General features: G+C 70.7%; 48 protein-coding genes and 4 pseudogenes (2 of these 52 running past the window's edge). 29 read left to right on the forward strand and 23 right to left on the reverse strand.

Annotation, left to right across the window (positions count from 1 at the left end; genetic code table 11):
* The 3 genes from AQJ67_RS16350 to AQJ67_RS16360 form a co-directional block, all read left to right on the forward strand.
* Positions 1-1404, forward strand: partial view of a DUF5009 domain-containing protein gene (locus AQJ67_RS16350; protein WP_279616889.1) — the 3' portion only. 66 nt of this gene lie to the left of the window's left edge; only the last 1404 of its 1470 coding nucleotides appear in the window; its start codon lies beyond the left edge, outside the window; its stop codon occupies positions 1402-1404.
* A gap of 361 nt (positions 1405-1765) precedes the next feature.
* Positions 1766-3871 carry a bifunctional polysaccharide deacetylase/glycosyltransferase family 2 protein gene (locus AQJ67_RS16355; protein WP_062719500.1) on the forward strand — a complete coding sequence of 702 codons (2106 nt, stop codon included), beginning with the start codon at positions 1766-1768 and terminating at the stop codon, positions 3869-3871.
* Between the two features lie 702 nt (positions 3872-4573).
* Positions 4574-5143 (forward strand): SMI1/KNR4 family protein, encoded by a 570-nt coding sequence (locus tag AQJ67_RS16360; RefSeq protein ID WP_062720049.1) that lies wholly within the window; start codon positions 4574-4576, stop codon positions 5141-5143.
* 252 nt (positions 5144-5395) lie between these two features.
* Here the strand turns inward: AQJ67_RS16360 and AQJ67_RS49290 are convergent.
* A pseudogene (locus tag AQJ67_RS49290) lies at positions 5396-5569 on the reverse strand (type I restriction enzyme endonuclease domain-containing protein); the annotation flags it as partial.
* A gap of 305 nt (positions 5570-5874) precedes the next feature.
* Here AQJ67_RS49290 and AQJ67_RS49305 point away from each other — a divergent pair.
* The 8 genes and pseudogenes from AQJ67_RS49305 to AQJ67_RS16395 form a co-directional block, all read left to right on the forward strand.
* Positions 5875-6172 (forward strand): annotated as a pseudogene (locus AQJ67_RS49305) (hypothetical protein); the annotation flags it as partial.
* 52 nt (positions 6173-6224) lie between these two features.
* A complete protein-coding gene (locus AQJ67_RS16370; RefSeq protein WP_159058771.1) occupies positions 6225-6554 on the forward strand; it encodes a hypothetical protein in 330 nt (109 codons plus the stop codon).
* 114 nt (positions 6555-6668) lie between these two features.
* Positions 6669-6806, forward strand: coding sequence for a hypothetical protein (locus AQJ67_RS47655; RefSeq protein ID WP_159058772.1), 138 nt, complete (start codon positions 6669-6671; stop codon positions 6804-6806).
* A gap of 350 nt (positions 6807-7156) precedes the next feature.
* Positions 7157-8086 (forward strand): cytochrome P450, encoded by a 930-nt coding sequence (locus tag AQJ67_RS16375; protein WP_062719503.1) that lies wholly within the window; start codon positions 7157-7159, stop codon positions 8084-8086.
* Complete coding sequence (locus AQJ67_RS16380; protein WP_244190470.1) at positions 8083-8970, forward strand: SDR family NAD(P)-dependent oxidoreductase; 888 nt, start codon at positions 8083-8085, stop codon at positions 8968-8970. The genes AQJ67_RS16375 and AQJ67_RS16380 overlap by 4 nt, the downstream gene beginning before the upstream one ends.
* A complete protein-coding gene (locus AQJ67_RS16385; protein ID WP_062719504.1) occupies positions 8948-9340 on the forward strand; it encodes a carboxymuconolactone decarboxylase family protein in 393 nt (130 codons plus the stop codon). Before AQJ67_RS16380 ends, AQJ67_RS16385 begins: the two co-directional genes overlap by 23 nt.
* A 73-nt stretch (positions 9341-9413) precedes the next feature.
* Complete coding sequence (locus AQJ67_RS16390) at positions 9414-10067, forward strand: TetR/AcrR family transcriptional regulator (RefSeq protein ID WP_063807330.1); 654 nt, start codon at positions 9414-9416, stop codon at positions 10065-10067.
* 385 nt (positions 10068-10452) lie between these two features.
* On the forward strand, positions 10453-11550 hold the full coding sequence (locus AQJ67_RS16395; RefSeq protein WP_062719506.1) for an NmrA family NAD(P)-binding protein: 1098 nt from the start codon (positions 10453-10455) through the stop codon (positions 11548-11550).
* A 134-nt stretch (positions 11551-11684) separates the two neighbouring features.
* On the opposite strand, the gene AQJ67_RS16400 is transcribed toward AQJ67_RS16395, so the two are convergent.
* The 6 genes and pseudogenes from AQJ67_RS16400 to AQJ67_RS16425 all read right to left on the reverse strand — a co-directional run bounded on the left by AQJ67_RS16400 (position 11685) and on the right by AQJ67_RS16425 (position 17494).
* A complete protein-coding gene (locus AQJ67_RS16400) occupies positions 11685-13280 on the reverse strand; it encodes a CocE/NonD family hydrolase (RefSeq protein WP_341846158.1) in 1596 nt (531 codons plus the stop codon).
* 135 nt (positions 13281-13415) lie between these two features.
* Positions 13416-14295, reverse strand: a pseudogene (locus AQJ67_RS50425) (alpha/beta fold hydrolase).
* A 31-nt stretch (positions 14296-14326) separates the two neighbouring features.
* Positions 14327-15028, reverse strand: a complete 702-nt coding sequence (locus tag AQJ67_RS16410) for an SDR family oxidoreductase (RefSeq protein WP_062719507.1) — start codon at positions 15026-15028, stop codon at positions 14327-14329.
* 108 nt (positions 15029-15136) lie between these two features.
* Positions 15137-15580, reverse strand: coding sequence for a hypothetical protein (locus AQJ67_RS16415; protein WP_062719508.1), 444 nt, complete (start codon positions 15578-15580; stop codon positions 15137-15139).
* Between the two features lie 794 nt (positions 15581-16374).
* The gene (locus AQJ67_RS16420) at positions 16375-16833 is read right to left on the reverse strand and encodes a DUF6114 domain-containing protein (RefSeq protein ID WP_062719509.1); all 459 of its coding nucleotides are present in this window, start codon (positions 16831-16833) and stop codon (positions 16375-16377) included.
* A gap of 46 nt (positions 16834-16879) precedes the next feature.
* Positions 16880-17494, reverse strand: a complete 615-nt coding sequence (locus AQJ67_RS16425; RefSeq protein ID WP_062719510.1) for a DUF6230 family protein — start codon at positions 17492-17494, stop codon at positions 16880-16882.
* Between the two features lie 180 nt (positions 17495-17674).
* On the opposite strand from AQJ67_RS16425, the gene AQJ67_RS16430 reads away from it, so the two are divergent.
* Complete coding sequence (locus AQJ67_RS16430) at positions 17675-18415, forward strand: MerR family transcriptional regulator (RefSeq protein WP_063807331.1); 741 nt, start codon at positions 17675-17677, stop codon at positions 18413-18415.
* A gap of 59 nt (positions 18416-18474) precedes the next feature.
* Here the strand turns inward: AQJ67_RS16430 and AQJ67_RS16435 are convergent, their stop codons facing one another.
* Complete coding sequence (locus AQJ67_RS16435; RefSeq protein WP_062719512.1) at positions 18475-20658, reverse strand: MMPL family transporter; 2184 nt, start codon at positions 20656-20658, stop codon at positions 18475-18477.
* Positions 20659-20879: 221 nt separating this feature from the next.
* Positions 20880-21809, reverse strand: coding sequence for a haloalkane dehalogenase (locus tag AQJ67_RS16440; protein WP_062719513.1), 930 nt, complete (start codon positions 21807-21809; stop codon positions 20880-20882).
* Positions 21810-21948: 139 nt separating this feature from the next.
* Here AQJ67_RS16440 and AQJ67_RS16445 point away from each other — a divergent pair, with 139 nt between their 5' ends.
* From AQJ67_RS16445 to AQJ67_RS16460, 4 genes are all read left to right on the forward strand, one after another.
* On the forward strand, positions 21949-22575 hold the full coding sequence (locus AQJ67_RS16445) for a TetR/AcrR family transcriptional regulator (RefSeq protein WP_062719514.1): 627 nt from the start codon (positions 21949-21951) through the stop codon (positions 22573-22575).
* 204 nt (positions 22576-22779) lie between these two features.
* Positions 22780-23949, forward strand: coding sequence for a 4Fe-4S binding protein (locus tag AQJ67_RS16450; protein WP_208614981.1), 1170 nt, complete (start codon positions 22780-22782; stop codon positions 23947-23949).
* Positions 23946-25253: a DUF3533 domain-containing protein gene (locus AQJ67_RS16455; RefSeq protein ID WP_062719515.1), complete on the forward strand. Its 1308-nt coding sequence runs from the start codon at positions 23946-23948 to the stop codon at positions 25251-25253. Before AQJ67_RS16450 ends, AQJ67_RS16455 begins: the two co-directional genes overlap by 4 nt.
* Before the next feature lie 115 nt (positions 25254-25368).
* Entirely contained in the window at positions 25369-25938 is a 570-nt protein-coding gene (locus tag AQJ67_RS16460) for a TetR/AcrR family transcriptional regulator (protein ID WP_062719516.1), read from the forward strand.
* A gap of 39 nt (positions 25939-25977) precedes the next feature.
* On the opposite strand, the gene AQJ67_RS16465 is transcribed toward AQJ67_RS16460, so the two are convergent.
* Positions 25978-26553, reverse strand: coding sequence for a TetR/AcrR family transcriptional regulator (locus AQJ67_RS16465; protein ID WP_244190473.1), 576 nt, complete (start codon positions 26551-26553; stop codon positions 25978-25980).
* 13 nt (positions 26554-26566) lie between these two features.
* Between AQJ67_RS16465 and AQJ67_RS49320 the strand changes: the two genes are divergently transcribed.
* The gene (locus tag AQJ67_RS49320; RefSeq protein ID WP_244190474.1) at positions 26567-26683 is read left to right on the forward strand and encodes an SDR family oxidoreductase; all 117 of its coding nucleotides are present in this window, start codon (positions 26567-26569) and stop codon (positions 26681-26683) included.
* A gap of 222 nt (positions 26684-26905) precedes the next feature.
* On the opposite strand, the gene AQJ67_RS16470 is transcribed toward AQJ67_RS49320, so the two are convergent.
* From AQJ67_RS16470 to AQJ67_RS16485, 4 genes and pseudogenes are all read right to left on the reverse strand, one after another.
* A complete protein-coding gene (locus AQJ67_RS16470) occupies positions 26906-27646 on the reverse strand; it encodes a dienelactone hydrolase family protein (protein ID WP_062719517.1) in 741 nt (246 codons plus the stop codon).
* A 193-nt stretch (positions 27647-27839) separates the two neighbouring features.
* Complete coding sequence (locus AQJ67_RS16475) at positions 27840-28673, reverse strand: hypothetical protein (RefSeq protein ID WP_062719518.1); 834 nt, start codon at positions 28671-28673, stop codon at positions 27840-27842.
* A 53-nt stretch (positions 28674-28726) separates the two neighbouring features.
* Entirely contained in the window at positions 28727-29017 is a 291-nt protein-coding gene (locus tag AQJ67_RS16480; protein ID WP_244190475.1) for an acyl-CoA dehydrogenase family protein, read from the reverse strand.
* Between the two features lie 166 nt (positions 29018-29183).
* Positions 29184-29622, reverse strand: a pseudogene (locus AQJ67_RS16485) (winged helix-turn-helix transcriptional regulator).
* A gap of 144 nt (positions 29623-29766) precedes the next feature.
* Here AQJ67_RS16485 and AQJ67_RS47660 point away from each other — a divergent pair.
* From AQJ67_RS47660 to AQJ67_RS16510, 6 genes are all read left to right on the forward strand, one after another.
* Positions 29767-29928, forward strand: a complete 162-nt coding sequence (locus AQJ67_RS47660; RefSeq protein ID WP_159058773.1) for a hypothetical protein — start codon at positions 29767-29769, stop codon at positions 29926-29928.
* A gap of 61 nt (positions 29929-29989) precedes the next feature.
* Complete coding sequence (locus AQJ67_RS16490) at positions 29990-30820, forward strand: M55 family metallopeptidase (RefSeq protein WP_062719521.1); 831 nt, start codon at positions 29990-29992, stop codon at positions 30818-30820.
* A 154-nt stretch (positions 30821-30974) separates the two neighbouring features.
* Positions 30975-32681: a stealth family protein gene (locus tag AQJ67_RS16495; protein WP_062719522.1), complete on the forward strand. Its 1707-nt coding sequence runs from the start codon at positions 30975-30977 to the stop codon at positions 32679-32681.
* Positions 32682-32696: 15 nt separating this feature from the next.
* Positions 32697-34514, forward strand: coding sequence for a stealth conserved region 3 domain-containing protein (locus AQJ67_RS16500; RefSeq protein WP_062719523.1), 1818 nt, complete (start codon positions 32697-32699; stop codon positions 34512-34514).
* Positions 34515-34665: 151 nt separating this feature from the next.
* Entirely contained in the window at positions 34666-35460 is a 795-nt protein-coding gene (locus tag AQJ67_RS16505) for a hypothetical protein (protein WP_062719524.1), read from the forward strand.
* Positions 35457-37004 (forward strand): serine/threonine-protein kinase, encoded by a 1548-nt coding sequence (locus tag AQJ67_RS16510; RefSeq protein ID WP_062719525.1) that lies wholly within the window; start codon positions 35457-35459, stop codon positions 37002-37004. The genes AQJ67_RS16505 and AQJ67_RS16510 overlap by 4 nt, the downstream gene beginning before the upstream one ends.
* A gap of 33 nt (positions 37005-37037) precedes the next feature.
* On the opposite strand, the gene AQJ67_RS16515 is transcribed toward AQJ67_RS16510, so the two are convergent.
* The 4 genes from AQJ67_RS16515 to AQJ67_RS16530 form a co-directional block, all read right to left on the reverse strand.
* The gene (locus AQJ67_RS16515) at positions 37038-38195 is read right to left on the reverse strand and encodes a hypothetical protein (RefSeq protein WP_062719526.1); all 1158 of its coding nucleotides are present in this window, start codon (positions 38193-38195) and stop codon (positions 37038-37040) included.
* Entirely contained in the window at positions 38192-38569 is a 378-nt protein-coding gene (locus tag AQJ67_RS16520) for a hypothetical protein (RefSeq protein WP_341846155.1), read from the reverse strand. Before AQJ67_RS16520 ends, AQJ67_RS16515 begins: the two co-directional genes overlap by 4 nt.
* A gap of 55 nt (positions 38570-38624) precedes the next feature.
* Positions 38625-39110 (reverse strand): hypothetical protein, encoded by a 486-nt coding sequence (locus AQJ67_RS16525; protein WP_062719527.1) that lies wholly within the window; start codon positions 39108-39110, stop codon positions 38625-38627.
* A gap of 219 nt (positions 39111-39329) precedes the next feature.
* Positions 39330-40544, reverse strand: coding sequence for a sensor histidine kinase (locus AQJ67_RS16530; RefSeq protein ID WP_062719528.1), 1215 nt, complete (start codon positions 40542-40544; stop codon positions 39330-39332).
* Positions 40545-40711: 167 nt separating this feature from the next.
* On the opposite strand from AQJ67_RS16530, the gene AQJ67_RS16535 reads away from it, so the two are divergent.
* The 4 genes from AQJ67_RS16535 to AQJ67_RS16550 all read left to right on the forward strand — a co-directional run bounded on the left by AQJ67_RS16535 (position 40712) and on the right by AQJ67_RS16550 (position 45295).
* A complete protein-coding gene (locus AQJ67_RS16535) occupies positions 40712-41083 on the forward strand; it encodes a DUF4333 domain-containing protein (RefSeq protein ID WP_062719529.1) in 372 nt (123 codons plus the stop codon).
* Positions 41084-41101: 18 nt separating this feature from the next.
* Positions 41102-41785: an ABC transporter ATP-binding protein gene (locus AQJ67_RS16540; protein WP_062719530.1), complete on the forward strand. Its 684-nt coding sequence runs from the start codon at positions 41102-41104 to the stop codon at positions 41783-41785.
* A 26-nt stretch (positions 41786-41811) separates the two neighbouring features.
* Complete coding sequence (locus AQJ67_RS16545; protein ID WP_062719531.1) at positions 41812-43827, forward strand: FtsX-like permease family protein; 2016 nt, start codon at positions 41812-41814, stop codon at positions 43825-43827.
* Between the two features lie 145 nt (positions 43828-43972).
* Positions 43973-45295, forward strand: coding sequence for a phosphatase PAP2 family protein (locus AQJ67_RS16550; protein ID WP_062719532.1), 1323 nt, complete (start codon positions 43973-43975; stop codon positions 45293-45295).
* A gap of 26 nt (positions 45296-45321) precedes the next feature.
* On the opposite strand, the gene AQJ67_RS16555 is transcribed toward AQJ67_RS16550, so the two are convergent.
* The gene (locus tag AQJ67_RS16555) at positions 45322-45807 is read right to left on the reverse strand and encodes a DUF6174 domain-containing protein (RefSeq protein ID WP_062719533.1); all 486 of its coding nucleotides are present in this window, start codon (positions 45805-45807) and stop codon (positions 45322-45324) included.
* 205 nt (positions 45808-46012) lie between these two features.
* Between AQJ67_RS16555 and AQJ67_RS16560 the strand changes: the two genes are divergently transcribed.
* Positions 46013-46783: a carbonic anhydrase gene (locus AQJ67_RS16560; RefSeq protein WP_208614982.1), complete on the forward strand. Its 771-nt coding sequence runs from the start codon at positions 46013-46015 to the stop codon at positions 46781-46783.
* A 33-nt stretch (positions 46784-46816) separates the two neighbouring features.
* On the opposite strand, the gene AQJ67_RS16565 is transcribed toward AQJ67_RS16560, so the two are convergent.
* The gene (locus AQJ67_RS16565) at positions 46817-49957 is read right to left on the reverse strand and encodes an FAD-binding and (Fe-S)-binding domain-containing protein (protein ID WP_062719534.1); all 3141 of its coding nucleotides are present in this window, start codon (positions 49955-49957) and stop codon (positions 46817-46819) included.
* A 58-nt stretch (positions 49958-50015) separates the two neighbouring features.
* Positions 50016-50498, reverse strand: coding sequence for a MarR family winged helix-turn-helix transcriptional regulator (locus AQJ67_RS16570; protein WP_062719535.1), 483 nt, complete (start codon positions 50496-50498; stop codon positions 50016-50018).
* A 138-nt stretch (positions 50499-50636) separates the two neighbouring features.
* Here AQJ67_RS16570 and AQJ67_RS16575 point away from each other — a divergent pair, with 138 nt between their 5' ends.
* Positions 50637-51155, forward strand: a complete 519-nt coding sequence (locus AQJ67_RS16575) for a YceI family protein (protein WP_062719536.1) — start codon at positions 50637-50639, stop codon at positions 51153-51155.
* Here AQJ67_RS16575 and AQJ67_RS16580 read toward each other — a convergent pair.
* On the reverse strand, positions 51133-52830 hold the full coding sequence (locus AQJ67_RS16580; RefSeq protein WP_208614990.1) for a hypothetical protein: 1698 nt from the start codon (positions 52828-52830) through the stop codon (positions 51133-51135). The genes AQJ67_RS16575 and AQJ67_RS16580 overlap by 23 nt on opposite strands.
* Positions 52831-52958: 128 nt before the next feature.
* Positions 52959-56861, reverse strand: partial view of a bifunctional nitrate reductase/sulfite reductase flavoprotein subunit alpha gene (locus AQJ67_RS16585; RefSeq protein WP_244190476.1) — the 3' portion only. 138 nt of this gene lie beyond the right edge of the window; 3903 of the gene's 4041 nt are visible here — the last part of the coding sequence; the start codon falls outside the window, past its right edge; it ends in the stop codon at positions 52959-52961.

Here is a 56861-nt window from a genome sequence, read left to right on the forward strand (position 1 = left end):
CGGCCGGTCCCGGAGGGGACGCAGGCCCCGCCTGTCCGCCGGCGACTCGATGGGCTGGACGCGTTTCGCGGCTGCCTCGTGGTTCTGCGCATCCTCGTCGGCAGCCAAGTGGCCTCCATCGCGGCATCGGTCATGCTGCACGCGGACGGCTTCGGGCTGACGGTCGCCGATCTCGTCTTCCCCGGCTTCCTGTTCATCATGGGCATGGCGATTCCGGTGTCGATGTCGGCCTTCCTCCGGCTACCGGCCGCGCGGGACGCGGCCGGACCGGATCGCCGCACTCATCTGCTGCGCATCGTGCGCCGAGCCGTTCTGCTGTACATGATCGGCATGTTCCTGGGCGTGTACCCGTTCCTGCCCGAAAATCTGGAGCACCTGCGGTTCGCCGGTGTGTTGCAGCGGCTGGGTGTCGTGTACCTGGTGGTGTCGCTGCTGTATGTGACGTGCGCCTGGTCGCTGCTGCCGGTCGGCGACCGGGCTGCCTCGGACGGTGAGGGCGCGCCGCGCACCGGCGTGCGTGCGCGAGGTGGCCGTGCCCTGGTCAAGGCGTTCCTGTTGGGTGGGTTCCCGCTGCTGTGCGCCGGCGTCTGGATCGTGTCGACGTACACCTTCCGCAACCCGTGGCCCGAGTGCACCGGTGTCCGCGGACTGGTGCCTGATTGCTCGCTGGAGGCGTATGTCGACACGAACATGTGGGGTGTCGAGCACAACTTCGAAGGGCGGAGATTCGACCCGGAAGGGCTCATGTCGACGCTGGTGGCGGTGGTCAACTGCTGGGCCGGCCTTGCCGTCGGCATGGACATCGTCCGGAACATGGCTCGCTACGGCGCGACCCGTGGCGTGCGCAGGCGCGCGTCCTCGCTGATCGCCATCGGCGCGGCGGGTGCCGGGGGCGGCCTCGCGCTCGGCCTGGTCATCCCGATCGGCAAACCCTTGTGGACTCCGTCGTATGCCCTCGTGACCGTCGGGATCATGACGGTCGGCTTCGGCCTTGTCCTCCTGGCGTTCGACGGCGGGCTGTGGCCGAAGCCCGGCGGTACGGCCCGATCCGGCCGTGCCGGGATGAGCGCCGCTGTCCGCAGGGGACTCGTGCCCGGCCGTGCCGGGATGAGCGCCGCTGTCCGCAGGGGGCTCGTGCCCGTGGGCGACACACTGGTGGCTCTGGGCCGCAATCCGCTGTTCTTCTACATCCTGTCCGAGCTGGTCATCACCACCCTGAACTACATTCCGGTCCGGTACCACGGCAGGGAGGAGTCGCTGTGGAGCGTGGGAGCCGAAGTCGGGCTCGCCTCATGGATGCCCGGACCGCCGGCGAGCATGGTGTGGGCGTTGCTGTGGCTGCTGCTGTTCTACGTACCGCTCGCACGGCTGCTCGTGGCGCGCGGATGGTACATCCGGGTGTGACGGCACGGCCAGACGCGCTCCATACGGCAGGGGGCGGAGAGATCGACGTTCATGCCTCAGCACCCCGAAGCCGCGCCCGATCATCGGCGCGAGGTACGTCCCCCTGAGTCTCCATCGCTGAATGGCCTGTGACCTGCGAGGATGAGACTCGTTCTCCCCACGTGATCTTCGACCCCTCGCACCGCACAGCCGTTCCTCCCGTCTGCTGCGATCCCCGGGGCCGCCGTCGGCGGGCTCTGACCGTCGCGGGATCCCTGGTGTGTGCCGGATGCCTGCTCGTCCTCGCTGTGGCAGCGGGCGTACTGTACGTCGATCCCCACGCGCCGGCACAGGCAGGCACCGTCACCGCGGACACGGCACGATGAGGAAGGCCGCGCCGCGCGGGCACTGGTGGCTCCTGGCCAGTGTCCTCGCCGCATTCCTGGCGGTTCTGTTCCTCGCGACCGCGGTCCTGCGCGGCGACGGCGACAGAGGCGTCGCACACGACCGGGGACCGGACCATCTCGTGCCGAAATCCGCCGCCCGGGGCGGACCCGTTCTCGACGCACGCACCGCCACCCCCGTCAGCCTCGACATCCCGCCGGGAACGGTCGCGTTGACCTTCGACGACGGCCCGGATCCCACGTGGACACGGCAGATTCTCCGGGTCCTGGCCGCCAAGCAGGTCCCCGCGACGTTCTTCGTCACGGGCGCACACGTCGCCGAACACCCCGAACTGGTCCGTGCGCTGACCGCGGCCGGGCACGAGGTGGGCCTGCACACCTTCACCCACACCGACCTCGCGAACACCCCGGCCTGGCGCACGCGCCTGGAACTCGCCGCCAGCCGCGCCGCCCTGGCCGGCGCCACCGGTACCAGCACCACCCTCCTGCGCCCGCCCTACTCCTCGATGCCCGACGCCGTCGGCAACCGCGACTGGCAGGCCGCGCTGCGCACCGGAGAACTCGGCTACCTGACCGTCCTGTCCACGCACGACGGGCTCGACTGGCAGGCCCACCACGCCGAGGAGATCGTGCGCGGCGCGCTGCCGGAACGCGATGAGGGGGCCGTCGTCCTCCTGCACGACGGCGGCGGCGACCGCTCCCGTACCGTCGCGGCCCTGGGCGGGATCATCGACACGTACAAGGCCCGCGGCTACCGCTTCGCCACCGTGTCCCAGGCCGTCGACCTGCCGCCCCAGACCTCCCCGGCGACTGCCTTCGACCGTTGGTACGGCACCGCGCTGATCGCCCTCGTCCAGACCGCGCTCGCCGTTCCCCCGGTCGTCGACTGGCTGCTGGCCGGAGTTGCCCTGCTCACCGCCGCGCGCCTGCTCCTGCTCGCCGCGGCCGCGACCGTGCACCGCCGGCGCACCGCCAAACGGCCCCTGCCGTCCCCAGCCTCGCGACCGCGCGTCTCCGCCGTTGTCCCCGCCCACAACGAGGAGGCGACCATCGCCTCCTGCGTGCGCGCCCTGCTGGACGGCGGTTGCCCCGACATCGACATCGTCGTCGTCGACGACGGCTCCACCGACAGCACAGTGGAAGCCGCCCGCAGCGTGGCCGACGCACGGGTGCGCGTGGTGACCCAGCCCAACCAGGGCAAACCCGCCGCGCTGAACGCCGGCATCGCGCACGCCGCCCACGACATCATCCTCATGGTCGACGCGGACACCGTCATCGCGCCGGACGCGGCAGCACACCTCGCGGACGCCTTCGCCGACCCCTCGGTCGGAGCGGTGGCCGGCAACACGAAGGTCGCCGACCGCAAGGGCCTGCTCGCGCTGTGGCAGCACCTCGAATATGTCATGAGCTTCGGCCTGGAACGCCGCCTGTTCGACCTGATCGGGGCCAGCCCGACCGTTCCCGGCGCCATCGGGGCCTTCCGGCGCTCGGCCCTGGTTTCCTGCGGCGGCATCAGCGCCGACACCCTGGCCGAGGACACCGACATCGCCATGGCCCTGTGCCGGGCCGACTGGCGCGTCGTCTACCGCAGCGACGCCCACGCCCTCACCCACGTGCCCTCCACCGTCCGGGAGTTGTGGCACCAACGCCACCGCTGGGCCTACGGCACACTGCAGTCCATCTGGAAACACCGCCGCGCTGTCCAGGAGACCGGCGTCGCCGGTCTCCTGGGCCGCCGCACCCTTCCCTACCTGGTGCTGTTCCAACTCGTACTGCCGCTGGCCGCCCCGCTCATGGACGTTGTCGCTCTCTACGGGCTCACCACCGGGACGACCTCGGCCCCGGCCGTCGCCTGGGGCGCCTTCTGCCTCGCTCAACTCGCCCTCGCCGCCCACGCCCTGCACCAGGACGGCGAGAGCCCGCGCCACCTGTGGCTGGTCCCGCTCCAGCTGACCGCCTACCGGACGGCCCTGTGCCTGGTCACCATCCACGCCCTGGCCACCGCGGCTCTGGGCGCCGGTCCACGATGGCGCAGCCAGCCGACCACCCCGGCGGAGCCGCACGTGCATCCAGCGACGGTGTGACCCGCGCACGCTCTCCCGGCATGGGCAGGCGGGCGGCGATAACGGCTCCGGGCTCATCCAGCAGTCCGCTTCCCAGACCGCCCAGCTGTACGGCTTCTCGCCCACGGGCAGCAGACCGCCCTCATCAGTCGGAGCGTCGTCGGTACCGTTCGCGACCTCGGCGAGGAAAGTGCGATACGGCTCGGGCAACACCATCCCGTGCCTTCGCTCCCACGCCCGAAGATCTTCCCAGCCCAAAGGAGAGTGACGGACCTCTGTCGGCAAGGCTTCTCGCAGGACGGCTATCGGACCCGAAGTCGTATCTTCCACGCCCTACAGGTATTACCGGTCACTGAGCGTTTTCAGGCTCGCCACTCGGCAAGAAGGCGCAGGAACAGGGCGGTTGGGTCGGTGTACTCGACGGCGTCGCCAGGCGACCGGTGTAGTTCCTCGTGCAAAACGCCATGGCGGATGTCGTCCTTGCTGGTGCCATGGAGGTTCCTCTGCCGGCCCGTCGGCCACAGCGGCCTCGTTGGTGAGGAGTTGGCGGAATGCCACCTCGCTGAACGGCCGGTCCTGCGCTTCGGGCCGGAAGGTGGTCTTGGGTGGGGGCAGGAAGCCTGCTCGGAGTACCATCCCGGCGAGGTTCTCCGGTCGGCGCTCCGCAATTCCCGCAGGGCGCAGTCGTATGGGGGCATCCGTGTGGAGGGGGGGAAGAGGAGAATGAGTGTGGCGGAGAGCTGGTCCCGCGTGATGAATCTCCTTCGGCAGCACGCCCCGGCCCATCACGCGGATCTGCCGGGGCCCGCTACGGAACAGATGCTCGCGGCCGCCGAGGAACGGATGGGTATCCCCCTCCCTCAGGATCTGCGGGCGTGGCTGCTGCAGAACAATCTTGATCTTCCTGAGGAAGACGTGGACGCCGATGTGGCATGTTGCGGCTTCGCCGGGTTCCCGGATGAGGGAAGCTTCTTTCTTGGCATCCGGGCGATGGAGAAGCTCTACGCGAACCACTTCATGCCCGGTGGATTCGACCCGCCGGACCAGCCGGACAATCCGTTCTGGCGTAATGAGTGGATCCCGTTCCTGTCGGACCAGGACGGCTGGACGGGAAAGTTCATCGACGCGCGGGACGGGCGCGTCGGCAGGTGGTTTGTGGGTGAGCCCACGATCACGGGCGAGTACGAATCGCTGGCTCACTATTTCGACTCCGTGGCAGAGATGCTGACGAAGATCGCCGATGGCAGATATCCGGTCTGTGAGGTCGCCGAAGGGCGACTCGTCTGGTCGTGAAACAACAGATCCGCGGGCTTTGTGGAAGACGTGCCAGGACTTCACTCTCGCGACGCTTCGTTCAACTGGTGCTCGTGCCGGTGACAGAGCCTGGTTGATCGTCCGCTGGGTTGGGCTGAGGTCCTGGTGCGCTAGTCGCCTGATCGGCGTGGTCACCCCAGGAGCCGGCCCCGATGTAGGCGCGGTCGGCATGGTGCTGCGCAGTCTGGCGCGGACCGGTTCGTGGGAGACCCAGTCCGGTGCCAGTTGCCGACGCACAGTCGTCACCAGCACGCGGGCGATGTCGGCAAGCGCTGCATCACCGATGAGGTCGCGGGCCGCCCTGCCGTGGCCGGCGATCGCTTCGTAGAAGGCGAGTTCGTCCTGGCTCAGCGGCGGGTCGAACCGCTCACCGCGGTGGGTGTCCGAGGCTAACTCGTGCGGCATTTGCGGGTTCGATGGAGCGGAGCGTGTGAGGCATCGCGCGGGCTGCCTCGGCGATGATGAACGCGTCGCGGGCGTCGGTACGGCGAGCCAGGCCATCCGGCCGACGTTGGCGGCCTGTTCGCCGACCTGGAGACGTCAGCAAGGGCGAACACCACGCCACCGCCGTCACCCCGGCCGGGAAGAAAGTCTTCGACAATCGGCTGCCCCACAGCGAGCGACCGCCCGCCGGATCGTGTGGGCGAAGCTGGTGAACTCGGGCCAGACCCGCATCACCCCGGACTACGTCCTCGCACACGAGGCGGTCGCGTGACTACGCGGCGCTGTACGTCGGGGGTATGGGAAGCCGGGAGAAGAAGCCGGGAGGAGAACTTATACAACGCCCAGGCACGAGCGCTCGGTTACGAGAAGGAAGCGCGGGTCGTGCAGGACCACTACCTGTCCGGAGCGATCCGAGCCGCTGCCGCAGAAGTGCCGTTCGGGCTGATCGACGAGACGAGCCTGCTCGGACCGATGGACCGATGGACCGATGGACCCATGGACCGCATCGCCGACCGCCTCACCGCCTTCGCAGCGAGCGGTGTCACCACGCTGTCCGTCATCCCTCGCCGTGCCCGTCGGGGCTCCCGGCAGTGAGTCGGGCAAGACCGACAACACCGTGCGCCTGATCGAAAGCGCCGAACGGGCCGACGTGGGCATGTTTGTCCAGTCCGCCATCGCCAGCCTCGAACACCACCTGGTCGCGGGCGACTTCGGCACGGGCCACCACGTCGACGAGGACGTCGCGCCCCGCCTGGGGATCGAGGCCCGACTGCGTACCTCCACGCTGGAGCGCTGGGTGGTACTGCGACCGGTGAGTCTGATGGATAGCTTTCTGCCGCCCAAGGCGCGCGCCATGTCTCCCTGGCCGTCCGATGGCCGCCCTGCGCGAATCGCGGCGCTTCGACCGGCAGATCGTCGAACTCACCGCGGACGAGCTGCCCCTTGAGGAGATCGTCACCTCCCTCAGCGATGCCACCGGCAGTCACATCACGTATCAACCCCTGTCCGTCGCCCGCGCCGTCGAGGCCGGAATGCGCCCTGGTGTCGCGCACAGCCAGGAGTGGCCCATCGGATCGGCTACGGCGCGCCCTCGGCCGACGAACTCCACGAGGCGTGGGGCACCGCGTGCCCCTTCGCCGAATGGGCCCGCACGCACGCCGACACCTTCGCCGTGTCGCGCTCACACATGCCCGTGTGATTCGCCGGGGGCAGGGGTCCGTGTAGAGCGCCTGAGGTTGTCGTCGATCGGTTTGGCTCGCCCGGACGCCGGAGACCGGAGACCGGAGCCGGACGCCGAGGGGCGAAGTGTGCGCAGTTCTACGGCACTTCGTTCAGACAACCTCCACATGCTCCTGGGTTCGACGGGGTCTACGGCCACCGTGACGTCGCGGGACGCCCGCACCGGGTCGACGGCGTGCTGGGCAACGGCATGGCGCGGTCCTTGCGCACCTGGCGCCAGGCCGTACTGGACCGCGCGCCCTGGCCCACCACCCCCGCGTCCGCGGTTCCCGCCATCGCGGCATCAGATCTTTGACCGAGGAAGACGACATGACGACGAACGCAGCAGAGCTCCCCGCGGCCGACGAGGCACCGTTCTTTCCGGCTCCACGCAGCTGTCCCTTCAGCGAGCCGCCGCAGTACGCCGAGTTCCGGGAGGCCGGCGGACTGCACAAGGTCACCATCTGGAACGGCACCCGGCACTGGCTGGCGACCCGGCACGCGGACATCCGCGCCGTGCTGTCCAGCCCGTCCTTCAGCGCCGACGTACGCAACCCCGACTTCCCCCTGGTGCACTCCAACCAGCCCGAGCGGATGCAGAGCGAGGCGTTCGACTACTACAAGGCTCTCGTGGAGCGCAAGCGCCGGGAGCCCGCGGACGACATGATCAGCCGCCTGCTGTCCGATCACGAGGGGCCGGACGGTTTCGCGCCGGAGATGATTCCCGCACTGGTCGGGCTCCTGGTCGGCGCGGGGCACGAAACCACCGCGAACATGCTCGGCCTGGGCACCGTGGCGCTCCTGCTCAACCCGGACCAGCGCGACTGCCTGCGGGAACACCCCGAGCTCGCTCCCAGCACAGCTGAGGAGATGCTGCGTTACTGGAGCATCGTCTCGACCGATCCGCGGCGGGTGGCGACCGAGGACGTGGAGATCGGCGGGCAGCTCGTACGCAAGGGCGAGGGGGTCATCGTCTCGCTGATCGCCGGCAACCGGGACGGGCGTGCCTTCGGCGCGGGGGAGGGCGAGTGCCCGGCGGACCAGCTCGACATCGGCCGCAGCGCTCGCCACCACGTGGCCTTCGGCTTCGGCTCCCACCAGTGCCTCGGGCAGAACCTGGCGCGGATCGAGATGCAGGTCGCCTGGCCGCGCCTCTTCGAGCGCATCCCCGACCTGCGTCTCGCCGTGCCCGAGGACGAACTGCCGTTCAAGAAGAACAGCATCGTGTACGGCCTGACGTCGCTGCCCGTCGAGTGGTGAGCGGCGTGCCGGACGAGCGGACGTTCGACGTCGGCGGACGCGTCGACGGGCGGGGCACCCGTATGACGGGAAAGGCGGCGCTGGTGACCGGCGCCGGCAGCACGGGTGACTTCCTGGGCACCGGGGCGGCCACCGCGCTGCTGCTTGCGGCGCAGGGAGCCACCGTGGGCATCCTCGACATCAGTGCGGAGCGCGCCGAACGCACATGCGAACGCGTCGAGGCCGGCGGCGGGCGGGCGATCGCGCTCACCGCGGACATCACCGACGAGGTGGCGGCGGGTGCGGCGGTCGACGAGTTCGCCGCCCGCGCCGGGCGCCTGGACGCCGTGGTCAACAACGCCGGCATCAGCGGGGAAGGCGACGTCATGGGTACCAGCCGCGCGGGCTGGGACCGGGTCTTCGCCCTGAATGTCACGGCCGCCATGCAGGTGGCCCGCGCCGCTCACCCCCACCTTGTGCGAGGTGGTGGCGGATCCGTGGTCAACATCTCCTCCATCGCGGCGCTGCGTGGTTTCGGCAGTGGTGCGTACGGACCCAGCAAGGGCGCACTGCAGTCGCTGACCACCGACCTCGCCTACAGCTGGGGACCGGACCATATCCGCGTCAACTGCCTCGTCCCGGGCCACCTGCACACCCCCATCGGTGACCACGGCGGCGCGGAGGGACGGTGGATGCGCAGCGCGGCCAACCTTCTCGGTCTGGAGGGCACAGCCTGGGATCTGGCCTGGGCCGTTCTCTTCCTCGCGGGCATGGAATCGCGCTGGATCACGGGCACGGTGCTCCCCGTCGACGCGGGCACCACCACGGCCACGGTGCTGGGGATGCTGCCTCGCATGCGTGATGCCCAGGGAAAGGAGAGCGATGACCAGCAGTGGACCCGGTGAGCGCCGCGCTGCCGGCGAGCAGGTCGTACGGGAGATGTTCGGCGAGACCTTCCTGCGGAAGAACATGGTCGCCCCCGCCGAGGGCACGGGCCCTGGAGCGGACATGGCCCGGCTCGCACTGGAGCAGTGCTTCGGCGAGGTCTGGTCCCGTCCGGGCCTGGACCGGCGCAGTCGTAGTCTGGTCACGCTGGGTGTGCTCATGGCCCTGGGCCATCAGTGGGAGGTGCGCAATCACGTCCTCGGCGCTCTCGCCAACGGTCTGACCTCCGAGGAGATCCTTGAGGCTGTGCTCCAGACCGCTCCGTACATCGGGCTTCCCGCCGCCGGCCAGGCCATGACCTCCGCCGCCCGCGCGCTCGAGGAGGCGTAACCGCGGCGCCTTGCGGGGCCACGGCCACGATCGTGTATCCCCGCAAGGCGTCGGCTCCCGCAGAATGAGGGGCATGAACCAGGACGCCGCAACCAGCACCGACACCGCCCGCAGACGTAACCCCCGCGGCCAGGGCGATCGGCTCCGCGCGGAGATCCTGGCCGCCGTCGCACGTCTTCTCGACGAGAAACTGACCGACAACGCCCTCCCGGTGTCCCTTCGGGAGGTCGCGCGGGAAGTCGGCATCGCGGCCCAGAGCATGTATCTGCACTTCGCGGACAAGGACCAACTCGCCCACGCGGTCGCGGAGGACGGATACCAGCGGGTGGTCGCAGCGATGCGCGAGGCCGACACCCGGGCGGCGGATCACGGAGCCGATGCCAGCGAACGCCTGCGTGCCCAGGCGAACGCCTTCTGCGCATTTGCCGCCGCCGAGCGCGGAGTCATCCGCCTGATGTTCGGCCATGATGCATCGAGCTTCGGTGAGCCCGGCCAGGCGCATCCCGCTCGTGTTCTCTGGCAGCAGTGGGTGGACGCCGTGCACGCCTGCGAGGTCGAGGGACTGCGCTGGCCGGACGGCGCGGAATCAGCCGCTTTACTGCTCTGGTCCGCGCTCTTCGGCCGGTTCGCGCTGTGGACTTCGACCTTCGGACGGCACGACCAGAGCGAGCTCACCCTCTTCGTCGATCGCGTCGTCGACGCTGTCCTGCGCGACGGAAACAGGTGACCGGCCAACGGAGTCCTGCGCGTGCCCTCGCCCCGCATCCGTGCTTCCAGCCCGCACCGGTGAGTGGGATCCCGGCACAGCTGCCGTCGTGAGGGGTTCGCGGAGTCGGTGTACTCGGAGCCGTGTGCACATCTTGGCTGGGGCAAGTTCTGCGGGGCGCAGGCGGCCGAGCCCGTCAGGCTCCTGGCGCCGCCGCTTGGAGAAGCCGTCCTGCAGGCCGGCAGGCCGCCGATGCGTCCACTGTCCTCGTCGCCGGCTGATCCGGATGCCTGAGCACTTGTCGCCCGGAAACCGATCGGTGTACCTTATTGGAAACCGATCGGTTTCCGAATGGCGAGCCCGCGCGGTCGAATGTGTGCTCACTCGAACTCTGGAGTCAAGAACCATGTCTTCTCATGCCACCTCCACCATCTTCGTCATCGGCGGCACAGGAGCCCAAGGGATTCCCATCGTCCGCGCTCTTGTCGCCGACAAGAAGTACTCCGTCAAGGTCCTCACGCGGGATGCCACCTCCCCCCGGGCTCAGGAGCTCCTCGCGCTTGGCAACGTCTCCATCCTTGAAGGGTCATTCGCCGACGAGGACGTGCTGCGCGAAGGATTTCGCGGCTGTGACGGGGCGTTCGTCAACATCGACGGGTTCAACACCGGCGAGAAGACCGAGACCTACTGGGCCATCCGCACTTATGAGATTGCGATCGAGGAAGGAATCAAGTTCTTCGTCTACGGAAACCTCGACTACGCCCTCAAGAAGTCGGGCTACGACTCCAGGTTCCGCACCGGCCACTACGACGGCAAGGGTCGCATGGCCGAATGGGTTCTGTTCCAGAACGAAAGGAACAGGGATCGGATGGGAGCGGCGGTCTTCACGTCAGGTCCCTACATCGAGATGGTCATCTCGCCACTCACCCCCATGACGCCCAGCATCGAGGACGGTGTCGTCACGTGGCGAGTGCCGCTCGGCGAGGGAGCCGTTCCGCATGTGGCTCTCGATGACTGCGGATTCTATGTCCGCTGGCTCTTCGACCATCCGGAACGGGCCAATGGCATGGACCTCGAAGTCGCCATCGAGCACATGACCTACGCTGACATGGCTGCAGCATTCGAGAAGGTTACCGGGCACCCGGCACAGTACGTCGACACCGATCTGGACGCATATTGGAACAGTCCGGACCTGGTGGGGCTTGCCGATCACCCTGCCGGATACAACGCCGACCCCAACGACAAAAGCACCATGAGCTTCCGTGACAATTTCACGGGCTTCTGGAATGTGTGGAAGCACGGGATCATCACCAGGGACTACGCTCTGCTCGACGAGATTCACCCCAACAGGATCAGGACCGCTGAGCAGTGGTTCCGTCGAGAGGACCAGTTGGGCAGGGAACTCGGCAAGGGAAGTCTCTGGGAAAGGGTGCAACCGGAGAACTGGAGCATGGACTCTGCGATCCTCAAGAGCAGCGCGGACTTCAGGACGGGCAAGCTGTAAACGCGCCGCGACCGGATAAACCCTCGGCGCACCGGGCGCGGCGCCGGAACATCCCGGGCCCGCGCCGAATCCCAGATGACCTCGCGTCCTTCCAACCGGCGCGACGGAGCGGCCGGCTCTCCCGCCGCTTCCTGTCAGGCCGGGACCACCGGCAGGACGATGCGGGAGGGCCGGTCGGGGTCGTGGAAGATCTGCTGGCGGGCCACTCGGGCCGTGGTCGCGCTCTCCTCTGGCTCGCCGGTGTTGAGGTTGCGGTCCCAGCGCGGGAAGTTGCTGGAGGTGACCTGGAGCCGTATCCGGTGACCTGCCCGGAAGACGATGCTGGTCGACCACAGGTCCACGACGTGCTCGGCGGCCTCGCCCGGCGTCGCCGCGCGTACCCGCACGATGCCGTCGGTCACGTTGCGGGAGACACCGTTCTCGTCGACGTCGCACAGCCGTGCCACCCAGTCGGTCGAGGGGCCGTCCGTGGCGGCGAAGAGCACGGCCTTGACGCGGCCGGTCACCTCGACGTCCTCGGTGAGCGGTTCGGTGGTGAAGACGAGGACATCCTCGCGCGCCTCCACGACCGTCTGGTCGAGCGGGCCGGGCCGGAACTCGTCGGCCATCAGGAGCCCGCTGCCCACGAGGAGCGCGCCGCCGGTGGTGGGCACCGGGTCCATCGGGTCGTAGGTGAACTCCTCGGGCTCCCCGCCCTGTTCGGCGGTGGACGGCGGCTCCGGGGTGAGGCGTCCGTCGGCGCGCAGGTGGAAGTCCGTGTCGACGGCCCGTGACAGGGGCCATTCCGTCTCCTCGCGCCACTGGTTGACGCCCATGACGAACAGCAGCACCTTGCCTGCGTCCGGCTCCAACGCCTCGCCGTCGCCGATCGTGCGCTGGAAACAGTCGAGCTGCAGGTCCGACAGGCGCCCGCGCATGGCCGTGTAGTCGGAGTGCGCGCCGAAGCCGAAGTTGACGTCCCCGACCACGTGCCGCAGGTTGGTGTGGGCCCACGGGCCCATGATCAGCGTGGCGGACCGGCCGGCCCGGCGCATGGCGGTGAAGTTGTCGAGCGTGCCCTGGCTGAAGACGTCGTACCAGCCGCCGACCTGGAAGGTGGGCAGGTCGACCTCGTCGTGGCGGCCCGCGACCCGGAGCGAGCGCGCCCACTCGGGTTCGCGGCGGGAGCGTTCGTAGCCGAGTTCGGGCAGGTCGTGCCGGGCGAACGCGGGGAATCGTCCGGCGGGGAGTTCGCCGTAGCCGCCGTCCGCCAGGCCGTCGAAATCGCTGATGAGCCCGGTGATTCCGCTCACGAGCCCGTCGAGGTCCGCGCTGTGACGGCGCATCAGGGTGTCGGCGCCCTGGAGGAGGGACCAAGGGACGGTGAGGCCGAGCTCGATCGCGCCGCCGCGCGTCCACAGTCCGTCGTCCAGATCGGACCACGTGACCATCGGTGCGATGGCCTTCAGCTCCGGCGGCTTGGACAGCGCCGCCATCCACTGCGTGTTGCCGAAGTAGCTGCCGCCGATCATGCCGACGGAGCCGTTCGCGCCGGGAAGGGCGGCGGCCCACCGGACGGTGTCGTACCCGTCGCTCTCCTCGTACGTGAACGGATCCCACTCCCCCTCGGAGGCGAACCGGCCGCGGGTGTCCTGGATGACCACCATGAACCCGCGCCGGGCAGCCGCCGTCGGATCGAGCATGCTGGTCATCATGGGCGTCTGCTTGCCGTACGGCAGCCGGCTCAGCAGGACCGGCCACGGCCCCGGGCCGTCGGGCCGGTAGCGTCCGCGCGCAGCACCGTGCCGTCGCGCATCTCAGCCGGAACATCGAACTCGATCTGTATCTCTGCCATGCGCTGTTCCTTGGGTCAGTGGTTCCGGTGGTCAGGCCACCGCGTTCAACAGGTCGGCCAGTACGTCGGGCCGTTCCAGTGCGATGAAGTGGCCGGCCTTCGGTACCTGTGTGAAGTCGGCGGCCGGCAGAAGTTGCTTGTTGGCCTGCCGGTCCGAGGGGCGGGACCAGTCCTTCTCGCCGTAGACGAGGTGGACGGGTGCCTTGACCTCGGGGTAGCGCGCGCGGGCCGCGATGAGGCTGGGCAGGGCCTGGTACACGGCTCGGGCGACGGTGGGGTAGCCGGGGCGCCGGCCCACCTGGAGGAGTTCGTCGACGTAGTCCGCGCGCAGTGCGCTCTTGTCACCCAGGCCGCCCTGAAGGATCTTGGTCAGCGCGGGCTTTGGCTCCACCCCGGCGATCACCGGGCCCACCCCGGGTGCGAGGACACCGCTGACCACGACGCGGGCGAGGAGGCTGGAGCGCGCGATTCCGCCGTGGAAGTCGTAGGTGTTGACCGCGACGACCTCGCCGTACCCGCTCCGGGAGGTCGGCCGCGGTGGTCAGGGCGAGCACCGCGCCCATGGACTCCCCGACCAACGTCACGTCGTGCAGGTCGAGTTCGGTGAGGAGCCGCTCGACGCCCGTGCGCATGGCCGGCTCGTCGTAGGAGGCACCGGGCACGATCTCGGAGTAGCCCATCCCCGGCAGGTCGAGGGCGTACACGGTGTACTGCTCCGCGATCAGCGGGATGAGGAGGCGGAAGTGCTCGGCCTGGGTGCGCACGGTGTGCAGCAGGACCAGGGGAGCGCCGGTGCCCGCCTTGAGGTAGCGCAGGGTTCCCTCGCGGCCGGCACGTCCCGCGCGCGGGACGATGGTGTGTGTGGTGGTCCCCGGGATGTGAATCGTGGGACGTGACTCCTGGCTGGGCATCTCGCCGTCTCCCTGTCCTGTCTTCTCTGTCCTACTTGGCCAGCTGCTCGTACAGTCCGGCCAGGTCGCCGGCCAGACCCGCCTTGACCTGCCGTGTGATGTCGTCGGCGAGCACCTCGTACGCGCCCGTCTCGACGCCGTCGAGGGCGAGGGCGGCGACGGCACGCGGGTCGGACTTGGGTGCGTCGACGCCTGCCGCCAGGTCCGTGTCGACGTAGCCGACGTGCAGTCCGGTGACGGAGATGCCGCGCGGCTGAAGCTCCAGGCGCAGGGAGTTGGACTGCGACCACAGGGCGGCCTTGGAAGCGCTGTAGGAGCCGCCGAGGGCCAGCCAGGAGAGCACGGAGTGCACGTTGAGGAGGTGGCCGCCGCCGTTGCGCTCGATCACCGGCACGAAGGCGCGGGTGAGAAGCAGCGGGCCGTAGAAGTTGGTCTCGAACTCCCGGCGTATGTCGTCGACGGGGGAGTCGAGGAAGGAGGCGCCGACCGCGGCACCGGCGTTGTTGATCAGCACGGTGACGTCCTGCGCCTGTGCGGCGGCGGCCGCCACGGAGGCCGGGTCGGTGACCTCCAGCGCCACCGGGACGGCGTCGGGGTGCGTCACGCTCCGCGGGTCGCGGGCGGTGGCGTAGACCTTGGCGGCACCGCGCGCGTACAGCTCTTCCACCAACGCCTTGCCGATGCCGCGGCTGCCACCGGTGACGAAGACGTTTGCGTCCTTCAAAGCGGTCATGACTGACTCCCTAGGAAATCGCTCGGAAACCGATCGGTTTCCACTACAGTAAACCGATCGGTTTCCGAGAGCAAGCTCATTGAGGGAAGCAGTCGCGTGGTGCCGGTTTCAGGGTGTCGTTCCGTATCCGTGGATCCCCGGGATGATGAGCTTTCCGCCCGTCTGCCCGGCCTGGTCGATGTCGGCGTCGTCCAGGCTGAGCCGGAGCTTGAGGCCGAGTTTCCCGACCGTGTCGTAGAGCCACTCCGGAACGGTGTCGGGGGTGAGATGGAGGCGGAGGACGGGAGGCAGGGGAATCCCTTCGGCGCCGGAGAGGGTGCCCGTCAGGCTCTCGACGTACATGGTGATGCGGTCGCCGCGCAGCGTGGACGTCGAGCCGGGTGCTCCGTCGATGTGCTGGATCTGCGGGCCGACGGGTACGGCCATCTTCAGGTCGCGGATCGTGATACCGGCCGCGGAGAACTTGAGCACCCGCTTGGGTCCGGCGGCCGTGTCCACGGTCACCACACCGCCGAAGACGACGTCGCGCAGTTCGAGGCGGCTCCCCTTCATGTTCCAGGGCTCGTCGGGGAATCGGCCGGCGCTCTTGTCCTCGGGGGCCGCGAGATCGCTGATGTCGCAGGTGCGGTCGGTTTCCCGGGGTGACTCCGCGGACTGTGGTCGGGGCGAGGGGTGGGTGGTCGGCTGGTCGGGGGAGGGGGATGCCTGGGGAGTGGCGGGTGACAGGTCCGAGGGGTCCGAGGGTTCCGAGGGTTCCGAGCGTTTGGACGGTTTCGAGGGTTCCGTGGCCGTTGGCGTCGGAGCGGCCGAGGTCGGCGAGGGGGGGCGCGTCGGGTGCCGGACTCTGCTGCTCGGTGTCGCCGCCGAAGAGGGGGCCGAGGAGCCCCACGAGGCCGGTGGGGGCAGAGGTCGCGCTCGGAGTGGCGGAGTGCGCGCTTGGCGATGCGGTCGGAGCCGGGGTGAGGCTCGTTTCCTCGTCAGCCGCGTGCTCCGACGGTTTGACGGACTTGTCGCTCGTGGGCGCACTGGGCGCACTGGGCGTGCTGGGAGCAGCGGACGGCGTCGGCGCCGCGGCGGGGGCCGACGGGTCGTCGGAACGGGCGCAGTCGACCCCGCCGTCGGCCGCCTCTTCGGGAACGGAATGGGCCGTGGTGGCACTCGTGTCGACGGCGGGTGGACGCTGGCTTCCGAGGACGAGAGCGGTCGGCAGTGCGGTCAGTGCGAGAGCCTTCCCGAGCGGCAGGCTCAGGCGGGTCAGCGCGGACGTACGAGTAACGGCGTGTCGGCCCCTGTGCGGCCGCGTGGGGCGGGCTTCTGCGGCCTCGCCGCGGATGTCGGACGACGGTTCAGTCATTGCCCGGCTCTCCCTCCGGGCCGACCGTGCCGCCGGGTGTGCCCGCATCCACCGGGCCCCACGCCAGAGCGAGGAGTCCGCCCGTGGCCGCGAACAGGGTGCCGACGAAGAATCCGCCGAAGTTCGAGATGGGAAGCGACAGCACACCGAGGAAGATGGCGACGCATCCGGCGAAGAACCTGATGATCGGCTGGAACCAGAGAAGTCCGCCGAGGAGGATCAGCGTCAGGCCGATGACGAGGGAGCCAGCCCCCGCGGTGGTGGACATCGCCACGGACAGGGCGCCCAGGGAGAGGTTGAAGTACGGGAAGTAGATGATCGGCGCGGCGGCGAGGAGCACCAGTAGGCCAGCCCAGAAGGGGCGGGTGCGCCGCCAGGCCCGGAAGGCCCGGCGAGCACTGGCGAAGCCGCTGTCACTGTGGGGGTGCGCGGGTGCGCCGGCACTCGTCATGGGGAAGCTCCCAGATCGTGAACGGGTGGGGGAGGGCGGGACCGGGTCAGAAGCAGTCGTGGCGGCCGGCCGCGATGTTCATGTGCAGTCCCGCCAGTTCGAACGTCCCGGCAGAGGTGGCCCAGACCCTCTGGTGGGCCTCGATGATCTCGATCGAGTCCGCCTGCTGGGCGTAGTCGTCGGGATTGACGTGATCCTTGGGGTTGCCCTGGCCCTTCGTGATGGAGCCGGTGGCGACGCCGATGTCGACGTTGTTGAACGTGCCGGACTTGGCCTGGAGGTCGGTCATGTCGATGTACAGGTCCTTGGCCTTGACCGCCGTACCCGATCCGCCGGCCTTGAGCGTCATCGTGTAAGTCCCGAGCACGGGGATGTCCACCGGCACGGACTGGCACATGTCGGTGATCTTCGCGCTCTCGAGGGCCGACACAGAGACGGGTATGCGCTTGCCGTTCTTGGCGACGTCCACCGTGGCGTAGTTGGCGAATCCGGTGCCGCTCAGGGAGCCGGCCGAGACCTTGAAGTCGGAACCGGAGATGCTGAACGAAGCGGCCAGCGCGCCCTGAGCCATGGAGACGGCGACCGCCGCCGTCGCGGCCACCGTCGGCACCGCGCCCACGGCGAAACGCTTCCAGTGGGTTTTGCCGATTCGCTGGGACATGCCTGGTCCTCCGTTGTCGGGCGTACGAGGTGAGAGGCCGGGTGCGAAAGAGGGGCACACCGGGGGCTGAGCTCGACTCGATAGCTGCACTATCGAGTGCCTGATAGTGGCACTATCGAGCTCGGCGGTGCAACCCCCGGTAACGCGATACTGGAGGGACAGTTGAGCGTGAGGGAGCGCATGAGGATTTCAGAACTCAGCCAGCGGTCCGGGGTGCCGGTGGCGACCATCAAGTACTACCGACGGGAGGGCCTGCTCCCCGAGGGACGTGCGCTGAACCCGACCACGGTCGAGTACGGCGAGGAGCACATCCAGCGGCTCCGTCTGATCCGTTCCCTCATCCAGCTCGGAGGGCTGTCCGTCGCCCGCACCCGTGAGGTGCTCGAAGCCGTCGACCGTCCCCTGGACGCGTTCGAGACCCTGGGCGTCGTTCACCACGCCCTGCCCGTTCCTTCCGCGGAGACGAACGAGAAGACGCACGAGAAGACGTACGAGAAGACGTACGAGAAGACGGGCGAGGGGCCGGGTGGTGCCGTCGACGAGACGGCGTCCTGCGGAGCCGCCGCGAGGGTCGAGGCTCTCATCGAGAACGTGGGCTGGCAGATCTCCGACGCCTCACCGCACCGCCCGGCACTCGCCGAGAGTCTCGCGGCGCTGAGCGGCCTCGGTACCGACTACACGGCCGACGACCTCATCCCCTACGCACGGCTCGCCACTTCCACCGCGGACCTGGACTTCGCTCAGTTCGAAGGGATCGAGGACCGCATCGCCCTCGCCGAGCGGGCAGTGGTCCTCACTGTGCTGTTCGAGCCGGTCGTCAGGCTTCTGCGGCGGCTGGCCCAGGAGGACGCGAACCATCGTCGCCATGATCGCCGTGCGTGCGGGCGGGGGGAGCGGCCGGCGCAGAGTCCCCCGGAATAGCCGGCGGAGTGAGTCCCGGGCGGGGTGCCCGTGCGTCACCGGCACCCCGCTCGCAGGAGTCAGCCCACGGCGACGGGGACCGGCTTGTCGGCGGTGTCGTCGGCCGGCGCGTCGGTCTCCTTGATGCCGAAGCGGTCGTAGAAGCGGGCCAGCGGGCCCGGGGCCCACCAGGCCGCTCTGCCCAGCAGCCTCATGACGGCCGTTCCCAGCAGGATGCGCACCACCAGGACGTCCACCAGGACCGCGAAGACCATGCCGACGCCGAAGAGCTTGATGGTCAGCACATCGCTCATCCCGATCGCCGCGAGCGGCACGCACATCAGTACCGCGGCGCTCACGACCAGGCGGCCGATTGACCTGAGCCCGGTCGCCACGGCTTCCGTGCTGTCGCCGTGCTTGTCGTACTGCTCCCGCATCCGGGACACGAGGAACACCTCGTAGTCCATGGAGAGTCCGAAGATCAGCGCGAACAGCATGATCGGCATGTTGGGCTCGATGTTGCCCGTGGGATCGAAGCCGAGCAGGCCGTTGAGATGGCCGTCCTGGAAGATCCAGACCAGGAACCCGAAGGTCGCGGTCAGCGACAGCATGTTCATCGCGATGGCCTTCAGCGGCAACAGCACCGAGCCGAACGCCAGGAACAGCAGGAGGTACGTCATCACCGCGATGTAGAGCAGCATCCACGGCAGGGTCTCGCCGAGTGCGTCCAGGGTGTCGTCGTAGACCGCCGACTCGCCGCCGACGTAGGCCTGGGCGCCCGGCGGTGCCGGTACCTCCTTAATCCGGTTCACCAGGTCGCGCGCGTGGGTCGAGACGGGATTGCCGTCGTAGGTGACGGACACCCGGGCGGTGGTGCCCTCGATGCCGGTGATCCGGGCGCTCGTGGCGCCCTCGGTGGCGCCGAGCCGCTCGGCGTACGACTGGACAGCCGCGCTCTGTTCCTTCGAGGTCCCGTCGGACTTCAGCAGGAGCAGCGAGTCGATGGACTTCACCGCGTCGCCGTCGAAGTCGTTTTCCATGGCGTCGAAGACCTGGCGGCCCTCGGAACTGCTCGGCAGCTGCTGCGCGTTGATGGAGCCGAACTCGATCTTGGAGAACGGCAGGGCGAGTGTCAGCAGCAGGCCGACGGCGCCCACCACGACGACCCACCGACGCCGCATCAGGCCGTGCCCGAACCGGTACCAGGAACCCTCACCCGCCGCCGTCGGCTTCACGGCCTTCTTGCGGCGCAGGGGGAAGGCGTTGACCTTCGGTCCCATGACGGCGAGCAGCGCGGGCAGTGCGACCAGGGAGAAGAGCACCGCCAGCAGGACCGCTGCCACGCCGCCGTACGACATCGACTTCAGGAATGTCGAGGGGAAGAGGGTCAGGCCGGCCAGCGCCGCGGCGACCGTGGTGCCGGAGACCATCACGGTGCGCCCGGCGGTGGCGAGGGTGCGCCCGATCGCCTCTGCGCCGGTATGGCCGGCCGCCAGTTCCTCGCGGTAGCGGCTCACGATCAGCAGGCCGTAGTCGATGGCGACCGCGAGACCCAGGATCGTGACCAGGCTCATGGAGAACACGGACACGTCGGTGAGGTTCGCGATGGTCCGCAGGACGGCCATCGACCCGAGGATGGAGAGCACTCCGACGATCAGGGGAAGGAAGGCCGCGGTCAGACTGCCGAACACGACCAGCAGGAGCAGGAAGAGCACGGGGGCGGAGATGATCTCCGCGGTCCTCAGGTCGTGTTCGATCTTCTCACTGGCCTGGTGGCCGGTGGGCACGGTTCCGCCCTGGAGGGTCTCCAGGCCGGGGGCCGGGATCTTGTCCTTGATCGCCTCGTACGCGTCCTCCTTGGCCTTCTCGCTGCTGCCGTGGAGGTTCAGGGCGACGTAGGTGGCGTGCCGGTCGTGGCTGACCTGCGCCGGCATCTTGGTCTGCCAGTAGTGCATGTAGCTGGTGACGTCCGCCTTCGGCAGGGACTCCACCTGCTTGACGACCGCCTGCTGGAAGGACGGGTCGTCGACGGTGCGGTCCTTGTCGCGGTAGATGATCACCGCGTCGGGCGTCCGCTGCGGGAACGCCTTCTCGGCGATCCGGGCCGCGCGCTCGCTGCCGGAACCGGGGTCCTGGAAGCCGAGCGGTGTCAGGGAGCCGAAGACTCCGGCACCGTAGGTGCCGGACAGGACGGCGAACAGCACGGTCAGTATCAGCAGGGGCTTTCGTCTGCGGTGGAGCAGACGCCCGAACCTCTCAAACATGTTTTTCTCCTGGATCGTTGAAGCGCGCCGGGCGGAAGGGGGTGCCCGGCTGGTGTCGGCGGCGATTGGTGTCGGCGGCGACTGGTGGCGGCAGCTGCTGTTCGCCGACCGCGGTCCGCCACACGGCCTGGTGGACGAGGCGGAGGGTGGCCGCTGGGGCCCCGGTAGGCGGTGTGCGCGCAGGTCGCCACCCGGTGGTGGGCTGTCGTGAAGATCGGCTGTCAGCCGAGGCTGAGGACGGCCTCGACCAGCAGGTCGGGCTGCTGCTCCTGGAGGAAGTGACCGGCGTCGGGGACCGTCAGATGACTCCGCCCCCTCGCGCCCGGGATGCGCTCCTGGAAGACCTGCTCGAAGGCACGCGTGATGTCCTCGTGTGCGGCGAAAGCGGTGAGGAACGGCTTGTCGAAAGCAGTCAGCCCCGCCCAGGCGCGGCTCAGCATCGAGGCGGGCGGGTCGGTGGCGTCGAGCGGTACGAGGTGCGGGAACCGCCGTGCTCCGGCGAAGTGCCGATCGGACGGGAACGGAGCGTCGTAAGCGGCCGCCTCCTCATGGCTGAGGACGTGGCCGGTCTGGTTGAGAGCGCTGTCCGGGCTGCCTACGGCCCATGAGGCGGTCAGGTCCGGTGACTGCGACTGCTCCAGCCAGCGCAGGAAGGCGCCGGCGGCGGGCGCGAACTGCTCCGGTGTGAACGAGCCCATGACGTCCGGGGCGGCCAGACCGGTGTTGGCGGCGACCACGGCCGCGAAACGGTCGGGGGTGAGCCCGACGTGGACGAGGAAGAGGAACCCGCCCCAGTCCTGACCGAACAGGGTGATGTCCGCGAGGCCGAGCCGGTTCAGCCAGTCACCGGTCCAGGCCACGTGGGACTCGTAGGTGTACGCGTCCCGGTCGACCGGCTTGTCCGAGCGGCCGAATCCGATCAGATCGGGAACGAGGACGCGTCGGCCGGCTGCCACCAGGCCGGGAATCATCCGGCGGTAGAGGTAGCCCCAGGTCGGCTCGCCGTGGGCGAGGACCACGACCGGTCCGTCGGGCGGCCCTTCGTCGACGTAGTGCATGCGCAGGCCCTCGCCGACCGTGACGTACCGGGGCCGGTACGGCCAGTCGGGGAGGCCGTCGAAGCGCTCGTCAGGCGTGCGTTCGATGTCCATACGAGAAACAGTAACAGTGTTTTCATTGCTCTGACACCGATCGGTTTCCCCAGGGTGGGGCCTGGGATCCTCGCCCAGCTGCCGATTCGACTGACGTCTTCGCGGTGTTTTCGTAACGGTGTTGTAATACGCTGACGCCATGGCCAGACCCAAGACACACGACGAATCGCTGCGGCTCCGGCTCCTGCATCGCGCGGCCGCCACGGTTTTCGATCGCGGCGCGGCCGCGCTGAGCCTGCGACAGCTCGCGGCGGACGTGAAGACCTCGACCACCGCGGTCTACTCCCTGTTCGGCAGCAAGGCCGGTCTGCTCAGCAGCCTGTATCAGGAGGCTGTGCGGCTCTTCGCCGAGCGCCTGGCCGCCGTCCGTCCGACGGGCGACCCGGCCGACGACGTGATCCGTATCGGGCTGGCCTATCGCGAGTACGCCGTGGCCAACCCGCACCTCTACGCGATCCTCTTCGCCGACCGCGGCGTTCAGTGCCCGTCCGACTCGGGCAGGCCCCGCGAGGTCGTCGAGACGTACCGGCCCCTCGTCGACGCCGTGCGCCGCGGACAGCGGGCCGGGCAGTTCGGCACCGCGTCCGACCCCGAGGTCATCGCGCTGTCGGTCTGGGGGATGGCCCACGGCCTGGTCTCCCTGGTGCTGTCCGGGAACGAGCCGCCGGAGCTGGCGGTCGCCGGGTGCTACGAGCGGGCGCTGCGGGCGTTGGTGACGGGGTGGCGGGGCGGCGAGGGGTCGGCTGCGGGGCGCGCGGCCTCGTAGGGGTGGGCTTCAGGGGGCGGGGGTGGTTCGCACCTCGGGTTCGCGGCTCGGGTCTGCATCTCGGGTTCGCGGCTCGGGTCTGCATCTCGGGTTCGCGGCTCGGGCTTGCATGCGGAAACCGATCAGTTTACGGTGGTGAAACTGATCGGTTTCTCGTCGAGCGGGCGGGCGAGTCCCGGACCCGAGCCACTACTAGGAGCACGGATGACTGCCGCACGCGACGCCGAGGGGCAACCGACGCCCCCGACGCCCCCGACGCCCCCGGCGCCCCCGGCGCCCCCGCCGCCCAGGCTCCCGGCGAAGCTGGCCGCCCACCCGTCGGTACAGGCCGTACTCGACCGTCGCAGGGCCGGTGGCGCGGTCAGCCCGCCGGCGGTGATCGACGCGGCCTGGCTGCGTGAGCTGTGTCTGGCGGCCGGCGCGGACGACGCGGCCGCGGTGAGCCTGGACCACCCCGACCTGGCCGGCGAGCGCGAGCACGCGGAGTCCGCGCTGCCCGGCACCCGCACCCTGATCGCGATGGCGGTCCGGATGAACCGCGACAACTGCCGTTCCCCGGCCCGGAGTGTGGCCAACCAGGAGTTCCACCAGACCGACGAACAGGCCAACCACGCCGCCCGCAGCGTCACCCAGGCGCTCCAGGACGCCGGTTACCGCGCGCTCAATCCCTCGGTCGGCTTCCCCCAGGAGATGGACCGCTTCCCGAGCGAGCGGATCTGGGTGGTGGCGCACAAGACGGTCGCGGTGGCCGCCGGGCTCGGCGTGATGGGTCTGCACCGCAACGTCATCCACCCGAAGTTCGGCAGCTTCATCCTGCTTGTGACCGTCCTCGTGGACGCGGAGGTGAGCGAGTGCGGGCAGTCGCTGGACTACAACCCTTGTATCGACTGCAAGTTGTGCGTCGCCGCCTGCCCGGTCGGCGCCATCGCCAAGGACGGCGCCTTCGACGCGCTGGCCTGCACCACGCACAACTACCGGGAGTTCATGAGCGGGTTCACCGACTGGGCGCAGACCGTGGCCGACAGCGAGGACGCAGCCGACTACCGCTCCCGGGTCACCGACTCCGAGAGCGCCTCCATGTGGCAGAGCCTGAGCTCGCCCCCCGGCTACAAGTCCGGCTACTGCCTTGCCGTCTGCCCGGCCGGCGAGGACGTCCTCGGCCCGTACCTGGACGACCGCAAGTCGTTCATGGACACCGTGCTGCGACCGCTTCAGGACAAGAAGGAAACGCTGTACGTTTTGCCGGGCTCGCAGGCGCAGGAGTACGCCCGGCGCCGCTTCCCCCACAAGCCCGTCAAGGAAGTCACCGGCGGCTGGCATCCCCCGGCGAAACGCGCCGCGTCCACCGACCGAGAGACACGTACTACGTCATGAGTGGCATTCACCCCTTCCGTGTCCTGCGCGCCAAGCCTCTGTGGATTGCCAACGGTGTCATCACGGGCATACTCGCGCTCCTGTTCGCCGTGTTCTACGTCGGCGCCAACATCGATCCGGCCGGTCACATGACCAAGCTGCCCGTCGGCCTGGTCAACGCCGACAAGGGAGCCACCGTCGGCGGCAGGCAGGTCAACCTGGGCGCTCGGATCACCGAGTCGATCGAGAAGTCGATCGTGAGCGGGGACAAGATCGACTGGAAGGTGATGGACGAGAAGGAAGTGAAGGAGGAACTCGGCGAGGGCGAGCTGTTCGGCGCGCTCGTCGTCCCCGCCGGCTTCACCTCGTCTGTCTCCGCGCTGACCGGCACCACGACCAGCGGGACCCTGGCCCGCCCGACGCTGACGGTGCTCACCAACCAGTCGGCCGGCAGCGTGGGCTCCGGCCTGGCCCGCACGGCGACGACGCAGGCGGCTGAGAGCGCCTCGCTCCAGGTGGGCAAGGAACTGACCGCGCAGACCGGCGCCCAGCCGGCGAAGCTGCCCGCCGCGGCACGCGTCCTGCTCGCCGACCCGGCCGCCATCGCGGTCGAGGACGGCCATCCGCTCGACTCGCACAGCGGCCTGGGGCTGACGGCGTTCTACTACGCGCTCACCCTCGTGGTCGTCGGCATGCTCTCCGCCAACGTCATCAGCGGCCAGGTCGACCACGCCCTCGGCTACACCCACAACGACATGGGCCCACTGCGCCTGCACCGCCCGCTGATCCGGGCGACCCGGGTGCAGACCCTCGCCATCAGCAGCACCCTCATGGCCGGACTGTCCCTGCTGATGGGCACCCTGGTCATGGCGGGCGCGGTCGGCATCATGGGCATGGACGCCTCTCACCTGCCGCTGCTGTGGCTGTACTCGGTGTGCGCCATCGCGGTCGCCGGGATCGGCGCGCTCACCCTCCTCGCGGTCCTCGGCACGCCCGGAATGCTGGTGGTCACGCTGGTCTTCATCGGGATGGCGGTGCCGACGGCCGGAGCCACCACCCCCATCGAGGCCCTGCCCGGCTTCTACCGCTTCCTTGCCGAGTTCGAGCCGCTGCGGCAGATCACCGGTGGTATCCGCTCGATCCTCTACTACGACGCCCAGGGCGACGCAGGTCTGACCCGAGGCTGGGTCATGATGGCGGCCGGCCTCGTGGCGGCCGCACTGTTCGGCTTCGGCGTCCTGGGGTGGTACGACCGCAAGGGGCTGCACCGCATCCCGGTGGAGACGACGGCCGAGAAGCCCGAGAAGACGGCGGCCCCGGCATAGCGAAACTCCCGCATCACCCGGGACGGGCCATTACTCGGAGTGGTGCGAACCTTGGAAACCGATCTTTGGAAACCGATCGGTTTTCTTTTCTTTCTCTTTGGGTTAACCTCGCGGTATGACCACCGAAGTGAAACAAAGTCCAAGGGAGCGGCTGCTGGAAGCGGCGGCCACGCTCACCTACCGAGACGGCGTCGGCATCGGCGTCGAGGCGCTGTGCAAGGCGGCGGGAGTGTCGAAGCGCTCCATGTACCAGCTGTTCGAGAGCAAGGACGAACTGCTCGCGGCGAGTCTGGAGCGGCGTACTTCCGCCTACGTGGCGACACTGCTGCCCGCGGCGGACGACGACCGGTCACCCCGGGAACGGATTCTGCATGTCTTCGAGCAGGTGGAATCGGAGTCGGGCGCGCCCGAGTTCTACGGCTGCCCCTTCCTGGCCGCGCAGATCGAGCTCAAGGACCAGAGCCACCCCGCGAGCCGGGTCGCCCATGGGGTCAAGGAGAACCTGACCGCCTTCTTCCGTGCCGAGGCCGAGCAGGGCGGTGCGAGCGACCCCGGTCTGCTGGCCCGGCAGCTCAGCCTGGTCTTCGACGGTGGCAGCGCCCGCGCGGGCATCGGAGCGGACCAGCTCACGGGGCTCATCGCGCCCACGGTGATCACCCTGCTCGACGCGGCGGGCGTGCGCTGACGCATCGCCCCTCCCGAACGCCTCCCTGTCGCCCGGCGTTCAGGGGAAGCCCATAGCCGCAAGAGAGTTGCCGAGCATGCCGCAAGCGAGGAAGCGTGCGGTCTTGTCGGCATCGGCGCCCAGCAACCGGTGCACGGTGTCCCGGATCCTCATCCAGCCGGCCCGGACGGCCTCGCCGATCAGGTCGTCGCCCCGCGCCTCGGCGGCCGCCACCGTGACGTATCCCTGCATCTGCATCAGGAGCGTTTCGGGGCGCGTCGAAATCAGCTGCGCGTACGCGTTCGTCATTGCCTGAAGAGCCCGCTCGTCGCCTTCCGTCCCGTCGGCCGCCGCCTCGAAGGCCAGGCGGGTGTCTTCCATGCTCCGCTCCAGAGCGGCGACGAAGATCGTCTTCTTGTCCGGGAAGAGGCGGAAGGGATACGGCTGCGTGACGCCGACCCGCCTCGCGATCATCGCGGTGGTGGTGCCGTGGTAGCAGTCATGGTGACGACAGACCGGCCGGTGGCGCTCGTGACCGGTGCCTCCTCCGGCATTGGGAAGGAAGCCACGCTCGCACTGGTCGCAGCGGGGTTCGACGTGGTTGGTCGGTACAAGCCGAGACGGCTCCCGCGTCACCCAGCTCGACGGTGTGACGTTCCTCGACCTCGACGTGGCCGACGACGTCTCGGTCGCCGCAGTGGTCCAGGAGGTGAGCGAGCGGTTCGGGCGGATCGACGTCCTGGTCAACAACCACCTGACTCCCTGACTCCCTGACTCCCCGCAAGGCACGATCCCCCGGCCCTCGGCAGGCAGGCGTGCCACCGCAGCTTTGGGCGGCACGGGCCCCCGCCAAGAGTCTGGCAGGGGCCCGTGATGTAGCGAGCCGAAGAGGGCCTGGGCGGGCCTCTCCCTGGATGCGCAGCATCCTGGCCGAACGCGGCTACTGTCCGCTGGTGGCCTGGTGGCCTGGTGGCCTGGCGGCCGGGAGTCACTTCAGGTGTCGGGTGAAGAACTGTGCCGCGGCGTCCCCCGCGAACTGCGGGACGCCGGTGTGCCCGCCCATATTGGCGTGCAGTGTCTTCTCCTTGGAGGCGAAGGCGTCGAAGAGGTCCAGGGCGGCCTGCCGGTCGTTGCCTTCGTCGTCCCACTGCAGCAGGACGTGCAGCGGGATGGTGACCTGGCGGGCCTCCTCGAACATGGCGCGAGGGACGAAACTCCCGGCGAACAGGACAGCGGCCGAGATACGCGGCTCGACCACCGCCAGCCGGGTCCCGATGGAGATCACTCCACCCGAGTACCCGACCGGGCCGCCGATCTCGGGCAGCGACAGAAGGGCGTCCAGGGCGGCCTGCCATTCCGGGACGGCCTTGTCGACCAGGGGGAGGATGAGGGCGTCGATGATCTCGTCGCTGACCGGCTCGCCGGCCTCCACAGCCTGCCGCAGGTCGGCGAGGGCCTGCTCGGCGGCGGGCCAGCGGGGCCGGTCGCCCCGGCCGGGGAGCTCGATGGCGGCCGTGGCGAAGCCGTACGCCGCGGAATGCCGGGCTCGGGCCACCAGTCGGGGGTACGTCTTGCGCAGCCCGAGGGGAGGAGGGCTGAGCAGGATCAGCGGCGCCGGTGCGGATGCGGATGCGGATCCCGGCGTCCACAGCATGCCGGGGATCTCGCCGAGGGTGAACTCACGCTCGAGGACGGCGCCGTCGAGATGCTGTTCAGAAGTGAATCGCATGGTCGTGCCTTTCGGGAATGCCATGGAACGGCGCTCCCGGACGACCTATCGCCCGACCGCGACCCCGGAGGGGAGCACCCATGTCGATACGTTCACGGGTACCACCTCCTCGCTCTCCTGCACGGCCTCCGGAAACGTAGCAGTGGCTGCCGTGGTTCCGCCAACGGGTTTTGCGGAAGTCCGTATTAGGTCCTCAGCCCTGGTCGTAGGTGTGTAATCCCCTGCCGGTAGAGGTCACCACGGACGCCAGGCACCCGGTGATCCGCTTCCCGCGTCCGGCAGCCCGCGAGGGGTCCCTCCGGAAGGGGAGCACGACGAGCGATGCCTCGGCGGCGATCTGAGGAACCGAGTACCGGATTCTCTTCCTCGTGGTCGGTGGAGTCCGGGAACAGGGCGTCAGGCGAGGGACCACTAGCTCGCCCAGCACCTCGTCCAGGCCGCGCCAGCCACTCACGGCCTCACGCACACCGGAGATACGGCGGGCCGTTCGTTCGAAGCCGGTCGGGCTCAACTGCTGATCGAGGTACATCACGATGTTGCCGCCCTGGCCGAGGAAGCCCAGCCCGTCGAGCTGCCGGGTGAGGACCACGCCGACATCGATGACCCGCTGGTCCCCAGGCGGTTGATCGAGTTCGGCGGTGGCCACGTTCAGCCGGGTCACCCGCAAGGGCGCGAACTGGTCCTCACCGAACAGTCCCAGGAATCCGGCTTCCTGCACGGCGGCGAAGATCGCCTCCGAGTCGGTCACCTCCATGTGTGCCGAGCCGTCGTCCGTCTGCCAGCGTTCGGTGTCCACGAGCCGGAGGGCGCGGGAGGGCTGGAAGACGGTACAGACGTACGGCTGCTGTTCGATCTCCAGCAGCGGGCCGAACTCGGTCCAGGCCGAGGGACCGGCCTCGGACATCCCGGCTCGCTGGGCCAACTCCACGATGTTGTCCAGCGGTTCGAGGCCCGAGTCGACCTCGTAGATGTTCGCCGGGGCCCCGAAGGACTGCCAGAGCTCCAGCAGCGTCGTGTAGTCCATCATCGCGGTGAGCCTCCGATCCTCTCCCCGACCCGCATCACTTGCGCCACTTCGCGTTACAGCCCGGCCATGAGCGCACCCGTGAGCAACCCCGTCGCGTTCCAGCCCGTGGACGGGCAGACCCGGGCGATCTCGCCCACCACGTCCGCCTGTTCGGCGAGGGACAGGTCCAGCCCGCCGAACCGACCGGGCACCGCCATGCGGAACACGCCCGCCCGGTCCAGCAGCCTGAGCGTCGCCCGCGGAACCTGTCCTCGCTCCTCCGCCTCCGCGCCGTGCTCCCGGATCACGGGAGCCACCGCGGACACGGCCTCCAGCACTGTGGCCGGCCCCTGACGTATGGTCACGCATTCCTCCGAACGGGATGTGCCCGTCGCGGACACGGGCATTCGCCCGGAAGCTAGCCAGTGGCATCCATCGTGCGGTAATCGACGGGTAATCGCCGGGTAATCGGCCGGTCATTCGTGCATCATTCTCCGGGAATACGCCGGATATCCGGCGGGAATCCCGCGGTCAGGACGCTTCCACCTGGTCCGCCATCCGGCGGTCGTACTCGGTCCGGGCCACGGCGATCTCGGTCTGGTGCTCCTCGGTCCAGATCACCAGGCTGCGGATCGTGTCGTGCAGCGTCGCCCCGAGCGGCGTCAACTCGTAGTCCACGCGCGGCGGAACCACCGGGTGCACCGTGCGTTTGACCAGGCCATCGCGTTCCAGCTGGCGCAGGGTGACGGTCAGCATGCGCTGGCTGACGCCGTCGATCTGCCGGCGCAGCTCGGAGAAACGCAGGTGGCGGCGCTCCAGCAACGCGATGACGAGCAGGGACCACTTGTCCGCCACGCGGTCGAGGATCTGCCGTACCTCACAGCCTTGCCGGGTGTCCCACTGAAGCGCGTCGTAGTCGTCCTCGGTACCCGCGGGAGTGAGTCGGTGACTTCAAAGTGCCTTCTTCCATAGTTCTTGAGCCTGCCGGAAGATGCCTGGTTACAAGTGGGAACCGCCTCCGGCTCATTGCACCTGCGTGTGTTTCGAGCCGGTGACCGAAATCGGTGGCCCTAATTCCGTCCTCCCCTTTTTCTCCATCCAAGGAGTCATTTCCGTGTCCGCACTGCAATCATCTGACGGCGGCACCGAACGCATGACTGGGCGCGCTTGGGGCGTGCTGTTCGTGCTGTGTGGTGACGTCCCGGCCCGAGGCCCCGCCCTCCAGTCCCTGGGCCGGGCGGCCCGCGGCGCCGGACGGAACGTACGGGAGCGCTGACGGAACCGGAACCGCACCCGGGGCCGTCTCCTGAGCGATCAAGCTTTGAGGAGAGCGCACAGTGCGGATCTACATCAGCGCGGACATGGAGGGCGTCACAGGGCTCGTCGACGCCGACGACGTCCAGCCCGGCGGCCGGGACTACGAGCGTGGACGGCTGATGATGGCTCAGGACGTCAACGCCGCCGTCCGTGGCGCCGTCGCGGCCGGTGCCACGGACATCACCGTCAACGACGCGCACGGCCCCATGCGCAACATCCTCCCGGAGGCGCTGCACCCGGCGGCCCGCCTCATCCGCGGGAAGCCGAAGCACATGGGCATGCTCGAAGGGCTCGACGCCGGGCACGAGGCCGTGCTCTGCGTCGGGTACCACTCCCGGGCCGGTGAACTCGGGGTGCTGAGCCACAGCTTCATGGGGCACGAGATCGAGGACATCTGGCTGGACGGCCGGCCCGTGGGCGAGATCGGCCTGGCCCAGGCCACCGCGGCGGCCATCGGGGTCCCGGTGGCCGTCCTCACCGGTGACGACCGTGCCTGTGCGGAGATGGCGGACTGGGACGCCTCCGTCACCGCCGTGGCCGTGAAGCACGCGAAGGGCCGGTTCGCGGCGGATCTGCGCCCGGCCGAAGAGGCGCGCACGGCGATCGAGGAGGCGGTCGCCGCCGCCCTCACCGCGCGGCGGACGCCGCTCGCGACGCCCTCGGCCGGGTCCACCCTCGCCGTCCGCTGGCAGTCGGCCTCGGTGGCCTCCACCCTGCTGGGAATCCCCGGCGTGACCGCGACGGACTCGCGGACCGTCCGGGCCCACGGTGCCCTGCCCGCTCTCTACCGGCAGTTCGGCGTGTGGATGCGGGTGGCGGCCTCCCTGACCAACCAGCCACCGTATTGCTGAGCCCCGCCCCCAATACCACGCTCAACTGAAGGAGGCGTGCGGGAACGGCCCGCCGTACGTTAAATCTCGGAGAACTCTTCTACAACCTTCCGTCGCACGCGTCTGTCTGGCTATCGCAGAGTTGTGTTGGGGTGCGTGAAGAGGAGCTCAGAACGTGACCGTGCGTTCCTTTGCCCGGCGGATGCGTCCGCGTGTGGAGCAGAAGGCATCCGAGAAGGTGTGGCAGCTGCGTACCCTGCGACGCCGTCGCAGAGCCGCGGGCACCGACCCGGTGCTCCGCCCGGTGGCGGTGCGGGGCCAGCGGCTCTACGGCAGGGTCGTGGCCCGGTTCAGCGCCGCCGAGGCGGCCGCCGCCAACCTCGGCCTGGTCGTCGCCGCGCTGGAGGCCGCAGGCATCCCGTACTTCCTGGTGCCGGCCTCGCGCACCCGCCACACCGTCGGCGTGAACGCCGTCGACCGGGACCGTGTCCTCACCGCCCTGGAGACGCGGTACGCGGGACAGGCGGTGTTCATCGGCAGACCGCTGCCCGGCGGAAAGCTCAAGCACCCGGCGCTGTTCCTCGACGGCGTCCTGCCCGCCCGGCTGCGTACCGCCCCCGTCCTGCGCGTCGGCGAGAACCACCTCGGACCCGCGGGCCAGCTGCTCGCCGGCCCGGAACTCGCCTGCGACGTGGAGTTCTGGGAGGACGGGGCGCAGCTCCTCGCCTCCGAGGACGGGCTCCGGCGCCTGGCCAAGGTGCAGCCGCAGGCCTCCGAGGACATCTTCGCCGAGTCCCTCGTCGCACCCCGGAACAACGGCGTCACCGACGTCCTGCCGGCGCCCGAGCAGACCCCGGCCACGGTGCGCGTCGGCGCGCGCGAGCTGCCGACGTTCACCCCGCTCACCCTGCCCACCGTGCACGACGTGACCTTCCCCGTCGACGTCGTCTACACCTGGGTGGACGGCGAGGAGCCGGCGATGCGGGCCAAGCGGGCCGGGTACCAGGAGCGCGGGATCGCCGAGATCCTCGACAAGGAGACCAGCGCCTCCCGCTACACCAGCCACGACGAGCTGAAGTACTCCCTGCGCTCACTCGCGATGTACGCCGACTTCGTCCGGCACATCTACGTCGTCACCGACGGCCAGAAGCCGCACTGGCTCGACGACAGCGCCGAGGGGATCACCGTCGTCGACCACCGCGACATCTTCCCGCCGGACGTCCTGCCGGTCTTCAACTCCCACGCGATCGAGACCCGGCTGCACCACATCCCGGGCCTGTCCGAGCACTACCTGTACTTCAACGACGACGTGTTCGTCGGCCGCCGCGTCACCGCCGAGCACTTCTTCCACGGCAGCGGCCTGATGAAGATCCCGGTCTCCCCGCTCAAGATAGGCGTCGGCAAACCGCACGCCGAGGAGACCGCCACCAACTCCGCGAGCAAGAACGTCCGCCGGCTGCTGCTGGCGAAGTTCGGCCGGATGACCACGAACAACTTCATGCACACCCCGCTGCCCCAGCGCGCCGAGACCCTGCGCGACCTCGAGGAACTCTTCCCCGAGGACATCGCCCGCACCACCGCGTCCCGCTTCCGCTCCCCGCAGGACGTCGCCATGACCGCCCCGCTGCTCTACCAGTACGCGCTGATGACCGGCCGCGGAGTGCCCGGCAAGTACAGCTTCCGGTACGTCAACATCAGCCGCCCGGACGCCGAGGCCCGCCTGACCGACCTGCGCCGCAGCCGCCGCTTCGACTTCTTCTGCCTCAACGACGTCGATGTGCAGCCCGAGGAACGGGAACGGGTCGGCGTGCGGATGCACGAGTTCCTGGAGGACTACTTCCCCTTCGCGAGCCCCTTCGAGAAGTCCGAGAAGCAGGACTGACGGGGGCCGGGGGGCATGGACATCCGTCACCGCTTCGCGGGGCTCAGGGGCACGAGAGCGGCCCGCGACCTTCTGGTACGCCTCGGAACCTGGCTGTCGGCCAGACTCTGGGCGCTGCGCGCGACCCGGTCCCGACGACGCCTTCGGGCCGCCGTCCCCGGACTGCGCGGGATCACCTTCGGACCGGCCCGGCTGTACGGCCGTACGGTCGCCTGTTACACCGCGGACGACGCCGTCGAGGCCGACCTGGAGCGCGTGTGCACCCTGCTGGAGGGGCTCGGTGTGCCGTACTTCCTGGTCCCCGACGACCACGGCCCCGGCGCGCCGCGGCGGATCGTCGGCGTCGAGGAGACGCACCGCGACACCGTGCTGTCCCGGGCCGGCCGGCGCTTCGCCGGCACCGTCGGATACGTCGCCGCCGTCGGCCGCGACGGAGCCGTGACGAACGCGGTCCTGTGGGCCGACGGGAAGCTGCCGCGGGCGCTGAAGCGGGCCGCGGTCCTGCGTACCGGAGTGGTCCGCCTCGGCCCCGCGGGGCAGGTGCTCACCGGCCTCGACACCGGCTGCGACATCGAGTTCTGGCGCTACGGCCGCGACCTGGGCGGCGCGTCCGGCGCCGACCCGTCCTGGCTCACCGTGCCCGGCAGGCGACTGCCCGACGTCTTCGCCCAGGCGCTTGTCGCCCCGCGCCGCAACCCCGTCTCCGAGGTGCTCCCGGCCGCGGCACGGCAGCCGGTCACCCTGGCGGGCCGCCACCGCGGCGTGCCCACCTTCGCCCCGTTCGCCGAGCCGGGCATCGACGACGTCCGCTTCCCCGTCGACGCCGTGTACACCTGGGTCGACGGCGACGACCCGGCGATGGCCGTCAAACGACGGGCGTACCAGGAGCTCTCCGGCAGCGTCATCGCCGCCCGCGAGACCGGCGCCTCCCGCTACACCAGCCACGACGAACTGCGGTACGCGCTGCGCTCGCTGGAGATGTACGCCGGCTTCGTCCGGCACGTCTACCTGGTGACCGACTCCCAGCTCCCCGACTGGCTGGACCCCGACGCCGAGGGCCTGACGGTGATCGACCACCGGGACATCCTCCCGGCCGACGCGCTCCCCGTCTTCAACTCGCACGCCATAGAGAGCCGCCTGCACCACATCCCGGGCCTGTCCGAGCACTACCTGTACTTCAACGACGACGTCTTCATCAACCGCCCGGTACACGCCGAGCACTTCTTCCACGGCAACGGCATAGCCCGCATCCCGCTGTCCCCGCTGAAGCTCGGCGTCGGCGCCCCGCACCCGCTCGAACCGGCCCCGAACTCCGCCGGCAAGAACGCCCGCGAGGTGATCATGCGCTTCCACGGCAGACACGCCACGCACAAGTCCCTGCACACCCCGCACCCCCAACTCCTGTCCGTCATGCGGGAGATGGAGGGCCTCGGCGTGGCGGAGCTGGAGCGGACCGCGTACTCCCGCTTCCGCGCCACCTCCGACGTCGCCCCGACCTCCACGCTCCACCACCACTGGGCCATCGCCACCGGCCGGGCCGTCCCCGCCGACTACCGCTTCCGCTACGTCCAGCTGGGCACCCCGGACATGCGCCGGCGTCTGGCCCGTCTCGCGGCCGGCGAGGACGTCGACTTCTTCTGCCTCAACGACGTGGACACCGCCCCCGAGGCCAGAGCGGCCGCCCACGCCGCCATCCGCGCCTTCCTGGACCGCAAGTACCCCTTCCCCAGCCGCTTCGAAGGCACCACCCGCGCCACCCCGCACCCCGTCGTACCGCTCACGGCGAGGGTCCCCGCACAGCCGACGCGCAAGGAGGCCCAGAGCCTCGACTGACACGGGATCGTGCCAGGCGCAACGGAACGGCCACAGGTGGTTGCGGCGACCGCCGTGACCGGTGATGCTCTCGGTGTCGCAGCGGCCGAGGCGGACCGACCATCCGCCCCGCTCGTACAATCCTGGCGATCACATCGGGGGAACAGCCGGCATGGAAACGATCATCGTTCAGCCGCCCGGTCCGTCGGCACCGGACGCCGACGGACCCGGCAGGCCCGCACTGCTGCACATGGGACCGGGCGACGTGGCCGAGTTCGGGCGCGGGACACCCGGCGGCCGGGAGGTCCCCATCCTGCTGCCCGACCCCGGGATCTCCCGGCGGGCGGGACGGCTGGAGGCGGCCGAGGACTACTGGCGGCTGTCCAACTTCAGCCGGGACACCGCCTACGTCGTCGAGAACCTGGAAGGAGCCGGCGAGTACATCACCGTCGCGCCCCGGCGCCTCGGCGCGCCCGTGCCCTTCGAGTTCTCCCGGGTCGTGCTGCCCGCGCTGAACGGCACCGCCGAGTTCAAGGTGTTCGCCCCGCAACACGCCTACCTGGACGAACGGTCCGCGCCCGGCGCCGGTGAGCAGACCGTCCACCCCTACGCCCTCGACGTGACCGCCAAGTACTTCCTGGTCCTGGTCGCGTTGTGCGAACCGCGGCTGCGCGAGCTGTCGGACAGCGCGCTGCCCGGCGCCGGGGACATCGCGGAACGGCTGCGCCCGCTGGACAGCTGCCGCGGGCTGACCCGGTCGGCCGTGAACTACCACATCGACTACCTGGCGTCGGCGAAACTCCGCCTGGACCTCGGCGACGAGTCCGGCGCCGACGGCACCGCACGCACCGGCGCCAAACGCGCCCGACTGGCCTCCCTCGCCCTGCGCTTCGGCCTGGTCCGGGAGGAACACCTCGCCCTGCTGCCGTCCCGCCGCCGGCCCGCCCCGCAGGAGAGCCACGCGTGAGCACGTCCGGCGCCGAGGACAGCGCCCCCGAAACGCCGCGCCTGCCCGTCGGGTTCCGCATCGACGGCTGGGAAGTGGGCGCGGTCATCGGCTCGGGCGGCTGGGGCACCGTCTACGAGGCCCGCGCGGTGGCCGACGGTACGACGGTCGCGGTGAAGGTGCTGCCGACCGGCGCCCTGGGCCCCGGCCAGCGCGCCGCGCTCGGTGAACTCCTCGCCCGCGAGGTGCGGTTCAGCTCCGAGGCCGACCACCCGCACCTCGTACGGACCCGCGCCGTGCGCACCGTCGACGCACCCGGACTGCCCGCCCTGGACGGCGCGACGGCGCTCGTCATGGACCGCGCCGAAGCCAGCCTGCGCCAGCTCCTGGACTCCGCCGGGACCGGCCGCGCCGTCCCGGACGCCGTGCGCGTCCTGCGCGGTGTCGCCGCCGGGCTCGCCCATATGCACGACGCCGGCTGGGTGCACGGCGACCTCAAACCCGCCAACGTCCTGCTGGGCCCGGACGGCGAGGTCTGGCTCGCCGACTTCGGCCTCGCCACCGAACTCGACGGCACCCACGCCCACCTGCCGCCGCTCGGCACGCTCGACCATCTGCCGCCCGAGTGGTGGTCCCAGCGCACCGGAGCGGACGGGGCGGTGGTGCGGCCGTCCGCCGACATCTGGGCCTTCGGCATCCTCGCCCACCAGGTCCTCACCGGCGGCCTCCACCCGTTCCCCGGCGCCACCGCCCGCGCCCGCTCGCTCGCCGCCCAGGCCTACGCCCGCGGCACCGCACCCCTGCGCCTGGACGCCGGACTCGACGACGCCTGGCGCCGGCTCGTCGCGGACTGTCTGGCCCCGGACCACGCGGCCCGTCTCCGTCACACCGCGGGAAGCCTCGCCGCCCGGATCGAGGAACTCGCCGGCCCGCCCCGCCGACGCCGGCTGTGGCCGCTCGCCGCGGTCGCGCTCGCCGGGGTCACGGCCGCCGCCGTCGCCGGGGCCGCGCTGCTCGGCGGCGGTGACGCCGGTGACAGCACCGAGGACGACGGCCGCGACACGCCCGCCGTGGTCACCGGCGCCCACAGCCCGGCCGCCACCGGGGAACTCCCGGAGAACTCCGACGTACCGAAGGCCCTGCGCCCGGTCTTCGTGGCCGCCGCCCGGCGCTGCACCGACGCCGAGGTCACGCCCGCCCTGCTCGCCGCCATGATCAAGGCGGAGAGCGGCTTCGACGCCGACGCCTCCCGGCCGGGGGCCGGTGAGTACGGCATCGCCATGTGGACGCCGTCGGTCTTCCGGGCCTGGGCGGTGGACGGCGACGGCGACGGCGACAAGGACTACCTGTCGGCACCGGACGCGATCCACACCATGAGCCTCTACGTGTGCTGGCTCGACCAGCGTTTCAAGCAGGCCGGGCTGCCCGCCGCGGAGCTTCCCGCGCTGATCGCGGCCGGCTGGCGCACGAGTGACCGCACCGTCATCGAGGAACGAGGCGTCCCCGAACGCGTACGGCCGCACGTCGACCAGGTGCTCCGCAACCTCGCCGCGTACGAACGGTGAGGCAGCGGTCCCCCGTACCGCTGCCTCACCTGTTCAGCAGTCCTTGACGTCCGGGAGCCGGTTGTCGGGCGAACTGATGTAGATGTTGGAGATCCAGCCGCCGTACTGGGGCAGATAGGCCCACCAGTCGTTGGTGTACGGCGGCACGGAGACCTCCTGCCCCCTCTTCTGACAGCCCACCAACACCTCGACGCCCGCCGGGAGTTGAGTGATCCGGGAGTTCGAGGTGGACGGGTCCGGGCGGACGTTCACATGATCGCTCCAGGTGCCGTACCACCACCCGGCCGGCCGCGCCGCCCCCGGCACGTTCAGCGAGCGGGTCAGCCGCCCGATGTCCGTGTACGCCTTCCCGTACGACGTCCCCACCGGGTGCAGGGTGAACACGGCCACGATGAACCGGTCCCCGGCGCCCACGGTCCCCGTGCTGTGCAGCGCGGGCCGGCTCAGGTCGACGTCCGCGGCGGCGACCGGAGCCTGGGTCTCGGACGCCGTACGCGACGAGGTAAACGTGCCCGTGCCCGTGCCGCAGGTGCCCTCCTCGTACGACCCCGACCAGCCCTGCTTCACCGCCCACGGCTTCTCGAACGCCCCGGCGATGCCGAAGTGCTGGTCGAAGTGGTCCGAGGCGCAGCGCGTGGACTGACGCAGATTGCCCATCACGAAGTCCCGCACGGGGCCGGGCGCCGAGTCCAGCAGGTAGCGGTAGATCGTCACGGTGTCCCGGGCCGAGAGCGAGGTGTAGCCCCAGTAGCCCTCGTAGCCGGTGGGCGGCGGTGCCGTGTCCCGCAGACCGAGCCGCCCGGCCATGCGGGTGATGATGGCCGCCTCGCCGTTCTCCACCCAGTAGTGGTCGGCCGCGTCGTCGTAGCTGCTGCGCAGCATCGGCTCCAGCAGGGCGCGGTCGGCGGCGGGCACCGTGTAGTCGGGGCCCCGGTTCCACAGGAAGTCCAGCGCCAGCAGCAGTTTGACGACGGAGGCGGACCGGAAGCGGGCGCTCGCGTTGAGCTGCTCGGTGAAGGCACCGGTCTGCCGGTCGAACACGGCGGCCCCGGCGGTGACACCGCTCGGCACCTGAACGGCAGCGGGCGCGGTTTGCGCGGACCGCTGCGCCGGGACGTCGGCGGCGGCGGACCCCGCCACGCCGCCGACGAGCAGCAGCGCGGCGGCGGTCGCGAGAAGCCGGCGCCTCACAGGTAGTGCTCCCTGAGGTTGAGCGAGTTGATCGGCGTGAGGTCGACGTACCAGCCCTCCTGCGGCGGGATCGACTCGTGGCAGTCCGTGTTGATCGACTTGCACAGCTCGACCAGGGCGCCGTCGTACTGGTTGTTGAGGATCCAGTGGTTGCCGTACTGGTTGTAGATGGGGTGGAACCCGTAGGAGTAGAAGATGTGGCTCGGGTACGGGCTGTTGGCGGGCGTCACGTTCTGGGGGTAGATGCAGACGGCGCCGTAAGGGCAGCCGTCCCAGGCGCTGCCCTCGGCCTGGGCCTGGGTGGTGCCGGTCAGGACGGCGACGGTGGCCAGGGCGAGCGCGGCGGCGCCGCGGAAGAGTCTGCGCATGGTCATGCCTTTCGCGTGGAGAGCGGTGGGGAGTGCCGGACGTACGGCAGGGGAGCGGGGCCTACCACCAGTCGGAGCAGCGGATGACGCCGTCCACGGCCCGGGACCCGCAGACCCGGAAGTTGTACTGCGGGTCGGTGCTGGTGCGCCGGAACGGGGTGGTCAGGCTCTGCCCGTTGGACCGGACGGTGAAGGGCCCGCACTGGAGCCAGGGCGACACGGCGTTGTTGTTGTCCCAGCCGTTCGCCCGCCAGTCCATCCAGACGTTGTCACCGGGCCGGGTCTGCCCGCTGATCTTGCCGAAGGCGATCTGCTGGCCGACGTACGCGCCCTTCTCGAGCGTGAAGCGGACGTCGCCGAGGCTGAAGCTCCGCGGCTTGTCGGTGTCGCCCTCCGCGTTGTCGGGATGATCACGGAAGCCCCGTGCCCCGCCCTCGCAGTCGGCGGCCGAGGCCACCGCGGGCTGCGCGGGCTGGACGAGTACGACGCCGGTGGCGACCGCGCACAGAGCGGCGGCCGTGGCGAGTGTGGAGCGAAGCAGGCGCATGAAGCCGTCTCTTCCTGACTGGGGAGGGCGCCCCGCGGTGCGCGCGGGGCTGGAAGACGACTCGAACACTAGGCAGGAGGCGGCGTTCGCGGTCCCTGACGAATGTCAGGGTGACCGGGGCACGGGGATCCGGTGCCCTGCGGGCGGCCCGGGCGTAACGCTCAACCACGGGTAGCAGCACGACCAGTGGATCTGTGAGGTAGCCAGAGCTGACGAGCCTCAGCGTTTCGCGGCTGGGAGCACCGCGCGTACCTCCCATCCCTGCCCGGTGCGTGGTCCGGTGTGCAGTTCGCCGCCCAGTGCGGTGACGCGTTCCTTGAGGCCGACGAGGCCGAAGCCGCCGCCGTGTGCGGCTGCCGGGAGTTGGGTGCCGCCGCGGCCGTCGTCGGTGACGGAGACTTCCAGGCGGCCGGCGTCGTCGCGCAGGCGGATCTCGACGTGGGCGGCGTCGGCCGGGTGGCGGCGGATGTTGGTCAGTGCCTCCTGGACGACGCGGAACGCGGCGGCCTGTACCTCGTGGGGGAGGTCGTCGGTGAGGGTGGGGTCGCGGTGCAGGGTGACCTGCTGGACCGGGCTCGCGAAGCCGTCGGCCAGTTCGGCGATGCCGGCGAGGTCGCCGACCGGGCGGTGGTCGGCCGCCTCGGTGCCGTCCCCGGTGTGGCGCAGCACGCCGACGGTGCGGCGCATCGAGGCGAGGGCCTCGGTCGCGGCGCGTTCGATGCCGGCCAGGACCGGGTCGAGCTCCTGCGGCTGCGCCTGCGCCTGCGCCTGGGCCTGCGCCTGCGCCATCATGCGGGCCACCTGCGTCTGCACCAGGATCCCGGTGACATGGTGGGCGACGAAGTCGTGCAGGTCGGCGGCGATGGCCAGGCGCTCGGCGCGCCGGGTCTCGCTGACGGCGACCGTACGCCGGTAGTCCAGCGAGCGCAGATAGCCCGCGAGTCCGGCGATGAGGCCGACCAGGAGCAGACCGACCGTCTCCAGGCCCAGCACGTCACTGCTCAGCGTCACGTCGCCGCGCACGGGAAGGACGAGCAGCGCGCCCGCGTCGAGGATCCCGCAGACCACGGCCGAGCGGGGCGGGCAGTGCCGTACCGCGACGAACAGCAGGCACAGCAGGATCAGGACCTCGCCCGGCCCGAACACGACCTCCGGGTGGACCAGCAGCGAGGCGGCGGTGACCAGGAGCGAGAGGAGAGCGGGCACGGCGGTGCGCACCTGCGGTGTCAGCCACTCCGGGCGCCGCCCGGCCGGCCACAGCACGGCGGCCAGTCCGACGAGCACCAGAACCAGGGTCTGCCAGACGGGGCTCACCGCCGGCAGGACGCTCGCCCCGTCGTCGCCCGCGTAGAGCACGACGTCGACGACTCCCGCGGCTAGCAGCAGACCGACGACGAAGCCACGGGCACAGCCGCGGGCGGGAACAGACCTCATGCCGACGACCGTAGGCCACGGACCCGGCCGTGGGATCGGCCGAACGGCCGAGGGGCGGTCGCCGACGTCGGCCGACGCCGACCTTATGGCCGAGGCGCGCGCCCGGGCGCCCGGGCGAGGGTGGAGCCGCATCCTCACCACGGACATCGGGACATCAGGAGTACGCGATGCAGCGCAGCAAGTTCCTCGTCGGCGTCGTCGGCGGCGCGACCGCCGTGGTCGCGCTGGGCGGACTCGGCACCTATGTCCTCGCCGGCACCGAGTCGACCAGCCGCCTCGACGAGTACAGCACCGCCTCGGTGGACGGCCACCGGGCGCTCGCGGCGAACATCGTCGCGGGCCGCACCGAGAGCAAGTACCACCCGCTGCCCTGGGTCGGCGACAAGGTCTCCGGCGTCACCTGCCCGACCGGCCTGAAGGCCGTGACCGGAGCGAGCATCACCTGCACCGGCAAGAAGGACGACGGCGCGACCGTCCGCATCCCCGTCCGTGTGACCAAGGCCGACGCCAAGAGCGTCACCTGGAAGTTCGAGCGCTGAGAAGGGGCACGACACACCATGAGCACCGTTCTGGCCGGATACGGCCTCGTCAAGAAGTACGACTCCACCACCGCGCTGGCCGGCGTCGACGTGGAGGTCCACGAGCGCGACTCGCTGGCGATCATGGGCCCGTCCGGGTCCGGCAAGTCCACGTTGCTGCACACGCTCGCCGGGATCATCCGGCCCGACGGCGGCCAGGTGCTGCTGCGGGGCGACCGCATCGACAAGCTGGGCGAGAACCGGCTCAGCGCGCTGCGCCGCAAGCGGTTCGGGTTCGTCTTCCAGTTCGGCCAGCTGCTGCCGGAGCTGCCGGCCGAGGAGAACGTCGCGCTGCCGCTGATGCTGGAGGGCGTCCCGCGCAAGGAGGCCGTCGAGCGTGCCCGCCGCTGGTTCGCCCCGCTCGGCCTGGACGGTCTCGAGCACCGCCGCCCCGGCCAGCTCTCCGGCGGCCAGGCCCAGCGCGTCGCCATCGCCCGCGCGCTGGCCGTGGAGCCGGACGTGGTCTTCGCCGACGAGCCCACCGGCGCCCTGGACCAGCGCACCAGCGACGAGGTCGTCCGGCTGCTGACCTCGGTCACCCGCGCCTCCGGCGCCGCCCTGGTGATGGTCACCCACGACGCCGATGTCGCCGCCCACTGCGACCGGATCCTCCAGGTCCGGGACGGCCGGATCAGCAACTACAGCCCGTTCACCGTGGCCTGAGCCGCCCGACCACCCCCGGAGTCCCCATGCGTTCCCCCGTCCTGCCCCTGACCTGGCACCTCGCCAGGTCCTCCGGCCGTCGCGGCCTGCAGTCCCAGCTGCTCGCGGCCGGGGCCGCCGCCGTCGGCTCGTTCCTGCTGCTGGTGATGGTCGCCGCCGCCCTCGGCGCGGGCACCCGGGCCGACCACACCACCTGGCGCACCCCCGACGCCGTACCGGCGAAGCGGGCGACGGCCGTCCAGGCCACGACCACGACGTACGTCCGCGACGAACCCGTCACCGTCGTGAACCTCGCCCAACTGCCCGGCCGGCGGCAGACCCCGGCCCCGCCCGGCCTGAGCGGCTTCCCCGAGCGGGGCGAGGTGTACGTCTCGCCCGCCCTGGCCGAGCTGCTGCACGAACTGCCCGCCAACCAGCTCGCCGACCGTTTCCCGACGGTGAGGTCCTACGGCACGATCGGCGCCGCCGGCCTCGCCTCGCCCGACGAACTGGTCGCCGTCGCGGGACGGGCGCCCGGCGATCCCGTGGTCTCCAAGGCCGCCGGCGAGCAGAACTTCTACGACGACGGGCTGACGGAGCGCGCACCGGTCGCCGGGTTCGCCGGCACCAAGGCGAGCCCCTTCACCGGCGCCGACCAGGGGACCGTGCTGCTGGGTGTGGTGCTCCTCGTCATGCCGGTCGTCGTGCTGGCCGCGGCCGCCGGGCGGCTCGGCGCGGCCCGGCGCGAACAGCGGCTCGCCGCCCTGCGGCTGGCCGGGGCGACCCCACGGCAGATCCTCGCCATGACCGCCGTCGAGGCGGCCGGAGTCGGCGCGGCCGGCGCGCTGGCGGGCGCGCTCGCCTACGTGGCCCTGCTGCCCGCGCTCGCCGCACTCCCGTACGGCGTCGGCGCCTGGTACACCCCTCAGCTCTGGGTGGGGCTGCCGTGGCTCGCGGCGGTGGTGCTCGCCGTCACCGCCCTCATCACGGTCAGCGCGGTGACGATGCTGCGCCAGGTGGCCACCTCGCCCCTGGGCGTCGCCCAGCAGGCCGACCCGCGCCGCACCCGCGCCGTCCGCCTGGTGCTGTTCGTCGCGGTGCTGGCCTACATCTGGATGAGCACGGGCGACAGCGGCCAGCTGAATACCCGTCAGCTGCTTGCCCTGCTGGCGCTCTTCTACGGCGCGTTCTGGCTGTTCGGTCCGTGGGTCGTGGACCGGCTGGGCCGGATCGTCGGCCGCCGTGCCAAGCGCCCCGCCACGCTGCTGGCCGCGCGCCGGCTCAGCGACGACCCGCGCGCGGTCTGGCGCACCGTCAGCGGCCTGGTGCTCGCCGGGTTCGTGGCCGGGTTCTTCTCCGTCAGCTCGCTGGGCGCCGAAGGCCCGACGCACCATGGCCAGGTCGCGGTGATCACCGCGAACGCCGCCGACGCCCGGCACACCGCCGCGAAGGCCCGCACGGCGTTGCACAGGGCGGGCGTCACCGCGACCGTCACCGTCACGAGCGAGGACGACTACAACAGCCTGCTGGGCGGGGTCGACGGCGTGACCGCCCAGGTCTCCGGCGGACAGGAGCGCGTCGACGCCGCCGTCACCGCACTGACACCGCTCGGGTCGGGCAGGTACCCGGTCACGCAGGAGTACGTCTCCGCGTCGGACGACACGGTCACCGCCCGCGTCGCCACGGTCAGCGCCGCCACGCTGGTGCTGAGCTTCCTCGTCGCGGCCGCCTCCGGGGGCCTCACGGCCGCCGCGAACGTCCTCGACCGACGCCGTGTGTACGGCCTGTTGCGGCTGTCCGGCACCCCGCTGGAGGTGCTGGACCGGGCCCGGATCCGCGAGACCGTGATCCCGTTGGCCGTCCTGGCCGGCGGCACCACCGCGATGGGCGTCTTCGGCGCCGTGCAGCTCAACAAGGCGGCCGGCACCTACGTCAACACCTCCGGTGCCCTGCAGCTGGTGCTCTGCGTGGCCGTCGGCGCGCTGGCCGTGTTCGCCGCCATCGCCGGCAGCAGGCCGCTGCTGCGGAAGGTGACGGCGGGCCCGGTACAGACGTCGGACTGAGGCCGTCTTGACTGCTCCGATAACATGATCGAACTAACGATCGCCCGGAAAATTCCGTATTCGGCCCATACTTAGCAAATCGACTAAATAATTGATATCCATAAAAACGCGGGTATTTTCGCGAACAGACAGCAGCAGCACGCTCGTGGCGTGGCGCCGGCCGCGGTTCCTCCTCTGGACCGCGGCGGCCGTCGTGGCCCTCGGCTTCCTCGTCGCGCTGGAGATAGCGGCGCGCCACTACGGCCTGCCGGGGCCGGTCACCACTCAGGTGCGAGAGGTGATATTTCCGCCGAAATCGGGATTCCTGCTGTACGCCAGTATGGCGTTGATGATGGTGGTGCTCACCTGGCGGCAGCGGATGGTCGCGCTGGGCACCGCGATCGGGATCGACCTCGTCATCCTGCTGGCGCGGTGGATTCTCGACATCAAGGTCACCGAGGGCCACCCCTTCGGCAACGGCGCGCTGTTGGTGATGCTCGGCTGTGCGGTCGTCGCCGTCACACGCCGCACCGGCCGCGAACGGACCCTGCTGCTGAAGGGCGTGGGCCTCGGCCTGCTCCTGGTGGCCGGCCGCAAGACGGGCGACACCTGGTTGCTGATCACCTCGAAGACCCGCCCGGCGGTGCTGGACCAGTACCTGGCGGTCGCCGACCACGCGCTGGGCAACCCGTCCTGGCTGGTGGGCCGCATCGTCCGGGCCACCGCACCGGTCGGCCCCCATGTTCTCGACTTCGTCTACGTTCAGCTCGCGGTGGCCGCGGTCGTCATCGCCCTGTACCAGCTGCGGCACGTGGCGGCCGAGCGCCGTTTCCCGGCCCACCATCTGGTGCGCACCTTTCTGGTGATCGGCCTCCTCGGGCCGGCCATCTACATGATCTTCCCGGTGGTCGGACCGGTCTTCGCCTATGGCACAGGCGCGTTCGGCACCGGCGGTGAGCACTGGGCGGTGGCCAACCTGTGGCCGGAGACGGCGCCGCCGCTCACCGCCCCGCACCCGATGACGTTCGACGAGATCACCCCGCGCAACTGCATGCCCAGCCTGCACACGGCGTGGGCCGTCACGATCTTCGTCCATTCCCGCAAGGGGCCCGGGCTCCTGCGGTTCGCGGGCACGTTCTGGCTGGTCGCCACGCTCGGCGCGACACTCGGATTCGGCTACCACTACGGCGTGGACCTCGTGGCCGGCGTGGTGTTCGCGCTCACGATCGAGGCGGCCCTGCGCTCCCAGGCACGTGGCTGGGACCGGTCGGGAGTCCAACTGGTCGCCCACGGGAGCACGGTCTTCGTGACGCTCCTCGTCTCCTACCGCTACCTGCCGCTGGAGATGGCCGAACGGCCCTGGCTGTTCGGCCCGCTCCTCATCCTGGCGATGGTCTCCGTGATCCTCGGCTTCGTCCGGACCGTCAGGCTCTGGGACCCGAAGACCGCCCTCGCACCCCGACCGGAGCCGCAACCCGAACTGGTCTGACCGGCGTGCCCCGGCGGTGACGCCGGTCAGCCGGCGGCCGGTTCGTAGCCGCTGATCGCGTAGCGGGCCTCGTCGTCGATCGCGTTCTCGTCCCAGTCCAGGGAGATGTCCACGGGGTGTCCGTCGGCCGCGTACCGCGCCTCGGCCGCGTACCGCGCCTCGGCCGTGTCCGCGTCGTCCCGTCGGGCCTGCTCCAGTTCCGCGAGGAGCTCCCCGAGCGTGGGCACCGCGTCGGGGACCTCCTCGACCACCCGTCGCCCGCCGTCGTCGAGGCCCACCACCTCGGCCACGGCGCCGTCGCGGACGGTTATCCGGAAGGCGCCGACGAGGGCCCGCTCACCCTCGCTCGACCGGAGCGTGTAGGTGTACGAGGCGGGCTCCCGCCAAGGCGCCCGCTCAGGCGCCTGCTCGGGCGTGGAGGTCTCCGTGCCGCACGCGGCGACCGCGCACAGCGCTCCTCCGATCAGCGCGGCGAGGAACCCGGCACGGGCAGGGCGCGGCAGGACGGTCATGGCGGATGTCCCTTCGAAGACGGCACGACTGTGACGCCGGCCGTGCGGGGAACGTTCGGCGGCGCGTCAACTCCCGACGACTCTGTGTGTTTTGGACCCGTGCTTCCCGTGTGCTGCATCAGCGCTGTACGGGCCTTAACCACCCCTTCGCGACAGTGGGATCACTCGCCCCACCAGGGGGGGGACAGAGGAAGGGAAGAGTGTCATGGGCAGCGTCACGCGACCGCAGCGCAGAGCGTTTCTCACCGGCGGGCTGCTGGCCTCCGCGGCTGTGATCACCGGCTGTTCGTCGAAGCCGGACACCAACTCGGCGACGAAGACGACGGTCGCTGGAGTGGCGTCGTCCCCCTCCGCCGCGGCGGGCGCGCGTCCGGACTCGCCGTGGGCGGCCTTCGCGCGGCTGATGGAGGGCAACAAGCGCTGGGTGGACGGGGCGCTGCAGCACCCCGACCGCGACCCCGAGCGGCGGCAGTTCGTCGCCGAGGAGCAGAAGCCCTACGGCGTCATAGTCTCGTGCATCGACTCCCGAGTGCCGCCGGAGCTCCTCTTCGACACCGGGATCGGCGACCTGTTCGTGATGCGCACCGGTGGCCAGGTGGTCGCCCCGGTGGTCACCGGTTCCGTCGAGTACGGGCCCCTGACCGCGGGGACCCCGCTGATCGTCGTCCTCGGGCACCAGCGCTGCGGCGCCATCAAGGCGGCGTACAGCGCGCTCAAGGACGACAAGCCGCTGCCCGGCAACCTCCAGTCGATCGTCGAGGCCCTCCGCCCGGCGTACCAGGAGATCTCCCGGCAGAAGCACACGGACCCGGTGGACGCCATGATCCGCGTCCACGTCAAGCAGACCGCCGCCGATCTGCGCAGCAACGCCGATCTCGCCCCGCTCGTGAAGAAGGGCGACCTGGCCGTCGTCAGCGCCTACTACTCGCTCGACACCGGCCGGGTGGAGGTCCTCACCGGAGCGCCCGCCGCCTGACGCGGGATGACCGGCCGGCCTGGGAGCGGCCGGTCACCGCCTCCGCATTCTCCCGACCGCCCGGGCCGTCCCGGCGGCCACCGCGCCCACCGCCGCCCCCGCCGAAGCGAGCGCCAGAGCCCGCGCCCGGCGCCCCGGAGGCACCGGCCGGACGCCCGGGGTGACACAGTACGCACTGGCCGCCACGTCGGAGACGGGCAGTGCCGAGGCCAGGAGTTCCGCCAGATGGACGCCCTCGTGGCCGCCGCTGTCGAGCTCGTGGATCTGGGTGCGGCAGCTGAAGCCGTCCGCGAGGACGACCGTGTCGGCGTCCTCCGCCCGCAGGCGCGGCAGCAGCACGCGTTCCGCGCAGGCGCGGCTGACGTCCAGGTGGCCCTGTTCGAAACCGAAGTTGCCGGCCAGGCCGCAGCAGCCGGAGTCCAGCCGCTCGGCGTCGACCCCCGCCCGGCGCAGCAACTGCTCGTCGGCCTCCCAGCCCAGCACCGCGTGCTGATGGCAGTGGACCTGGGCCAGCGCGCGGGCGGTACGGTCGGGCACCCGCGGCGGCTCGTATCCGGGGCTGTGCTCGGTGAGCAGCTCCGAGAGCGTCACCGTCTGTTCCGTCAGGCGCCGTACGTCCCGGTCGCCGGGGAACAGCTCACCCGCGTCCGAGCGGAACACGGCCGTACAGCTCGGCTCCAGGCCGACCACCAGGCCGCCGTCGCGCAGATGGCCGGCCAGACGGCGGACCGTGCGGGTCAGGACGCGTTCGGCGACGCCCAGTTGACCGGTGGAGATCCACGTCAGCCCGCAGCACAGCGGCTCCGTCGGCATCGTCACCCGCCAGCCCGCGTGCTCCATCAGCTCCACCGCCGCCTGTCCCACGTGCGGATGGAAGAAGTTGGTGAACGTGTCCGGCCAGAGCAGCACCGTGCCGCGCCCGCCGGAACCGGAGGGAGCACGCGGCGCACGGCGCGCGAACCACTTCTGCAGCGACTCCCGCGCGAACAGCGGCACTTCCCGGTCCGCCACCCCCGCCACCGCGACGGCCGCCCGGGACAGCGGCGGGGTGTGGGTGAGGGCGTTGACCACCGGGCCGAGCCCGCCGCGCCCCACGGCCTGGGCGACGACCGGCAGCCAGCCCATCGACAGATCGGAGCGGGGCCGTGCCCAGGGCCGCCCCTCGTAGTGGTGGGACAGGAACTCCGCCTTGTACGTCGCCATGTCGACATCGGCCGGGCAGTCGCTCTTGCACCCCTTGCAGGCCAGGCACAGATCGAGCGCGTCCTTGACCGCCCGTGAACGCCAGCCGTCGCGGATCGCGCTGTCCCCGTGCCCGTCGAGCATCTCGAACAGCAGCCGGGCCCGGCCCCGAGTGGAGTGCTCCTCCTCCAACGTGACCTGGTACGACGGGCACATCACCGTGCCGCCCTCGGTCTCCAGACGGCGGCATTTGCCCACGCCCACACACCGGTTGGCGGCCTCGGCGAAGGACCCGCCGTCGTGCGGGAAGCGGAAGTGCGGGTCGCGGGGGTCCTGCGGGGCCCAGTCACCGCCGAGGCGCAGGTTCTCGTCGAGCCGGTACGGCGCCACGACCTTCCCGGGGTTCATCCGGTCGGCCGGGTCGAAGACGCCCTTGAGCCGCCCGAACGCCTCCACCAGCTCCTCCCCGAACATCCGCGGCAGCAGCTCGCCCCGGCTCTGCCCGTCCCCGTGCTCCCCGGAGAAGGACCCGCCGAACTCCACCACGAGATCCGCCGCCCGCTCCATGAACCGCCGGTAGCCGGCCACCCCTTGGGCGCTGTACAGGTCGAAGGGGATCCGGGTGTGCACACAGCCCTGCCCGAAGTGCCCGTAGAGGCTGGGCCCGGTGTCGCTCTCGTACCCGAACTCCTCGAACAGGGCGCGCAGCCGCCGCAGGTAATCGCCGAGCCGCTCCGGCGGCACCGCGGAGTCCTCCCAGCCCTCCCAGGTGTCCGGCCGGCCGGGGATGTGCGCGGTGGCCCCGAGACCGGCCTCGCGGACCTGCCAGAGCTGCTCCTCGTGGCCGGGGTCGTCCAGGAAGGCGACCTGCGCGTCGTGCTCGGACTCGTGCAGCGCGTCCAGCATCCGGTGCGCGTGCTCGTCGGCCTCCTCGACACTCTCGCCGCCGAACTGCACCATCAAGAAGGCGTTCCCCTCGGGCATCTGGCCGAGGGCCTGCTCGTTGAGGTGCTTGAGGCGCTCGTCGTAGACCAGATGACGGTCCACGCCCTCCAGCGCGATCGGCTCGTACGGCAGGATCTCCGGTACGGCGTCCCCAGCGAGCGCGATGTCGCCGAACCCCAGCACCACCAGCGTGCGTTCCTTCACCACCGGCACCAGCTTCAGCTCCGCCCGCAGGACGGTGACCAGCGTCGACTCGCTGCCGACGAGCAGCCCGGCGATGTCGAAGCCGTGCTCGGGCAGGAGCGAGTCGAGGTTGTAGCCGGAGACCCGGCGGGGTATTCGCGGGAAGCGGCGGCGGATCTCGTCGGCGTGGGTGTCGCGCAGGGCGCGCAGCCGCCGGTGGACGGACGCCCGCAGATCGCCGTGCCGCTCGATCTCGGCGTACTCCTCGTCGCTGGTCGGCCCGCACCAGAAGCGGGTGCCGTCGTAGAGCAGCACCTCAAGGCGGGCGATGTTGTCGACGACCTTGCCGTTCGCCTGTGCGGTGGCGCCGCAGGAGTTGTTGCCGATCATGCCGCCGATGGTGCAGTTGGCGTGGGTGGCAGGCTCGGGGCCGAAGCGCAGCCCGGTCGGGGCGAGCCGGCGGTTGAGCTCGTCGAGGACGATGCCCGGCTGGACGACGCACGTACGGGCGTCGACGTCGACCGACTCCAGTTCCGTGCAGTACTTCGACCAGTCGATGACGACGGCCGTGTTGGTGCACTGCCCGGCCAGGCTCGTCCCGCCGCCCCGTGACAGCACGGGCGCGTCGTGCTCCCGGGCGACGGCCACCGCCTGGGCGGCCGCCTCGGGGGTGTGCGGCACGACCACGCCGATCGGCGTCTGGCGGTAGTTCGAGGCGTCGGTGGAGTACGCGGCACGGCTCCCGGCGTCGAAACGGACCTCCCCGTCGACGCGCTCCCGCAGCGCGCTCTCCAGGGCGTCCGGGTCGGGCGGGGGCGCCGTTTCGCGCCGTACGACGGGAGCGGGCAGGTCCGAGATGCCCATGAACCCCTCCTCGGTGTCGGTGCGGGCCCCGCCCGGGTACCCGCGACCGCACCGGTGACTACTCCGGCGTCGCCTCCGCGGCGAAGTCCGGCATCAGCGCGCACATCGCCTCGCGCTGGGCCGGGCCCATGAACCGCGCCAGCGCCGCCTTGACCGTCTCGGCGAGAACCCCGGACGCGTCCTTGAACAGCCCCCGCGCCTTCTCCGTGAGGGCGACCTCGACGCCCCGCTTGTCGCCGCAGACCGACGTCCGGGTGACCAGGCCGGCGTGCTGGAGGCAGGCGATCTGGTAGGTGAGCCGGGTCTTGGGGCGGCCGAGGAGCTCCGCGATCCGGGTCATGCGCAGTGCCTCGCCGGGGTCCGCGGCGAGCAGGCACAGCACCAGGAACTCGTCGTGCGAGATGTCCAGCCGGTCCTTGACGACGGTGCGCAGCTCCTGCTCCACGGCCCCTGTCGCGGCCAGCATCAGCATCCAGGCGTGCAGCTCTGCGGGCAGGAGTCCGTCGCCGGAGGCGGAGGGGCATTCGTGGATGTCGGCCATGAATTCGAGTGTAGCCGTTGTTCAAATTTGGAGTATCGGCTAGCGTGGAGTCATCCAAATTTGGACTACTGCCTGTCGTCCTTCCTCGTCCTTCCTTCCTCGTCCTTCCGTCCCCCCCCCGCTCAGGAGTGAGAGATCATGACCGTCGCCGTCGAAACCGGAACCTGGCAGCTCGACCCCGCCGCCTCCACCGTCGCCGTCCGGCACAAGACGTTCTGGGGCCTGATGACCGTCAAGGGCACCTTCGCCGCCGTCACCGGCGACGGCGAGGTCCGTCCCGACGGCTCCGCCGTGGGCACCGTCACCCTCGACGTCGCCTCCCTGGACACCGGCAACGCCAAGCGCGACGAGCACCTGCGCGCCGCCGACTTCTTCGACGCCGCCCACCACCCCGAGATCACCTTCTCGGCCCGCGGCGCCGAGCTGCGCGACGGCGACACCGTGCACGTCGTCGGTCAGCTCACCGTCCGCGGCGTCAGCCGCCCCAAGACCTTCACCGCCCGCCTCGTCGGTGCCGACACCGAGTCCCTCACCCTGGACGCCGAGTTCACCGTGGACCGCGAGCAGTTCGGCATGGGCTGGAACCAGCTCGGCATGATCCGCGGCCTCACCACGGTCGCCGGCACGCTCCGCTTCACCCGGAGGGCCGCAGCCTGACATCGGCGCTCGACAGCGTCTGCGGTACGGCCGTGAAGGCCCGCAGCCGGATCCGAACGCCCGGCCGGGGCAGGGGGAACCTCCCCGAAGGCGGCCGGAGTTCATAGCGGGCCGTCGCGTGAGCGGGCAGCGTGACCGGACCCCGCACGACCGTCCAGTACTGGCTCATGCCCTGGCCCGTGGTCAGCGTGAAGTGGGGCGCCAGGGCGACCGCGCCCGTGTTGCCGACCTCGACGTCGAGGCGGGACACGGCGGTCGGCGTCGCCCGGCGCACCGACGTCACCCGCATGCCCAGCGGAGGCGTCCCCGTCGCCGCCCACACCGCGCTCGCGAGCGCCGGGGCCAGCAGCAGCCCGGCCGCCGCGAGACGCGCCGGGCGCCGGGACAGGAACCGCGGACGTGGCTGCCACGCGGCGGCGAACTCCGACGCCGGCGCCGTGACCGCCGCCGCCAGCCACAGCGGGGTCATCATCAGGTAGTAGCCGTCCTGGGAGCGCGTCGCCAGAAAGAACGCGCACCACGGCAGCACCGTCGCCGCCGGCCCCAGCCGCCGTACGAACAGCACGAACACCACGAGCAGCCCCGCCGCCAGCAGCATGCTCGCGTGGGAGTACCAGTCGAGCCGGTCGCTGCCGTCGGTGAAGTACAGCGAGACGCCGACCACGCCCTGCCCGTGGATCACCGCACCCTGCGTCAACGGCAGCGCGATCCCCCGGATCCAGGTGCCCGGCTCGCTCACCACGAAGTACGTGTTGATCAGCAGCCACACCACCCCGGCCGCCCCGACGGTCCTCGCCACCACCAGCGCCGCGCCCCGCGCACCCAACTCCCCGCGCCGCACGGCATAGATCCCGGCCAGCAGGAACGGCGCCACGAACCACGGCAGTTGCTGCGCGGCACACGCCGCCCCCAGACACGCCGCCCGCGCCAGCCCGCCCACGCCGAGCCGCCCGCCCCGCCCGAGCCCCGGCCACCTCACCACCACCGGCACCAGCAGGGCCAGCGCCACGATCGCCGGATAGCCGAGCCGGGCGTACGACGGCAGGAACCCGAAGCCCAGACACGCCATGGTCGCCGCCGACCGCCACGGCGAGGGCAGCGAGCGCCACAGGGCGACGGTGCCGGCGATCAGCGCCGCCGTGCTCACGACCGTCATGGGCAGCGCCCCGTGCCCCAGCCACAGCAGCGGCGCGGTCAGCAGCGGGGCCAGCGGCGGATAGCCGTAAGTGAAGTCGTAGCCGCCCGTCACCGTCGGGGTGAGGGCGACGCCGTGGCCGAAGAGCCAGGGCCACGGCTGCCCGTACACGGGGTGCCCGGCGACCAGTTCACGGGCGGCCTGGGTGGTGAGGACCGCCTCGTCGCTGCCGCCGTGGTTCATCGCCCACGCGCAGAGCGTCAGCGTCACGGCGGTCACCAGGACGCAACTGTCGACGCGGGCCAGCGACCGCGCCCGCCGCACGACCAGAGCGAGCACGCCGCACGCCAGGATCGAGGCGTAGCACACCGAGATCGCGGCGGCCACGACAAGACGGTGACCGGCCGCCTGCGTCCAGATAGCCCGCGTGCCGACGAAGAGGCTCACGTCGGCGAGAAGGGTCAGGACGCGATGCCACTGGGCGGGGGGTTCCGGAACCGGTGCGGCCACCGGCCACCGCGTCCGGCTGCCCGGTGTCACCAACCGCTGTTCTGTTGCCGACTGCACGGCACCGGACGGTAATCAGGCCTGGTGAGCGGGGTGCCGAGGGAGGTGAAGAGTCCGGTGTGAGGCGGGTGAGAAGAACGCTGGGGCCGGTCTCCCGAGGGTCAGTACACGTCCCGGACGTACCGTTTCGCCGCCGCCAGCTGCTTGAGGTACGCCGCCGCCTCGGCCTCGTCCAGCCCGCCGTGCGTGACCGCGATGTCGCGCAGCGCCCGGTCCACGTCCTTGGCCATGCGCGAGGCGTCGCCGCAGACGTAGAAGTGGGCGCCGTCCTGAAGCCAGCGCCACAGCTCGGGGCCGTGCTCGCGCATCCGGTCCTGGACGTACACCTTGTTGCGCTGGTCCCGGGAGAACGCGGTGTCGAGGCGGGCCAGGGTGCCCTCGTCGAGCAGCGCGGTCAGCTCGTCCTCGTAGTAGAAGTCGCTGGCCCGGTGCTGCTCGCCGAAGAACAGCCAGTTGGGCGCCTGGTGCCCGAGCACCCGCCGCTCCTGGAGGAAACCGACGAAGGGCGCGACCCCCGTACCCGGCCCGACCATCACCATCGGCGTCGAGGCGTCCGCCGGCGGACGGAAGTGCGGGGAGCGCTGCACGAAGACCGGCACCTCGGTGTCCGGCTCGGAATCGGCGAGGAAGGGCGAGCAGACCCCGCCGCGCGGCCGGCCGTGCAGGTTCTCGTACCGCACGACGGAGACCGTCAGCGAGACGCTGTGCGGGTCGACGAGCGGGCTGGACGATATGGAGTACAGCCGCGGCTGGAGCTTCCTGAGCACCCCGGCCCACTCCTCGGCGCCCGCCCGCACGGAGTGCTCGGCGATGACGTCCACGGCCTGCCGGCCCCAACTCCACTGCGCCAGAGAGTCCTTGTTGTCCGGCCGCAGCAGCCTGCGCAACTCCCGGTCGTCGCGGACGCGTTCGGCGACGAAGCGCAGCAGATCGGGGGTGATCCGCGTGATGTCGAGGTGCCGGCGCAGGGCCTCGGCGAACGAGGTCCCGCCCACGCCGTCCAGCTCCAGGGCCGTCGACCCGTCGACGCCGGTCACCGCCAGCCATTCCGCCACCAGCGCGGCCGAGTTGACGGGCCGCACGCCGAGCGCGTCGCCCGCCTCGTACGTCAGCGAGGTCCCGCTCGTGTCGAAGGTGAAGCGCCGCACCTCCTTGCCCGCACCGGGCCGGCTGAGCAGCCGGTTGCCGACGAGCCGGGCGGCGGTGGCGGCGGGCCTGGCACCGGCCTTCGGCTTCCCGGCCGGCTTCGGGGCAGCGGGTGCCGCCGTGCCGCCCAGTGCCGTCAGCACCTGATCGAGCCACACCCCGGCCGAAGGCTCGAAGTCCGGTTCGCAGTCCGTACGGGGCGCCATGCGCACCGCGCCCAGTTCGCCCAACCGCGCGTCGAGCCGACGCCCGTGGCCGCAGAAGTCGTCGTAGGACGAGTCGCCGAAAGCGAGTACGGCGTACCGCACCCCGTCCAGCCGCGGAGCCTGCGCGTCGGACAGCGTGTCCCAGAAGCCCGACCCGTTGTCCGGGGCGTCACCGTCACCGAACGTGCTGGTGATGAAGAGGAGGTCGGCCGCACGGGCGAGAGCGGGGACATCGGCCTCGTCCATGCCGACCAGGGTGGCCCGGTGCCCCGCCGCGCCCAGTCGCTCGGCGGTGGCGGTCGCGAACTCCTCGGCGTTGCCGGTCTGCGAGGCCCACAGCACGACGACCTCACGGCCGTCGTGCGTGACGGGTTCCGCCGCCGTCCGGGAGTACATCCCGGCGAGCACGCCGTTGACCCACAGCGCGTGCTCGGGGCTGAACGGCGCGTCCGGGGGCAGGACGGGGACGCCGGGTGCGCCGGTCCCGATGCCGGCGAGGAAACCGGTCAGATAGAGGCGCTCCTGGGCGGTCAGAACGGGGGGCGGGGAGGGTTCCAGACCGAAGGGACCCGCGGAGCCGGGTGTGACGGCCGTCGGCGTCAGCGCCTCCACCGGCCCCTCCTGCACCGGAGCCGCCACCCTGGTCAGGGAGACCGCGCACACCTTGAACTCCGGCTGGAAGGAGATCGGGTCCACCGCGTCGCTGGTCACCGCGTTGACGCTCAGATACTCCCCGAACAGATCGTTCCAGTGGAACGGCGCGAACGCGTCCCCCGGCCGTACCCGCTCGGTCACCACGGCGGGCAACACCGCACGTCCCCGCCGCGAGGCGACCTCCACCCGGTCCCCGTCGGCGATCCCCAGCTCCCGCGCGTCCCGCGGATGCACCTCCACGAACGGCCCCGGGTTCAGCTTGTTGAGCTTGCCGACCTTCCCGGTCTTGGTCAGCGTGTGCCACTGGTGCTGCACCCGCCCGGTGTTCAGTACGAAGGGGTAGTCGTCGTCGGGCATCTCGGCGGCCGGCAGGTGCGGCCGGGCATGGAAGGCGGCCCGCCCGCTCGCGGTCGGGAAGCGCAGCCCGCCGTCCGCGTCGACGTACCGGATCGGATTGCGCTCCGGCCCGTCCACCTCGGCGGCCGGCCACTGCACGGGCGTGTCCCGCAGCCGCTCGTACGTCACCCCGCGCAGATCCCAGCCGGTCACCGGGTTCCAGGCCCGCCGTATCTCCTCGAAGACGTCCTCGGCGCTGTCGTACGAGAACCCCTTCTCGTACCCCATCGCGCACGCGACGGCCGCGATGATCCGCCAGTCCGCCATCGCCTCCCCGGGCGGGTCGGTCACGGCCCGGGTCAGCGTCAGATTGCGCTCACTGTTGACGAAGACGCCCTCGCCCTCCGTCCACATCGCGCCCGGAAGCACGACGTCGGCGTACGCGTTGGTCTCGGTCTCCCCGAAGACGTCCTGCGTGACGACGAACTCCGCGGCCTCCAGGCCCTCGATGACGGTACGGCGGTTGGCGACCGAGGCGACCGGGTTGGTGCAGATGATCCAGCAGGCCTTGATCTCGCGATCGGCCATCTTCTGGAACATCTCGACGGTGCCCTTGCCGACGCCGTCCGCGCGCAGCGTGCCCGGCGGCAGCTCCCACAGTTCCTCGACGAAGTCCCGCTCGGCCTCGACGAGCACGGACCGCTGCCCCGGCAGCCCCGGCCCCATGTACCCCATCTCACGCCCGCCCATGGCGTTCGGCTGCCCGGTGAGCGAGAAGGGCCCGGAGCCCGGCCGGCAGATCGCACCCGTCGCCAGATGCAGGTTGACCAGGGCGTTCGTGTTCCAGGTGCCGTGCGTGGACTGGTTGAGTCCCATCGTCCAGCAGCTCATCCACTCGCCCGCCGCACCGATCAGCCGGGCGGCCGTACGCAGGTCGTCCTCGGCGAGTCCGGTGATCTCCGCGACGGCGGCCGGCGCGTAGTCGGCGAGGAAGGCGGGCATCGCCTCCCAGCCCTCGGTGTGGGCCGCGATGAAGCCGGGATCCGTGTGGCCGTTCTCGACGAGCAGGTGCAGCAGGCCGTTGAGGAGCGCGAGGTCGGTGCCCGGCTTGATCTGGAGGAAGAGATCGGCCTTGGCGGCGGTGGCGGTGCGTCGTGGATCGACCACGATGAGCTTGGCGCCCGCCTTGACCCGCTCCATCATCCGCAGGAAGAGGATGGGGTGGCAGTCGGCCATGTTCGAACCGGTGACGAGAAAGACGTCGGCCTTGTCGAAGTCCTCGTACGACCCCGGCGGCCCGTCGGCCCCCAGCGACAGCTTGTATCCCGCCCCGGCGCTGGCCATGCACAGCCGCGAGTTCGACTCGATCTGGTTGGTGCGGATGAACCCCTTGGCCAGCTTGTTCGCCAGGTACTGCGCCTCCAGGCTCATCTGCCCGGACACATAGAGGGCGACCGCGTCCGGCCCGTGCTCGTCGATGATCGCGCGGAGCCGGCGGGCGGTCTCGGCGATGGCGTCGGCGGCCGGGGAGGGCACCGGCTCCTCGCCCCGGTCGTCCCTGACCAGCGCCGTGGTCAGCCGCCCGGGCGCCGCGAGCATCTCGGCCGTGGTCGCGCCCTTCGTGCACAGCCGGCCCGCGTTCGCCGGATGCGCCTTGTCCCC

The sequence above is a fragment of the Streptomyces caeruleatus genome, from assembly GCF_001514235.1.
GTDB classification, from domain to species: Bacteria; Actinomycetota; Actinomycetes; order Streptomycetales; family Streptomycetaceae; genus Streptomyces; species Streptomyces caeruleatus.

What these genes read in the sequence shown, in the direction of transcription:
- AQJ67_RS16355 (WP_062719500.1), top strand. Translation starts at nt 1,766, where the DNA reads ATGAGGAAGGCCGCGCCGCGCGGGCACTGGTGGCTCCTGGCCAGTGTC.
- AQJ67_RS16360 (WP_062720049.1), top strand. Translation starts at nt 4,574, where the DNA reads ATGAGTGTGGCGGAGAGCTGGTCCCGCGTGATGAATCTCCTTCGGCAG.
- AQJ67_RS16375 (WP_062719503.1), top strand. Translation starts at nt 7,157, where the DNA reads ATGACGACGAACGCAGCAGAGCTCCCCGCGGCCGACGAGGCACCGTTC.
- AQJ67_RS16385 (WP_062719504.1), top strand. Translation starts at nt 8,948, where the DNA reads ATGACCAGCAGTGGACCCGGTGAGCGCCGCGCTGCCGGCGAGCAGGTC.
- AQJ67_RS16390 (WP_063807330.1), top strand. Translation starts at nt 9,414, where the DNA reads ATGAACCAGGACGCCGCAACCAGCACCGACACCGCCCGCAGACGTAAC.
- AQJ67_RS16395 (WP_062719506.1), top strand. Translation starts at nt 10,453, where the DNA reads ATGTCTTCTCATGCCACCTCCACCATCTTCGTCATCGGCGGCACAGGA.
- AQJ67_RS16410 (WP_062719507.1), bottom strand. Translation starts at nt 15,028, where the DNA reads ATGACCGCTTTGAAGGACGCAAACGTCTTCGTCACCGGTGGCAGCCGC.
- AQJ67_RS16415 (WP_062719508.1), bottom strand. Translation starts at nt 15,580, where the DNA reads ATGAAGGGGAGCCGCCTCGAACTGCGCGACGTCGTCTTCGGCGGTGTG.
- AQJ67_RS16420 (WP_062719509.1), bottom strand. Translation starts at nt 16,833, where the DNA reads ATGACGAGTGCCGGCGCACCCGCGCACCCCCACAGTGACAGCGGCTTC.
- AQJ67_RS16425 (WP_062719510.1), bottom strand. Translation starts at nt 17,494, where the DNA reads ATGTCCCAGCGAATCGGCAAAACCCACTGGAAGCGTTTCGCCGTGGGC.
- AQJ67_RS16430 (WP_063807331.1), top strand. Translation starts at nt 17,675, where the DNA reads ATGAGGATTTCAGAACTCAGCCAGCGGTCCGGGGTGCCGGTGGCGACC.
- AQJ67_RS16435 (WP_062719512.1), bottom strand. Translation starts at nt 20,658, where the DNA reads ATGTTTGAGAGGTTCGGGCGTCTGCTCCACCGCAGACGAAAGCCCCTG.
- AQJ67_RS16440 (WP_062719513.1), bottom strand. Translation starts at nt 21,809, where the DNA reads ATGGACATCGAACGCACGCCTGACGAGCGCTTCGACGGCCTCCCCGAC.
- AQJ67_RS16445 (WP_062719514.1), top strand. Translation starts at nt 21,949, where the DNA reads ATGGCCAGACCCAAGACACACGACGAATCGCTGCGGCTCCGGCTCCTG.
- AQJ67_RS16450 (WP_208614981.1), top strand. Translation starts at nt 22,780, where the DNA reads ATGACTGCCGCACGCGACGCCGAGGGGCAACCGACGCCCCCGACGCCC.
- AQJ67_RS16455 (WP_062719515.1), top strand. Translation starts at nt 23,946, where the DNA reads ATGAGTGGCATTCACCCCTTCCGTGTCCTGCGCGCCAAGCCTCTGTGG.
- AQJ67_RS16460 (WP_062719516.1), top strand. Translation starts at nt 25,369, where the DNA reads ATGACCACCGAAGTGAAACAAAGTCCAAGGGAGCGGCTGCTGGAAGCG.
- AQJ67_RS16470 (WP_062719517.1), bottom strand. Translation starts at nt 27,646, where the DNA reads ATGCGATTCACTTCTGAACAGCATCTCGACGGCGCCGTCCTCGAGCGT.
- AQJ67_RS16475 (WP_062719518.1), bottom strand. Translation starts at nt 28,673, where the DNA reads ATGATGGACTACACGACGCTGCTGGAGCTCTGGCAGTCCTTCGGGGCC.
- AQJ67_RS16500 (WP_062719523.1), top strand. Translation starts at nt 32,697, where the DNA reads ATGGACATCCGTCACCGCTTCGCGGGGCTCAGGGGCACGAGAGCGGCC.
- AQJ67_RS16505 (WP_062719524.1), top strand. Translation starts at nt 34,666, where the DNA reads ATGGAAACGATCATCGTTCAGCCGCCCGGTCCGTCGGCACCGGACGCC.
- AQJ67_RS16520 (WP_341846155.1), bottom strand. Translation starts at nt 38,569, where the DNA reads ATGACCATGCGCAGACTCTTCCGCGGCGCCGCCGCGCTCGCCCTGGCC.
- AQJ67_RS16525 (WP_062719527.1), bottom strand. Translation starts at nt 39,110, where the DNA reads ATGCGCCTGCTTCGCTCCACACTCGCCACGGCCGCCGCTCTGTGCGCG.
- AQJ67_RS16530 (WP_062719528.1), bottom strand. Translation starts at nt 40,544, where the DNA reads ATGAGGTCTGTTCCCGCCCGCGGCTGTGCCCGTGGCTTCGTCGTCGGT.
- AQJ67_RS16535 (WP_062719529.1), top strand. Translation starts at nt 40,712, where the DNA reads ATGCAGCGCAGCAAGTTCCTCGTCGGCGTCGTCGGCGGCGCGACCGCC.
- AQJ67_RS16540 (WP_062719530.1), top strand. Translation starts at nt 41,102, where the DNA reads ATGAGCACCGTTCTGGCCGGATACGGCCTCGTCAAGAAGTACGACTCC.
- AQJ67_RS16545 (WP_062719531.1), top strand. Translation starts at nt 41,812, where the DNA reads ATGCGTTCCCCCGTCCTGCCCCTGACCTGGCACCTCGCCAGGTCCTCC.
- AQJ67_RS16555 (WP_062719533.1), bottom strand. Translation starts at nt 45,807, where the DNA reads ATGACCGTCCTGCCGCGCCCTGCCCGTGCCGGGTTCCTCGCCGCGCTG.
- AQJ67_RS16560 (WP_208614982.1), top strand. Translation starts at nt 46,013, where the DNA reads ATGGGCAGCGTCACGCGACCGCAGCGCAGAGCGTTTCTCACCGGCGGG.
- AQJ67_RS16565 (WP_062719534.1), bottom strand. Translation starts at nt 49,957, where the DNA reads ATGGGCATCTCGGACCTGCCCGCTCCCGTCGTACGGCGCGAAACGGCG.
- AQJ67_RS16570 (WP_062719535.1), bottom strand. Translation starts at nt 50,498, where the DNA reads ATGGCCGACATCCACGAATGCCCCTCCGCCTCCGGCGACGGACTCCTG.
- AQJ67_RS16575 (WP_062719536.1), top strand. Translation starts at nt 50,637, where the DNA reads ATGACCGTCGCCGTCGAAACCGGAACCTGGCAGCTCGACCCCGCCGCC.